Source organism: Terrimonas sp. (assembly GCF_003075435.1).
In the GTDB taxonomy this organism is placed as follows: domain Bacteria; phylum Bacteroidota; class Bacteroidia; order Chitinophagales; family Chitinophagaceae; genus Agriterribacter.
Genome location: NZ_QCZJ01000018.1, coordinates 57,672 through 115,342, shown reverse-complemented (window position 1 = coordinate 115,342; position 57,671 = coordinate 57,672). Strand labels below are relative to the sequence as shown.

At 40.2% G+C, this 57,671-nt stretch carries 50 protein-coding genes (2 of these 50 cut by a window edge); 28 read left to right on the top strand and 22 right to left on the bottom strand.

Annotated features, from left to right (window positions below):
- Positions 1-297, top strand: partial view of an AraC family transcriptional regulator gene (locus DC498_RS18200; RefSeq protein WP_116875573.1) — the 3' portion only. Its footprint begins 588 nt before the window's first position; the window shows 297 of its 885 coding nt (coding positions 589-885); its start codon lies beyond the left edge, outside the window; the stop codon is at positions 295-297.
- A gap of 126 nt (positions 298-423) precedes the next feature.
- Positions 424-1,839 carry an APC family permease gene (locus tag DC498_RS18195; protein ID WP_116875572.1) on the top strand — a complete coding sequence of 472 codons (1,416 nt, stop codon included), beginning with the start codon at positions 424-426 and terminating at the stop codon, positions 1,837-1,839.
- Positions 1,840-1,869: 30 nt separating this feature from the next.
- Here the strand turns inward: DC498_RS18195 and DC498_RS18190 are convergent, their stop codons facing one another.
- Positions 1,870-3,630, bottom strand: coding sequence for a DUF885 family protein (locus DC498_RS18190; RefSeq protein WP_116875590.1), 1,761 nt, complete (start codon positions 3,628-3,630; stop codon positions 1,870-1,872).
- Between the two features lie 181 nt (positions 3,631-3,811).
- On the opposite strand from DC498_RS18190, the gene DC498_RS18185 reads away from it, so the two are divergent.
- A complete protein-coding gene (locus DC498_RS18185) occupies positions 3,812-5,503 on the top strand; it encodes a glycoside hydrolase family 32 protein (protein ID WP_116875571.1) in 1,692 nt (563 codons plus the stop codon).
- Between the two features lie 92 nt (positions 5,504-5,595).
- Here the strand turns inward: DC498_RS18185 and DC498_RS18180 are convergent, their stop codons facing one another.
- Both DC498_RS18180 and DC498_RS18175 read right to left on the bottom strand, forming a co-directional pair.
- The gene (locus tag DC498_RS18180; protein ID WP_206197681.1) at positions 5,596-6,600 is read right to left on the bottom strand and encodes a DNA topoisomerase IB; all 1,005 of its coding nucleotides are present in this window, start codon (positions 6,598-6,600) and stop codon (positions 5,596-5,598) included.
- 40 nt (positions 6,601-6,640) lie between these two features.
- Positions 6,641-7,501: an SDR family oxidoreductase gene (locus tag DC498_RS18175; protein ID WP_116875570.1), complete on the bottom strand. Its 861-nt coding sequence runs from the start codon at positions 7,499-7,501 to the stop codon at positions 6,641-6,643.
- Between the two features lie 4 nt (positions 7,502-7,505).
- On the opposite strand from DC498_RS18175, the gene DC498_RS18170 reads away from it, so the two are divergent.
- Entirely contained in the window at positions 7,506-8,066 is a 561-nt protein-coding gene (locus DC498_RS18170) for a CinA family protein (RefSeq protein ID WP_116875569.1), read from the top strand.
- Between the two features lie 184 nt (positions 8,067-8,250).
- On the opposite strand, the gene DC498_RS18165 is transcribed toward DC498_RS18170, so the two are convergent.
- The 9 genes from DC498_RS18165 to sppA all read right to left on the bottom strand — a co-directional run bounded on the left by DC498_RS18165 (position 8,251) and on the right by sppA (position 19,442).
- Complete coding sequence (locus DC498_RS18165; RefSeq protein ID WP_206197680.1) at positions 8,251-9,981, bottom strand: tetratricopeptide repeat protein; 1,731 nt, start codon at positions 9,979-9,981, stop codon at positions 8,251-8,253.
- 166 nt (positions 9,982-10,147) lie between these two features.
- Positions 10,148-10,525 (bottom strand): VOC family protein, encoded by a 378-nt coding sequence (locus tag DC498_RS18160; protein ID WP_116875567.1) that lies wholly within the window; start codon positions 10,523-10,525, stop codon positions 10,148-10,150.
- A gap of 83 nt (positions 10,526-10,608) precedes the next feature.
- Positions 10,609-11,091 (bottom strand): methyltransferase family protein, encoded by a 483-nt coding sequence (locus DC498_RS26820; RefSeq protein ID WP_116875566.1) that lies wholly within the window; start codon positions 11,089-11,091, stop codon positions 10,609-10,611.
- Positions 11,092-11,459: 368 nt separating this feature from the next.
- On the bottom strand, positions 11,460-12,548 hold the full coding sequence (locus DC498_RS18150) for a formylglycine-generating enzyme family protein (RefSeq protein ID WP_116875565.1): 1,089 nt from the start codon (positions 12,546-12,548) through the stop codon (positions 11,460-11,462).
- A gap of 27 nt (positions 12,549-12,575) precedes the next feature.
- Positions 12,576-14,120, bottom strand: a complete 1,545-nt coding sequence (locus DC498_RS18145) for a sulfatase family protein (RefSeq protein WP_116875564.1) — start codon at positions 14,118-14,120, stop codon at positions 12,576-12,578.
- A 365-nt stretch (positions 14,121-14,485) separates the two neighbouring features.
- Positions 14,486-15,847 (bottom strand): sensor histidine kinase, encoded by a 1,362-nt coding sequence (locus DC498_RS18140; RefSeq protein ID WP_116875563.1) that lies wholly within the window; start codon positions 15,845-15,847, stop codon positions 14,486-14,488.
- 96 nt (positions 15,848-15,943) lie between these two features.
- On the bottom strand, positions 15,944-16,459 hold the full coding sequence (locus DC498_RS18135) for a hypothetical protein (RefSeq protein WP_133176888.1): 516 nt from the start codon (positions 16,457-16,459) through the stop codon (positions 15,944-15,946).
- A 65-nt stretch (positions 16,460-16,524) separates the two neighbouring features.
- Positions 16,525-17,634: an ABC transporter permease gene (locus DC498_RS18130; protein ID WP_116875561.1), complete on the bottom strand. Its 1,110-nt coding sequence runs from the start codon at positions 17,632-17,634 to the stop codon at positions 16,525-16,527.
- Between the two features lie 50 nt (positions 17,635-17,684).
- Positions 17,685-19,442: a signal peptide peptidase SppA gene (gene sppA / locus DC498_RS18125; protein ID WP_116875588.1), complete on the bottom strand. Its 1,758-nt coding sequence runs from the start codon at positions 19,440-19,442 to the stop codon at positions 17,685-17,687.
- 61 nt (positions 19,443-19,503) lie between these two features.
- Here sppA and folK point away from each other — a divergent pair, with 61 nt between their 5' ends.
- From folK to DC498_RS18110, 3 genes are read left to right on the top strand one after another with little or no spacing between them, the layout of a single operon-like run.
- A complete protein-coding gene (gene folK / locus DC498_RS18120) occupies positions 19,504-19,992 on the top strand; it encodes a 2-amino-4-hydroxy-6-hydroxymethyldihydropteridine diphosphokinase (protein WP_116875560.1) in 489 nt (162 codons plus the stop codon).
- A gap of 50 nt (positions 19,993-20,042) precedes the next feature.
- Entirely contained in the window at positions 20,043-20,675 is a 633-nt protein-coding gene (locus tag DC498_RS18115; RefSeq protein ID WP_116875559.1) for a deoxynucleoside kinase, read from the top strand.
- Positions 20,676-20,686: 11 nt separating this feature from the next.
- Entirely contained in the window at positions 20,687-21,943 is a 1,257-nt protein-coding gene (locus tag DC498_RS18110; RefSeq protein ID WP_116875558.1) for an MFS transporter, read from the top strand.
- A 55-nt stretch (positions 21,944-21,998) separates the two neighbouring features.
- Here the strand turns inward: DC498_RS18110 and DC498_RS18105 are convergent, their stop codons facing one another.
- Both DC498_RS18105 and DC498_RS18100 read right to left on the bottom strand, forming a co-directional pair.
- Entirely contained in the window at positions 21,999-24,242 is a 2,244-nt protein-coding gene (locus tag DC498_RS18105) for a cation:proton antiporter domain-containing protein (RefSeq protein ID WP_116875557.1), read from the bottom strand.
- Between the two features lie 160 nt (positions 24,243-24,402).
- Positions 24,403-24,921 carry a YkgJ family cysteine cluster protein gene (locus DC498_RS18100; protein WP_116875556.1) on the bottom strand — a complete coding sequence of 173 codons (519 nt, stop codon included), beginning with the start codon at positions 24,919-24,921 and terminating at the stop codon, positions 24,403-24,405.
- Positions 24,922-25,003: 82 nt separating this feature from the next.
- On the opposite strand from DC498_RS18100, the gene DC498_RS18095 reads away from it, so the two are divergent.
- On the top strand, positions 25,004-25,945 hold the full coding sequence (locus DC498_RS18095) for a sterol desaturase family protein (protein WP_116875555.1): 942 nt from the start codon (positions 25,004-25,006) through the stop codon (positions 25,943-25,945).
- 527 nt (positions 25,946-26,472) lie between these two features.
- Entirely contained in the window at positions 26,473-29,373 is a 2,901-nt protein-coding gene (gene gcvP, locus DC498_RS18090) for an aminomethyl-transferring glycine dehydrogenase (RefSeq protein WP_116875554.1), read from the top strand.
- A 45-nt stretch (positions 29,374-29,418) separates the two neighbouring features.
- Here the strand turns inward: gcvP and DC498_RS18085 are convergent, their stop codons facing one another.
- Together DC498_RS18085 and DC498_RS18080 are read right to left on the bottom strand one after the other, a co-directional pair.
- Positions 29,419-30,450, bottom strand: coding sequence for a cation diffusion facilitator family transporter (locus tag DC498_RS18085; RefSeq protein WP_240628047.1), 1,032 nt, complete (start codon positions 30,448-30,450; stop codon positions 29,419-29,421).
- Between the two features lie 243 nt (positions 30,451-30,693).
- On the bottom strand, positions 30,694-30,987 hold the full coding sequence (locus DC498_RS18080; protein ID WP_116875586.1) for a hypothetical protein: 294 nt from the start codon (positions 30,985-30,987) through the stop codon (positions 30,694-30,696).
- Between the two features lie 173 nt (positions 30,988-31,160).
- Here DC498_RS18080 and DC498_RS18075 point away from each other — a divergent pair, with 173 nt between their 5' ends.
- Complete coding sequence (locus DC498_RS18075; protein ID WP_116875553.1) at positions 31,161-32,315, top strand: acyl-CoA dehydrogenase; 1,155 nt, start codon at positions 31,161-31,163, stop codon at positions 32,313-32,315.
- A gap of 150 nt (positions 32,316-32,465) precedes the next feature.
- Positions 32,466-33,131 carry a YggS family pyridoxal phosphate-dependent enzyme gene (locus tag DC498_RS18070; RefSeq protein WP_116875552.1) on the top strand — a complete coding sequence of 222 codons (666 nt, stop codon included), beginning with the start codon at positions 32,466-32,468 and terminating at the stop codon, positions 33,129-33,131.
- Between the two features lie 107 nt (positions 33,132-33,238).
- Here the strand turns inward: DC498_RS18070 and DC498_RS18065 are convergent, their stop codons facing one another.
- A complete protein-coding gene (locus DC498_RS18065) occupies positions 33,239-34,375 on the bottom strand; it encodes a glycosyltransferase (protein WP_116875551.1) in 1,137 nt (378 codons plus the stop codon).
- Between the two features lie 6 nt (positions 34,376-34,381).
- Positions 34,382-35,467: a glycosyltransferase gene (locus DC498_RS18060; protein ID WP_240628046.1), complete on the bottom strand. Its 1,086-nt coding sequence runs from the start codon at positions 35,465-35,467 to the stop codon at positions 34,382-34,384.
- A 113-nt stretch (positions 35,468-35,580) separates the two neighbouring features.
- On the opposite strand from DC498_RS18060, the gene DC498_RS18055 reads away from it, so the two are divergent.
- The 9 genes from DC498_RS18055 to DC498_RS18015 all read left to right on the top strand — a co-directional run bounded on the left by DC498_RS18055 (position 35,581) and on the right by DC498_RS18015 (position 44,665).
- Entirely contained in the window at positions 35,581-36,099 is a 519-nt protein-coding gene (locus DC498_RS18055) for a hypothetical protein (protein WP_133176887.1), read from the top strand.
- A 144-nt stretch (positions 36,100-36,243) separates the two neighbouring features.
- Positions 36,244-36,516 (top strand): 30S ribosomal protein S15, encoded by a 273-nt coding sequence (gene rpsO / locus DC498_RS18050; protein ID WP_116875584.1) that lies wholly within the window; start codon positions 36,244-36,246, stop codon positions 36,514-36,516.
- A 147-nt stretch (positions 36,517-36,663) separates the two neighbouring features.
- Positions 36,664-38,844 carry a polyribonucleotide nucleotidyltransferase gene (pnp, locus tag DC498_RS18045; RefSeq protein WP_116875549.1) on the top strand — a complete coding sequence of 727 codons (2,181 nt, stop codon included), beginning with the start codon at positions 36,664-36,666 and terminating at the stop codon, positions 38,842-38,844.
- Between the two features lie 61 nt (positions 38,845-38,905).
- Complete coding sequence (gene prmA / locus DC498_RS18040) at positions 38,906-39,745, top strand: 50S ribosomal protein L11 methyltransferase (protein ID WP_116875548.1); 840 nt, start codon at positions 38,906-38,908, stop codon at positions 39,743-39,745.
- A 47-nt stretch (positions 39,746-39,792) separates the two neighbouring features.
- Entirely contained in the window at positions 39,793-40,452 is a 660-nt protein-coding gene (gene plsY / locus DC498_RS18035) for a glycerol-3-phosphate 1-O-acyltransferase PlsY (RefSeq protein ID WP_116875547.1), read from the top strand.
- 87 nt (positions 40,453-40,539) lie between these two features.
- A complete protein-coding gene (locus DC498_RS18030) occupies positions 40,540-41,349 on the top strand; it encodes a M48 family metallopeptidase (protein ID WP_116875546.1) in 810 nt (269 codons plus the stop codon).
- Between the two features lie 128 nt (positions 41,350-41,477).
- The gene (locus DC498_RS18025; RefSeq protein WP_116875545.1) at positions 41,478-42,143 is read left to right on the top strand and encodes a YdeI/OmpD-associated family protein; all 666 of its coding nucleotides are present in this window, start codon (positions 41,478-41,480) and stop codon (positions 42,141-42,143) included.
- A 125-nt stretch (positions 42,144-42,268) separates the two neighbouring features.
- Positions 42,269-44,125: an ABC transporter ATP-binding protein gene (locus tag DC498_RS18020; protein WP_116875544.1), complete on the top strand. Its 1,857-nt coding sequence runs from the start codon at positions 42,269-42,271 to the stop codon at positions 44,123-44,125.
- Positions 44,126-44,245: 120 nt separating this feature from the next.
- Complete coding sequence (locus tag DC498_RS18015; RefSeq protein WP_116875543.1) at positions 44,246-44,665, top strand: DUF3276 family protein; 420 nt, start codon at positions 44,246-44,248, stop codon at positions 44,663-44,665.
- 105 nt (positions 44,666-44,770) lie between these two features.
- Here the strand turns inward: DC498_RS18015 and pgi are convergent, their stop codons facing one another.
- Together pgi and ltaE are read right to left on the bottom strand one after the other, a co-directional pair.
- Positions 44,771-46,420, bottom strand: coding sequence for a glucose-6-phosphate isomerase (gene pgi, locus DC498_RS18010; protein WP_116875542.1), 1,650 nt, complete (start codon positions 46,418-46,420; stop codon positions 44,771-44,773).
- Positions 46,421-46,503: 83 nt separating this feature from the next.
- A complete protein-coding gene (gene ltaE / locus DC498_RS18005; RefSeq protein WP_116875541.1) occupies positions 46,504-47,520 on the bottom strand; it encodes a low-specificity L-threonine aldolase in 1,017 nt (338 codons plus the stop codon).
- A gap of 343 nt (positions 47,521-47,863) precedes the next feature.
- Between ltaE and DC498_RS18000 the strand changes: the two genes are divergently transcribed.
- The 6 genes from DC498_RS18000 to DC498_RS17975 all read left to right on the top strand — a co-directional run bounded on the left by DC498_RS18000 (position 47,864) and on the right by DC498_RS17975 (position 55,012).
- Positions 47,864-48,721 carry a sigma-70 family RNA polymerase sigma factor gene (locus DC498_RS18000; protein WP_116875540.1) on the top strand — a complete coding sequence of 286 codons (858 nt, stop codon included), beginning with the start codon at positions 47,864-47,866 and terminating at the stop codon, positions 48,719-48,721.
- Positions 48,722-48,987: 266 nt separating this feature from the next.
- A complete protein-coding gene (gene trxB, locus DC498_RS17995; RefSeq protein WP_116875539.1) occupies positions 48,988-49,935 on the top strand; it encodes a thioredoxin-disulfide reductase in 948 nt (315 codons plus the stop codon).
- Between the two features lie 196 nt (positions 49,936-50,131).
- Positions 50,132-50,488, top strand: coding sequence for a dihydroneopterin aldolase (gene folB, locus DC498_RS17990; RefSeq protein WP_116875538.1), 357 nt, complete (start codon positions 50,132-50,134; stop codon positions 50,486-50,488).
- On the top strand, positions 50,489-51,241 hold the full coding sequence (locus DC498_RS17985; protein ID WP_116875537.1) for a hypothetical protein: 753 nt from the start codon (positions 50,489-50,491) through the stop codon (positions 51,239-51,241).
- Between the two features lie 124 nt (positions 51,242-51,365).
- Positions 51,366-53,324 carry a M1 family metallopeptidase gene (locus tag DC498_RS17980; RefSeq protein ID WP_206197679.1) on the top strand — a complete coding sequence of 653 codons (1,959 nt, stop codon included), beginning with the start codon at positions 51,366-51,368 and terminating at the stop codon, positions 53,322-53,324.
- A gap of 566 nt (positions 53,325-53,890) precedes the next feature.
- Positions 53,891-55,012 carry a GNAT family N-acetyltransferase gene (locus DC498_RS17975; protein WP_116875535.1) on the top strand — a complete coding sequence of 374 codons (1,122 nt, stop codon included), beginning with the start codon at positions 53,891-53,893 and terminating at the stop codon, positions 55,010-55,012.
- Between the two features lie 37 nt (positions 55,013-55,049).
- On the opposite strand, the gene DC498_RS17970 is transcribed toward DC498_RS17975, so the two are convergent.
- Positions 55,050-55,895, bottom strand: a complete 846-nt coding sequence (locus DC498_RS17970; protein WP_116875534.1) for an MBL fold metallo-hydrolase — start codon at positions 55,893-55,895, stop codon at positions 55,050-55,052.
- A 104-nt stretch (positions 55,896-55,999) separates the two neighbouring features.
- Here DC498_RS17970 and DC498_RS17965 point away from each other — a divergent pair, with 104 nt between their 5' ends.
- Positions 56,000-56,491: a YajQ family cyclic di-GMP-binding protein gene (locus DC498_RS17965; RefSeq protein ID WP_116875533.1), complete on the top strand. Its 492-nt coding sequence runs from the start codon at positions 56,000-56,002 to the stop codon at positions 56,489-56,491.
- A 282-nt stretch (positions 56,492-56,773) separates the two neighbouring features.
- Here the strand turns inward: DC498_RS17965 and DC498_RS26220 are convergent, their stop codons facing one another.
- On the bottom strand, positions 56,774-56,920 hold the full coding sequence (locus DC498_RS26220; RefSeq protein WP_165813884.1) for a hypothetical protein: 147 nt from the start codon (positions 56,918-56,920) through the stop codon (positions 56,774-56,776).
- Between the two features lie 80 nt (positions 56,921-57,000).
- Here DC498_RS26220 and DC498_RS17960 point away from each other — a divergent pair, with 80 nt between their 5' ends.
- Positions 57,001-57,671, top strand: the 5' portion of a protein-coding gene (locus DC498_RS17960) for a toll/interleukin-1 receptor domain-containing protein (RefSeq protein WP_116875532.1). 361 nt of this gene lie beyond the right edge of the window; only the first 671 of its 1,032 coding nucleotides appear in the window; its start codon is at positions 57,001-57,003; its stop codon lies off the right edge, out of view.

The window sequence follows — 57,671 nt, the reverse complement described above, 5'->3', positions numbered from 1 at the left end:
TTTGATGAAGACATTACACTTGAAGCCATTTCCAAACATGCTAATATGACTCCCCAGGCATTCTGCCGGTATTTTAAAAAGAATACACGCCTCACTTTTGTTTCTTTTCTGAATGAAGTGAGAATAAATGAGGCCTGTAAAAAACTGGCAGAAGGGGCTTACGACAGCATTTCAACCATTGCGTACCACTGCGGGTTCAATAGTATTGCCAATTTTAACCGCGTATTCAGAACAGTTACCGGAAAATCTCCGAGGGAATATTTGCGGGAGTTTGATACGCTTCCATTGTCGGAATAGTTTTTAAATTATCTAATAGATACGCGGGGGTGCGACAAAATAATAGCAAAACCAGTAAAGAATTGCAAATAGATAATTTTTACATCAATTATCTTTAACAATAACTAAACACAGCAGATTCGTACAATGTCAAACGAGAAACATGCTTTTAAACCTACACTTGGTTTGCTTGATGCAACGATGGTTGTATCAGGTGGTATGATAGGATCCGGAATTTTTATTGTTAGCGCGGATATTACCAGGAATACAGGCAGCGCGGGCTGGCTGATACTGGTGTGGATCATTACAGGATTTATGACGGTTACAGCAGCGTTAAGCTATGGAGAGCTTAGCGGTATGTTCCCAAAAGCTGGTGGGCAGTATATTTATTTAAAAGAAGCATGGGGACCGTTACCCGCCTTTTTGTTTGGCTGGAGTTTTTTTGCAGTTATCCAAACAGCTACCATAGCGGCGGTTGGGGTTGCTTTTGCAAAGTTTACCGCATATCTCATTCCTGCTTTAAGTGAAGATATTGTAGCCATAGACCTGGGTTTTCTGCAAATTTCACCGGCGCAGCTTTTATCTATAGCAGTAATAGTATTACTAACGTATATTAATACCCGCGGTGTAAAAAACGGGAAGGTGCTGCAAACTACTTTTACTCTTACCAAAATAGCCAGCCTTTTTGCCCTGATCATTTTCGGGTTGATTGCCTTTAAACCTGAAGTATGGAATGCCAACTGGGAAAATGCCTGGGATCTGCATAAGTTATCTCCAGACGGATCTATAGAGCAATATACAACGATAGCTGCTTTTGGTGCTATTGCTGCGGCAATGGTAGGCTCTATTTTCAGCAGCGACTCGTGGAATAATGTGGCCGCAATAGCCGGTGAAATAAAGAACCCGAAACGTAACATAGGATTAAGTTTGTTTTTGGGAACGCTGATTGTTACCATTATATACGTGCTCACCAATATCATGTATACAGCGGTATTATCGCTGCAGGAAATTACTGCTGCTGATAAAGATCGTGTTGCTGTTGCAGCTTCACATGTAATTTTTGGTAGCGCCGGCACTGCCATTATTGCTGTAATGATAATGGTATCAACCTTTGGTTGCAATAACGGGTTGATAATGGCCGGGGCAAGAGTATACTATACTATGGCAAATGATGGTTTGTTTTTTAAAAAAGCAGGGACATTAAATAATGCTTCGGTTCCGGGTTTTGCGCTATGGATTCAATGTGCTTTTGCAGCGGCATGGAGCCTTAGCGGAAAGTATGGTGATCTGCTTGACATGATTTCATTTGTAGTAGTGGCATTTTATATGCTGACTATTGCAGGTATTTTCCGTTTAAGAAAAACACGTCCTGATATTGAACGCCCGTATAAGGCATTTGGTTACCCGGTATTACCTATACTATACATATTGATGGGGCTCGCATTTTGTATATTACTGATTGTTTACAAACCAAAGTTTACATGGCCGGGTTTGATCATTACTTTAATTGGTATACCGATATATTATGCAATGAAGAGGAACACCGGAGAGAACGATAAATAATAAATTGTTTAACCGATAGTTTTATGCACTTTATTTATAAAACCTCCATTGTGTTTTAAAATCTCTTTTCAATGATTGGTTTATAATGATAGCACGCAACATTTCAATCGGCATACTGTTTTCGTGAAGCAATGCATCGTTAAACTGCCTGATGGTCAATTTCTTTGTATCAACCAATTCTCTTTTTAATGCCATTTGCTGTAAACCGCCGATCATATATGCAATCTGGTATAATGGGCTGTAACCGCCAACAAACGACCTGCGGACTTCGCCTTCTGCGTTTGCACGTTCATGCCCAACACGATCAACCAAAAAATCAATACATTGTTGTGGCGTCCATTTCCCGAGATGATAGTTGAGTGAAAATATGATCCTTGCGCAGCGGTGCATTCTCCAGAATAACATGCCTATCCTGTCTTCGGCTGAACGTGGAAATTTCATATCCCACAAAAGTAATTCCCAGTACAGCGCATTTCCTTCTACCCAAAAAGGTGTATCAAAGTTGCGGTAGGTTTTATAACGGTTGCTCATATATCCCTGCAGGTGATGACCCGCTATTAATTCGTGATGAACAGTTGCTCTTGAAAAATGAGGATTGTTGCCACGCATACTCATCATCTTCTCATCATAATCCATCGTATTGGTTGGGTAAGAAATGATGAGTGCTTCGCCACCCAGGAAAAAAGGATTTACCAGTTGCCTTTCAGGCGACATCATCAGCATGCGCCATGTTTCCTCAGATAATTCCGGGATAGTGATCAGATCATGCTTCTTTAAAAAATCTACCGATTGCTTGTACAGGTCAAACATTGCCTCAGGTTGTTTACCCGGCGCCACATATGAATTTTTTACTTTTTCCTGTGCCGCTTTCCAGTCATTGCCAAAGCCCATTTCTTTAGATGCTTTTAATAACTCAGCATCGCACCACGCAAATTCTTTATTGGCAATATCAACCAATTCTTCCGGTGTGTATGGAATATACTCATATTGCAACTGGCGGATAATTTCTTCTCTGCCAATCGGATTACCTATAATACCGCTGCCATCATCTTTTTGTGTGCTTCTTACAACACCTTTATTCTGCAATGCGGCGGCGTATTTGCCTAATGCACTATCTGTTTTTTGATAAGTAACAGGAACCCACCAGGTAAACAAAGGATCGTATCCATTATAAAAAGTGTATACATTTTTAAGGGTAGCCTGCAAAGCCCTGGCAGTTTCTGAAGCGTACTTTGCATATTTCATGTCTATACTGTCGCTTTTTTTCAGCGCTTCATAGCTTTTAATGATTTCCTGCTTTATGCTGTTTAATTCCTTTGCCACAGCTTCACCATCAACAGCAAGGCCTCTTCTTCTTGGCTTTTCAAGATTATATATACGATCTGAAAATGGAAAATAGCCTGCGACTTTTTCATAATCTTTTTGTTCGGCAAGCAGGTCGTATCTTTCATTATCGAGATTGCGTTTAAAAAGCAGGTAGTCAACTTTGCCATTTACATTCATTTTATCAAAATCAACCTGCTGTATTTTTTTCAGGTATGCATCAATCAACTGCAGCAGGCGCCGGCGGCGCTCCGGTGTATTGTAGTCATTACTATTTCGCATTCTTCCCCATCCCGGCGCATCTGAGCTTGAATAAAACCGGGATACATTGCCTTTGTCAGCTGCGTAATTTATCATCAGGTCATTTATTTCGCTGGTTTGCAGATAAAGATCCGTATTTGGTCCCTGTGCCCGGGTTGTTGTGATAAATAATAGAAGTATAACAGTAATAATGCAATGCCTGCGCATATAAATAGATTTACTCAATAATTCTTAAAGCTAATCATGAATAGCTGAACCCTGCAGGCATATTTTGACCTTTTTTTATCAGATATAAACACAAAACCTGAATTACTAAATATCATGCTTTATATTTAACAGGTAATAGCGGTATGAATTGCCTGTATTATTAATACAATAAAAAACGATCATGGTCACTCGCTTGCTCCAAGTTTTTCTTTACCTGGTTTTTGTTTTACCAGGAATTGCCCAGCAAACGCCTCTAACAAAAAATATCAGCGTATACTTTAACAGCGAAAAAAAATATCTTGTATTACCCGTTAAAAATGGTGCGCAGAAACGTAATCTTGAATTATGGGTTGATGGCGTGAATACCCGTTTTTGGGATATGGAGCTGGCAGAAGATAAACCGGACTGGTACGCATATATGCGTATTGATGAATGGAAAGGAAAGCAAATTGAGTTAAGGGTAGATAAGGTTGCTGCTGCATCAAAAGTTTTTGATCCGGTAATGCAAAGTGATGAAGATACCAACTCCAATGAGTATAAAGAAAAGCTCCGCGCTCAATTTCACTTCTCCCCAAAACGCGGTTGGACGAATGACCCTAATGGTATGGTATACTTTAATGGCGAGTATCATTTGTTTTTCCAGCATAATCCCTATGGGCGTAATTGGGGTAATATGACCTGGGGACATGCCGTCAGCAAAGATCTTATTCACTGGACAGAGCTGGATGATGCGCTGCATCCCAACCAGGGCGGCCCTGTATTCAGTGGCGGCGCTGTAGTTGATAAAAATAACACAAGCGGTTTGAGCGAAAATGGCAGACCGGCAATGATAATGTTCCATACCGGTGCAAGAGGATGGGGACAGTATATAGCATGGAGCACAGACGGGCGTACATTTCAGCGGCAGATAGCGGCAGTTGTTCCCCGCATTAATAAAGATAACCGCGACCCTAAAGTAATATGGCATGAGCCAACAAAAAAATGGGTAATGGTTTTTTGGGTAGAGCGGGGAAATAATGAACAACACAGCATGCAGTTTCTTACTTCGCCAGATTTGAAAAACTGGACGCCTGCTAGTATTGTGTATGGCGGCATGGGCAATGATCGCTATTTATTTGAATGCCCTGAATTTTATGAGCTGCCTGTGCAGGGTATGGATGGTGTAAAAAAATGGGTGCTTACCGGCGCAAATACCGAGTATGCTATTGGAACTTTTGACGGAACAACTTTTACGCCGGAAGAGAACAGGTTGCAAAACCAGCATGGCCGTGATTTTTACGCACCGCAAACATTTAGTGATGAACCAACAGGCAGGCGTATAGAAATCGGCTGGTGGCGCACCAACACCGCTAAGGATGAAGCGGCGTTCAACCAATCTATGAGTTTACCCCTGGAGCACAAACTGATTAAAACAACAGAAGGCATCAGGCTTACGCGTATGCCGGTTAAAGAAGTAGAAAACCTGCGCAGTGGCAAAGCATATAAACCGGGCAACAAAACAATCAAAGAAAATGACACCAATCCATTAAAAGATATAAGCATTGAACTGGCAGAATTAAGAATGGAAATCACACCTGGTAAGGCAAAAGAAATTGTTCTTAATATACGCGGTGTAAACGTAGTATATAATGTGGCTGATCAGCTGCTGGTGGCAGATGGCGTAAAAGCTCCGGCTCCATTACAGCAGGGTAAGCTTAGCCTGCTGGTATATGCCGATAGAACCGGGCTTGAAATTTTTGCCAATAATGGTTTAATGTTTATGCCTGTTAATATTAATATAGATGACAGCAACCGCTCTTTATCATTGTCAGCAAAAGGAGGAGTTGCTAAAGTTTCAGGTATTGAAGTGTATGAGTTGAAGCGTATCTGGTAATGCTTTTTACCCGTTGTTCCTGTTACCTCTCTTCTTTAGAACAATCGCTGGCGATTTAGAAATTATTTGATAAGGTTATTCTTTATAATCTCTTAATCTTTTTTTTCTTTTTTATTCAGCCTTTTCTTCAACAGGCATAACACCCCCAATTCTTCAACCGAAAGATTTTCATTCTTTTTGAGCATACGTTTTACTTCGGTTTGAAAATAGGTAAGTGTTCTGCCCTGCATATAGTTGTTTATTATCCGGGGGTCTATATACGAGCTGCGTGCAATGGCAGGTGTATTGCCTAGTTTTTCGCTAACCTTCACTACTGCTTCACGTATATTTTTATTCAGTTTTTTCTGGTCTTTTTCTTCTACTGCGCCTAATTCATTTAATGCAATTGCGGCAATCACAGTTCCCGCCCATGTGCGAAAGTCTTTAGCCGAAAATTTTTCTCCCATCACTTCGCGTATATACTCGTTAAGGTCGTTGCTCTTAACATCGTGAACTTTTTCGTTCTCATCAATAAATTTAAAAATTTCATATCCCGGCATATCATCTATCTCTTTTACAATTTTAGTAAGCCGTGCATCTATAATATGCCTTTCCTGCTCCTGTCCCGATTTTCCAATATACGAAAAGACCATTTCATTGCCATTAATTTCAAGGTGTTTGCTTCGTAAAGTAGTCAGTCCATAACTCTCGTTTTCTTTTGTATAAAGATCATTACCCGGGCGAAAAAATGCCGCTTCCAATAACCTTACCATAACAGCCAATACTTTTTCCCGGTTTAATTTTCGTTTGCGTAAATGCTGGCCGGTTACCCGGCGCATATGTTCTAATTTATCGGCAAAATGAATAATGCGGTCAAATTTTTCATTTTCCTTTTGCTGACGGAATTTTGCATTATAGATATATTGCTTTCGTCCTTTTGCATCAAATCCGGTTGCCTGGATTTTGGCACGCGAAGATGTATTGATCTCTACTTTTTCCCATGCCGGAGGAATCACAAGAGATGTAAAGTATGCCTTAAGCTTTGCATCCGTTATCTTCTTGTTTTCTTTATCAATATAAAAAAAGCTTTTACCACGCTTTTTCCTATAGCATATCATAAGGAAGTTTATTGGAATTGAAGATATAGTTTCATAAAGCCTACCCGTTAATTATTTCTCCTCCATTGGGATGAATTACCTGGCCTGATATAAAGCTGCTGTCGTCCGATGCAAGGAACAAATATGCAGGCGCAATTTCGTTAGGCATGCCAGCCCGCTGCATAGGTGAATCACTGCCGAATTTAGACACTTTGGTTTTTGAAAAGGAAGAAGCGATCAATGGCGTCCAAACTGGTCCGGGTGCCACTGCATTTACGCGAATCCCCTTTTTTACCAGGTTATCTGCCAGGCTTCGCGTAAAAGAAACAATCGCCCCTTTTGTACTTGCATAATCAATTAAAAAAGGACTGCCCCGGTAAGCTGTTACTGAAGTTGTATTAATGATGCATGCGCCTTTTTTAAGATAAGGCATAGTATACCTGGTTATCCAGAAGCAGGAGAAAAAATTGCTGTTAAAGGTTTTCATTAATTGGTGGGTAGTAATATCTTCAATGCGCTTTGATTCCCAGTGAAGCGCAGCATTATTTACCAGGATATCTACTTTACCAAATGCTTTTATGGTTTGGATTATTGCTTTTTTACAGTGCTGCTCATTGCCAATATCTCCTTTTATTAATATACAGCTGCGTCCAAAATTTTCTATTTCTTTTTTTGTATGATTGGCATCCTTTGTTTCTTTGAGATAGGCGATAGAGATATCAGCGCCATGTTTTGCAAATAATAAAGCAACAGCTTTTCCTATTCCGCTGTCGCCGCCTGTTATAAAAGCTGTTTTACCGGCAAGCTTTTTGTCGCCCAAACCTGTAGGATATGTTTCAGCAATTGGTGAGAGTTTTTCCTGTGAGCCGGGCCGATTTTGTTTTTGCCGCGGTCTTGCTTGTTTACTGGCATTTTTTTTCATAATAATGGAGAAATACAATAACAATACCATTGACAAAACCAGTAATATCTATAGAAAAATCATGAAAAATTATGAGCATATAGGGTATTGCAGAAACGATTGGGAAAAGATTGCCGCGATAATGATTAAAAGAAAAGAAACCATTGCGGTAGCTGAAAGTGTGACTGCAGGCTTACTACAATTTTGCTTATCGCTTGCCACCAATGCTTCTAAGTTTTTTCAGGGCGGAATTACTGCATTTAACCTGGGACAAAAAGCCCGGCATCTTTTAGTGGAACCTATACAAGCGGAAACAGACAATTGTGTTTCAGAATTTACTGCTGCTGCAATGGCTTTAGAAGTTTGCAGGATGTTTTCTTCGCAGTGGGGAATAGGCGTTACAGGATATGCGAGCCCGGTGCCGGAAAGCAGGAATGCTATATTTTGTTATTATGCGATAGTAAAAAACCAATGCCTGATTAAAAAGGGGAAAATAAGTTTTGGAAAAAAAATAAAAGACTTACTGCCCCAGCAATACTATACTGAAGCGATTTGTACGCAGTTGTTGAGAATTTTACACAAATAGACAGGTTGAAGTTTAATTATTGCTGAATACTTAATTCGCTGGCTAAAATTGTCCAGTGAAAAGAAGAAAACAGAATGCTCTTCAAGTATTGCATGTAATCTATCTGTCCTTACATTCAAAAAGTATAATTATTGATGGGTATTTTAGTTCCCGGTAAGTATATTTTAAAGATTATGGTTAAAATTTATTCTGTTGGTCCTGCCGATGACACAAGCTTAACATCTGCGTATTGCCAGGCTTGATCAAAGCTGGATTTAGCTTTCAGCGCTGCGTCGTTTTTGTTTTGCATTTTGAGCGCGTTGTATAATCCTGTTAATGCCCAACCGTTTTTGCGCCATTTTTCGAGGTCTTTATTGTATACGTTTTCGGCTTCTTTGTATTTACCTGCTTTTAACAGCACGGCGCCTAAATAATGTCTTACGGAAAAAAACCAGTCCGGAGGTTCATTGTAATTAAGGTTATCCTCTATAGCAACTGCTTCATTCAATAAAGTGATGGATTTATCCAGGTCATTTTTCTTCGATGCTATTTCTGCCGCCAGTACTCTTGCCGCAATCTGAACAATATCCGAAGTAGTATTAATATCCCAAATGGTAAGATGCTGAAGAATGGTATCTTTCGCCAGTAAATTCAAATCATCAAGATTTTTTTCCGCTTTTTCAATATCATTTTTGCCGGAGTTTGCCATACCCTTTGCATACAGCCAGATAGCATTGGGATACACAAGATCTTTCGCAGGTGCAGGAAGTGTAAGGATCGTGTCCCACATCGCAAATTTTACCGCTACATTATACGGAATGGTATAATAGTGCTGAAGCGTTCCCCAGCCGGGCAGGCGCATGATATCTTCTTCGCTTAGCTGTTGCATTTTTTTTGCCGCCTGCCAGGCTAATGCAGCGTTGCCTTCCAGTGTGGCTGTTGCTGCAAGAAAGTGATAGTTGTGCGGATAATATGCAAGCGGATATGCCCCCTGGGCATGACAGGTCGTAGTATAATTGCTGTCTGCTTCTACCGCATGAATATTTGAAAGCGAACCAAGATGATAATCGCCGGTATTTATATAAATATGAGAAGGCATGTGCAGCAGGTGACCGGAACCGCGAACCAATGTGTCTAACAGCCTTGCACTTGCCATTGCTTTTTCAGGAATAGCCGAAGCTTCTAATGCATGTATATAGAAATGATGAGCCCCGGGATGTTTGGGATTTTTTTTCATTAAATTTTCTAGTATTGCCAGCAATTCCGGAGTCCATGTTTTAGGCTTTTTGGTTTCCTTATCATATAAATCCCAGGGGTGAAGATCCATCAGTGATTCTGCATAAAGCGCACCAATGTCAGGATCATCAGGATATTGGGCATACACTTTTTTCATTGCATTGGCATAAGCGATATCCAATGGTTTACGGTCAGCAGGAGGTTCTGCCACATATCTTAAAATTAAAGCTTCAATAAGCGCGGCCTCTTTTGCAGTTGCTTTTTGGGAAAGGGATTTCGCTTTAAGCGTTGCTTCATATGCTCTTTGATAATGATCATCTTCCATGCCTGCGTTATAATTGGGCCCCAGCACTAACGCATATCCCCAAAAAGCCATAGCACAATTAGAATCAAGCCGTGAAGCTTCATAAAATGACCTGGCGGCTTCCGCATGATTAAAGCCATAAGCCAGCATCATTCCCTGGTTGAAATATTGTTGTGCTTCGTCGTTTGTTGTTGAAACAGGAAAGTCAATGCCTTCCAGTCCTTCAAATTTTGGAGCTTTTTTACCGGACGTGTACCACGCTTTATCCGTTGTTTTGGCGCTGTAGCAACCAATAGCTTGTGTTGCTGTATCAGGCGTTTGCGCATCCAGCTGTTTTTTGTTTTTGCATGCAAAAAGGGCCATAACTAAAATAAATACCAGGCAATGATATTTCATCAATATATGTTTACAGGTAAAATGTAAAAAATTGCACAGGATTTAGCGTCGGCAGGTAGATAATGTTTTGCCAGATTAACAACAGAAATGTTGAATGAAGATAAAAATAATATTTATGAAATGAAGTAAAAAATTTTATGGTTTATTGCAGTTTTTCTGCTGAAAATCAAATCATGGTTATTTCACTTATATCCTGTCCGAATTGCAGTATATAGCCGTTGTTGTCATAAATGGCGAACTCACGCATTTGCCAATCAAAGTTTTCAATTTCGTAACAGACTTTTGCTTTGTCTTTAAGAACGTTCCATAACTTATCAACATCATCGGTATTGAAATAAAAACTTCCGGTAAAAATTGGTTTGTTAAAAGGAGTGTGTTCATTTGGTTTTGCCAGCATAATTTCTACTTCGTCTTTGTGCAGGGATGTCCAGCCCCATTCTTCATTTCTTTCACCAGGATTGAAGCCTAAAATTTTTGTATAGAAATCTATTGTTTCATCAAGTTTGTCAGACCAAAGTATTGGTTTAAGTCCTTTTAGCTTCATGTTAATTTTTGTTTCGGTTATATATTGTTACGGTTGCAGCCAACGTCAGGACTTGTACAGCCCCGGAATTTGATTCCGGTTTATTATAGCCACCTTCTTGTTTTGTTCTTGTACTCTTTGTATTGCTGTCCAAACGCTAACTCCAGATAGTTTTCTTCACGCTTTATGATATACTCCTGGATGATGATAATGAGAACGGGAAGTAGTATAATATTCCACCAATTGCCAATAAAACATGTAATGCCCAAATATAAAATTACAAGGCCAACATACATTGGGTTGCGTGAAACAGCATAAATGCCGGTTGTTTGCAATGAACGTGCAGGTTTAATGAGAATGACCGTATTTTTTGTTACAAAAAATTGCCGGAGGCTTGTGAATAAAAAAAATAATGACGCGACTATTAAAATAATACCAATAATTTTTGCCGCTGATGTATGAAAAAAAGTGCTTGAAACCGGAACTTTCTTTTGAATAAAAATAGCGGCTAAAAAGGTCAGGACGTAAAAAAGGGGCGGAGGAATATAAACACCCGGACCTTTAGAGTGATCAGTTTGTTTAGTCATGGTGCTAATACTGAATTAAAAATACAAAAACTTATTGTTATTTAATTCGGGAGTATTCCAAATTTACGCGTCGGGAGCAGGCAGTGAGATACTGCCACGGCGCACGCCCTGATTGGTGTTTCCACGATAGCCGTTAACTTAAGAAACAAGAGTTCCTCAATCATGCCCTGGATGTGGTATTCTTTATATAACATGAGTAGCGCCTATGGCGCATAATTGTAACATTAACTGGTTTGTTTACAAACGGGTTGTGCCGATGGCACAAATAAAAGCAGCATAACGTGAAAAATGAGTGATGGAGTGATATGATGTGGATTTCTGAATGCTGACAGCTTACAGCGCATGGTATCCTGCAGCAAGATAACCTTTTACTTGTCCTTTACACATCTGAACCCCAGGTTATTGCTGCCGCTGCTTACTTCGCCTTTGCCACGGCTGCCGGCTTTGTAGCGGATACAATATTCATCACTGCATAAAAATGAACCACCGCGTTGTACGCGTTTTATAGCACCCGGTTCATCAGGGTCAAAACTATCTGACGGGCCTTTGGGGTTATCTGAAGTACTTGTTTTGTAATAATCGGGGCGATAAAAATCAGAACACCATTCCCAAACATTGCCATTCATGTCATACAACCCATAACTATCTGCGGCAAATGTTTTTACAGGCGCCACACCGGTATAGCCGTCTTCTTTGGTATTACCCTCAGGAAAATGCCCCTGGAAAATATTAGCTACCCATTTGCCACCAGGCTTTAATTCAGTGCCCCAATAATAATCATTGTATTTTTTTCCACCACGTGCGGCAAATTCCCATTCCGCTTCTGTGGGCAACCGCTTGCCTGCCCATGCAGCATATGCTGCAGCATCTTCATAACATACATGTACTACAGGTTCATTCATCCGGTTTTTAATAGAGCTGCCCGGGCCTTCAGGTTGTTGCCAGCTGGCATAATGTATATAGCGCCACCATTGCAGAGGATTATCTAAGCTTACTTTGTGCGGAGGTGGACTGAATACGGCAGAACCAGGTACTAATTTATCAGCAGGCACACCGGGAAAGTCGGCAGGATTTAAAGGATGTTCGGCAACAGTTTTGTAACCCGTTGCTTTTACAAAAGCAGCAAACTGCGCATTGGTCACTTCATGTTCATCCATCCAAAAACCGGTTACCTTTACTTTATGTAAGGGTTGTGCGTCAGGAAAAGCGTTGCTGCCCATTTCAAATTCACCTCCGGGTATCCATACCATTTTTGCACTGTCTGTTCCTTCACCCGCAGGTAAAGGCTCATTGCTTTGCATAACTGCGGCAAGGCGGGATGGCGGAGCGATACAATCAACCATGCTGTCTTTAACGTGATTACGCTCAGCAATTTTTTCAGGTTGTTGTTTGCAGGACAATAAAGTAGCTGCAACAATAAATAATGCTAAGTATATAAAAGCGTTTCCTGCTCTCATCAATCTCAAATTTTAAATCTCAAATCTCTAATTCCCCAATATTTTCAATGCATCCTCATCTTTATACGCCACAATCAAATTTTGTAAAGATGTTTTTAAACTGCTGATCAGCTTCGTGTATTTTTTATCATTATAGATATTATGCAGTTCATGAGGGTCTTTCTCAATATCAAACAACTCCCAGGTATCAATACCGCCATAAAAGCGTATCAGCTTATACTTTTCTGTACGTATACCAAAATGAGGATATACATGATGTGGCTGCGGAAACTCATAATAATGGTAGTACATTTCCTTGCGCCAGTTCGCTGGTGTCTTTTGTGAAGTTAAGAGCGGCACGATAGAAACCCCCTGTATATCAGCCGGGACTTTTACACCTGCAATATCAAGAATGGTAGGCGCCCAGTCAATACCGAGTGTAAATTTATTGATTACTGTTCCGGGTTTAATTACCCCGGGATAGCGCATTACAAAAGCGGTTCTCAAGGACTCTTCATACATAAAACGCTTATCAAACCAGCCATGCTCACCCATATAAAAACCCTGGTCTGAGGCATATATTACGATAGTATTTTCAGCTAAGCCGTTTTTGTCAACATAGTCGAGTATGCGGCCGATATTCCTGTCTAATGAATGCGCGGTAGCTAAATAATCTTTCAGGTAGCGCTGGTATTTCCATTCTACCAATGCCTTGCCGCTTAATTTTTTTTCATCAAATTCTTTGCTCACTTTTCCCTCGTAGTAATCATAATATGCTTTCCGTTGTTCTGGAGTAAGCCGCCTGAATAACCAGTCTTTTTCATAATCAACATGCACTTTCAGGTCTTCCTTCAGGCGCATGGTTTTGTCAATGGTCATGTCTTGTTTCTCTGCGGCAAGTCTTCCCTCATAATTATCATAAAATGTTGGAGGCAACGGGAAATTAATGCTGTCATATATGCCCAGGTCCTGTATGTCAGGAAACCATTCCCTGTGCGTAGCTTTTTGCCCCACCACAAGAAAAAATGGTTTTGATTTATCCCTGTTGTTTAACCAGTCTACAGATAAGTTTGTGGTGATATCTGTAACATATCCGTTATACCGTGTGGTATCTTTTTTACCATCCACAAAATCCGGGTTATAATAACTGCCCTGGCCAGGTAAAATATTGCAATAATCTAATCCATTGGGAATAGCGCCAAGATGCATTTTACCAATCCATGCGGTTTGATAACCATTTTGCTGTAGCAGCTCAGGAAAAACCTGCTGGTTAATGTCAAAACTTTTTTCATTAAGCTTATAGCCGTTGATATGGCTGTATTTGCCGGTAAGCAAACAAGCCCTGCTTGGTCCGCAGATGGAATTTGTGATAAATGTGTTTTTAAAAATTGCGCCTGAACTGGCGATCCTGTCAATATTAGGTGTTTGCACCAGCTTGTTTCCGTAAGCGCTTATGGTTTGATATGCATGATCATCTGAAAAGATGAAAATAATATTGGGCCTGGATGTTTTTTGCTGTGCCGTTTGTGCCTGTATAGAATGTATACCTGGTGCAAACAATAGCGCAATCAAAAAAGCGGATTTTATCTTCATATTTGTAATACTTGATAATGCAATTTATAAAAGATTAAACTATCAGGTTCTTTTGACCTGAATTTGAAGCGGCAAATATATACAAAATAGTCTACTTTTTAAGTAGACTATTTTGTATGGAACAGGGGTTGCGCCTTTGTAAAAAACCTGAAAGCAACAGTATTATTCTTTCAGAGCGCAGGGAGTGCTTAGATTTTATTACCTGTGCAGGAACAGAATATAATAGCTCTCGGCTTTCAGCTGCCGGGATGCGCAGGTGAGTCGAAAGATACTATGGGTTCAAATCTCCATGCCAGCGGTATCCGCAATGACGCAGGAGTATTTGTTTTGCTGTCAACACTAAAGTTGGTGTCAAAAGTGCCCGGTTAAGGAAAAAGGGGAGTGATATTATCATCGGAGTGAATGAGCAGGTTTGTAATAGGAATGCTGAATAATATGGATGTACCATTGGTATTATTTACATGAATATCGCCGCCGAGGTAATCCATTCTTTTTTTCATATTGCGCATACCATTGCCTTTCAGCGATTGAAATGATACGTCTTCCATACCTATTCCATTATCCGATATATTAATTTCAAGTTTATCTGTAATAGTGAACGCTATATTTACAATAGAAGGGGCTGCATGTTTGATAGCGTTATGCAGCGATTCTTTTACAGCAAGAAAGATATGTCGGCGTGCATCGCTGGATATATGAATGTTTTTAACAGGCTCGGTAACGGTAATGTTGCAGTGAACACCAACCTGCTGCATAAAACTCATAGCGTATTCCCGCAGGTAAGATATCATTCCCGGCAAGTTGTCGTTTTGATGATTAAGCGACCATACGATTTCATTCATTGACTGGATCAGTCTTTCTGAATTTTCAGAAATTCTTTCCAGTTCAACAAAATGCTTATCGCCCATTTTTTGCTTTACCATATCGCTCATCAGTTTTATCCCGGATAATCCATCACCTAATTCCGATTTCAGCTCGTTTGAAATTTCAGAGCGAACGGATTGCAGGTCAGACAATAATTTTTCTTTTTCTACAGCTGTTTTATTGGGTGCATGAATGGTATTGGCGTTTGTTTCAAGCACAATTTTTGACTTATATATTAATCCTGTATTAATGCAAATGAGCTCTAGTATAACGCCTATCTGCAAAAAAATACTTGCGTCTAATGCTCCTGCCCAGCCTGGTTTAAATAGCCGGAAAAAAAGTGAAAGTAATGCTCCTGTGCCCATCATGATACTTCCAGCCATTAAAAACCCCACAAGGCTTTTATTTATTTTATAAATTTTTAACAGCATATCTACAAAAAAAATAAAAGCTATAATGGATACAAGAAGATGTACTGCTTCCTGCAGCCGGTGATTGTCTGATACCAAATACCAGCACAAATTAACAATGGTATATGCAAGCATTATCCTGATTGCAATGCCTGCTTTTCTGTCTATACCAGGCATTAACCCGGAGCTGTTTACAAACAGTCGTCCAAATTCTACATAAAAACAAATTGCCAGGAATACCAGGTCTCTGTCTATGATTTTTTGATGAAAATGAAATGCGCCGATGTACACTTCGTTATTTGCAACGAGATATTTTAAGAAGAAATAAAGCCCTATAAGAATGCAATAGGCAGCATAAAATATATATTCTCTTCTGCGAAAAAAATACCATTGTACCAGTGAATAGAGTACCTGGAAGACCAAAATGCCTAATATCAATGGTTGCGGAAGCATCAAATACGGAACAGTATACTTTAAGGGGCATATTACGAAAAAAAATCTTCATAAAACCTAAGATTAATCATCTATCCCAATCATTGACCGAAAATGCTATTTGCTTTCCAGGTATTGTTTTAATGACTTCAGGCTGTTATCAATATAAGTCTCCTTCAGGCTTTCAGAAAACAAGCCATAAAATTTCTCCCAGGGATACCATTTCAGGTCTTCAGCAATCCACCAGTCTACCTTGGTTAAACCGGTATTATCTGTATTCTTTACAACGTTAAAACCGCTTTGAAAAACCTGTTTATTGTCAGTAGTAATAACGGCTATGATACTGTCTGCAGAAAGCCGTTCGAGTGCTATTGTATTTGTTTTGTTGTCATCTGTTTTCCAGCTTACTTTATTATCGCCTGAAAAGTGGTATGCAGTAGTTTTATCCTGCAGCAGCGGGTTCCAGTGCTGCCAGGTTTGAATTTGCGACAATGAGTTGGAAACACTGTCTTTTGAAACCGACAAAAGTATTGATTTTGATACGCGGACATGAGATGGTAAAAACAGTGATATGATCAATATGATCATGCCAATGCCTGTAAAGCCAATCAGAATTTGTTTTATTAGTCGCATACTTTAATACAGTAAAATTTATTTCACCATTGCCCACAGCTCATTGCCCATCGCCTGATGTTCACCTATTCCCATTTAAATAATTTTACAGCCAGTGAATAACCGATAACGGCCCATATAGCAAGTATGCCCAATTGTTTACCGCAGGCTGTAAGATGTATGCCTTCAAAGGCGATATTGCGCATGGCATCATTTAGATGAGTGAGGGGTAATATTTTACATAGCGGCTGTAACCAGGTTGGAAAATTATCTATAGGAAAAAAAGTGCCTGATAGCAGGAATTGAGGCATTGTTACAATATTCGCCAGCGGGGGGATTGAGCTTTCATTTTTTGCAAGCCCGCTTACCACAAATCCAAAAGACATGAATACCATCAATCCAATAAAACTGAGTACCAGTAATTCCACAAAAGTCAGCCAGCCATGCACCAGCGTAAAATGAAAAAAGTAATGCCCTATCAACAATATAACAACGGCGGTGATCAACTGGAAAATAACCCTGCTCAAACCCTCACCTAATACAATATGCGTTCTGCTGATAGGAGTGGCAAAAAATCGTTTAAGCACTAATGTTTGCCTCAGGTTGAAAAATAGAAAAGCAACCCCGAAAACACCGGCGCTCAGCAATGAAAAACCTAACTGGCCGGGCAATATAAAGTCGATGGTGCGATATGTTCTGCCGGGGATTTTTTCTATATTATTATTTATTGCCGCTACTGTTGGCTGATCAGGAAACTGCTGCTTATCCATATTGGTGATGATAGAACCCAAAATAGATTTCAGCACCTGGATGTTTTGCGGATTTACAGCCTCTGAGCTTGTTAAGTTTACAAAATAAGCCGGTGAAGCAGTTTTGTTGTTTTTCTGAATAGAGATGGTCGCGGTCAGTCTTCCTTTTTCAAGGTCTTCAGTAATTTCTTCCGGGCTTTTTTCTACGATTTTAATGCCGGGAATAGTATTGATTATCCTGTATAACTGGCTTGAGGTATCAGCATCTGGCGTAAACGCTGCACGCAGTGAAACACCACCTGAGCCGCCCAGGAAACCGAATACCAAAATAAAAACCAACGGAAAGGCAAAACTGAAAACAACAGCGGAAGGGCTTCTGAAAATAGCGATAAGTGCTGCCTTGGTGATGGCGAGCATGGCTTTAAACTGGCTATAGGATTTTGACATGCAATTATATTTCCACGGGTGAAGGTAGTAGTTTTAGAAAAACCAGCAAGTTATTCTACTGTAATATCGTAAGGCAACCTTGTTTGTACCGTTCCTGTCATATCTTTTATACGCTTTACCTGCTGGTACAGTAAGAATGCTTCATTGCCAAGTTCTTCTTTAATGGCTTTTGTTTTGATGGCTTTACTGTAATTGTTTCTCAGCATGTCGAGAAAAGATTTTGGTTCCGGGTATTCTCTCACGCTGTAGTCTTTAAGTTTAGCCATTCCGGCAGCGCACGCTATAGCATCCTGCAAACCGCCTATTTTGTCAACCAGCCCTAATGTTTGCGCCCGGTTACCGGTCCAAACCCTGCCTTGTGCTATACTGTCAACATAGGTGAGGTCTTTTTTGCGGCCGTCTGCAACGCGGCTTTTGAAATCGGCATATATAGTATCTATCTCACTTTGAATGATCAGCTTTTCAGAAGCTGTAAGTGGCCGGCTTATGGTGCCAATATCAGCGTTATCAGCCGTTTTAACCTGGTCGAATGTAATACCGAGTTTATTTTTGAAGAAGTTCTGCATGTTGGGAATAATTCCAAACACACCTATAGAGCCGGTAAGGGTATTGGGTTGGGCAAAAATACTGTCGGCGCCACAGGAAATATAATAACCGCCTGATGCTGCAAGATCTCCCATTGAAACGATAAGCGGTTTCCCTGCTTCACGGGCAAGTTGGGTTTCGCGCCATATGATTTCACTTGCCAATGCACTGCCGCCCGGAGAATTTACACGAAGTACAATGGCCTTGATATTTTTATCATTTCGTACACGTGCCAAAAGCGCCCTGAAATCATCTGAGCCTACCTGCCCGTCTTCTCCCTTGCCATATACAATATCACCTTCGGCATAAATAACTGCTACACGGTCGCTGCCATATTTTTTTAAGTTGATGGCTTCCGCATAACTGCCTATAGTAATGAAATTGATTTCATTAACCTTTGGCGCACCGCTCTTTTGCATAAGCTCGGTTTTAACCTCGTCATCATATTTTATGGCATCAATAAGTTTGTATTTCACAGCGTCTGACGCTGACCGGATGGCATACATATTTGCATATTGATGCAAAGTTGCTGTGTCAATATCCCTTGTTTCAGAAGTTGTTACCAGCAGTCTTTTATACAGGTCTCCAAGCCATACTGTTGTTTGTAAACGATTGGCTTCGGTCATTTTTTCTTCCCGCAGGGGTTCCGTAGCGCTCTTGAATTTTCCGTCGTAAAAGATCTGCGGCTCAATTTCCAGCTTATTCAATGTGTTTTTCAGGAAAAAAAGTTGCGAGGTAAAGCCTTTCCAGTCAACGGCACCTTTGGGATTGCAATAAATTTTATCTGCAGCATTAGCTACATAATAAGCTTTTTGTGAAATAACATCGCCATAAGCAATAATGAATTTTTTGCTTTGCTTAAAGTCAATAAGCGCATTCCTTATTTCTTCACTTGCGGCATAGCCGTTAGCATTATCATTGCATTTAAGATAAATACCTTTAATAGATGAATCGCTTTTTGCATGATTGATCAAACGTACAAGGTCGAAGAGGGCAATAGGGGTCATGTCTGCATCGCCGCTCAAAGCTGAAAATGTATTGTCCTTTTTCCTGTCGCTGAAGCTGCGTGAAAGATCAAGCACCAGTACCGATCTTTCCGAAACTGTTTTTTTCTGTGAACTCGAAATGCTGCTTACAATAACGAAGAAAATAAAGAAGATCACTCCGGTGAAAACGATTAGCGCCAGTAGAGCCGCTCCAAAAAACTTTAAAAAACTCCTCACGTGTGTAAAATTTAATCTGGTAAAAATAAAGATATTTGGCACTTGAAATTACATTCAATTCATGAATACGGCATATTTACTGACAGGCGGTAATATTGGGAACAGGAAACAACACCTGGAGCATGCGGCAAATGCCTTGTCAAAGGAGGCGGGCAATATAATGGCTTTATCAGGAATATATGAAACGGCCGCCTGGGGAAAAACCGATCAACCCTTGTTTTTTAACCAGTGTATTGGTATTGAAACAATGCTTTCTGCAATGGAATTGCTCCATATTATTATGGCAATAGAAAAAAGAATGGGACGATTGCGGGAAGAGAAATACGGGCCAAGAATAATTGATATTGATATATTGTTATATAATAATGATATTATAGATGAGCCTTCCTTACAAATTCCTCACCCGCGGCTGGCAGGCCGGCGTTTTGCTTTAGCGCCACTTGCTGAAATAGCCGCAAGGGTTATGCATCCTGTTTTCAAAAAAACGATCAGCGAATTATTACTTGAATGCAGGGATATGCTTCCGGTAAAGAAGCTGGACAACTGTTGATAAACTGTTTTAATATTTGTGCGGGGGTTTGTTTAAGTTTGGCTTTCTTTATGAATTATCATTTTATTACTATTGAAGGGAATATAGGAGCAGGCAAAACCACATTAGCGCATTTACTCAGCAAACATTTTAATGCACGACTGATTTTAGAACAATTTGCAGATAACCCGTTTCTTGCAAAATTTTACGAAAATCCCAAACAGAATGCTTTTCCGCTGGAATTGTTTTTTATGGCGGAAAGATACAAGCAGCTTAAAGATTTGATTCATACACAGGATCTTTTTCAAAGCATTACCATATCAGATTACCTGTTTACCAAATGCCTGCTTTTTGCAAAAGTGAATTTGCCTGATGAAGAATTCTTATTGTACCAGCGCTTGTTTGATATTATTCACCAGCAACTTGTTCAACCGGACATATTGATTTATCTCCATGCACCTGTGAGCACATTGCAGCATAATATACGCAAACGAGGAAGGGCATACGAACAGCAGATACCGGATGATTATCTGTTCAATATACAGCAAACATATACGCACTATATAAAGCAGCATAATATTAAAACACTTTTTGTAGATGCATCCAAAGCAGATTTTTTAAACAACGATGATCATGTTAAAATTATAGTTGAAGCTTTGGATAAAGAGTATGAAAACGGGCAGCATTTTATAGCACTGCCCTGAAACTTTAATAAATGAGCCAGGAAAATATTATTAATAAACCCAACAATCCATTTGAATCAGTACAAATACCGGAGTTCAGAAATTTAATTACGGGCAGGTTTTTATTTATTCTTTCGCTGCGCATGATGAGCACGCTTACAGGCTGGTGGATTTACAAACTTACCAGCGCCCCTTTTGCAATAGGTTTGATTGGGTTGTCGGAAGTTGTTCCGGCATTAACATTGGCTTTATACGCCGGGCATTATATTGATATGAGCGAGAAAAAGAAATTGTTGCTCACCGGGGTTTTTGCTTACGGATGCGCCTGCTGCATACTTTGGTTCCTGTCATCTGATTTTACGAAATCACATCTTACCAATCGCTGGATAGCCATATGTATTTACGCGGTTATTTTCTGCACGGGTATTGTAAGGGCTTTTGCCGGGCCTGCTTTTAATGTGATCCTTTCTTTAATTGTTCCGCGGCATTCGTTGCAAAACGCTACAACATGGAACCAGGGCGCATGGCTTACTGCCTCTGTTACAGGGCATGCATTGGGAGGCTTTTGTATAGCGCTGGTTGGCATTCATGGCACGCTCGCATTTATTTGCGGGGGAATATTTGTTGCATTTATTGTACTTACCGGGCTTAAACGTAAACCGCCGGTAGCGGTTAATAACGAAAAGAAAACCTGGGATAGTGTGAAAGAGGGTTTGCGGTTTGTGTTTAAAACAAAAGACCTGCTTGGCGCTATATCGCTTGATATGTTCGCTGTTTTTTTTGGCGGCGCTGTGGCAATGGTGCCGGTATACGCCAGCGATATATTAAAAGTTGGTCCTGAAGGATTCGGGTTTCTTAACGGTGCTGCAGACATTGGCGCTATCTGCAGCGTGCTGCTGCTTACCATTTTCCCGATGCGCAAAGAGCAGGGCAGGAGGCTGATCATTGCGGTTGCAGGTTTTGGTATATGCATCATTGTTTTTGCATTATCAAAATGGTACCTGCTTTCTTTTTTTGCGCTCATGTTCAGCGGGGTATTAGATGGTATAAGTGTAGTGATACGCGGCACTATTATGCAGCTAAAAACGCCTGATGCTATGAAGGGCAGGGTAATGAGCGTGAACTCCATGTTTGTAAATTCAAGCAATGAACTCGGCCAGTTTGAAAGCGGGTTAACCGCCAGGCTAATGGGTGTTGCTCCGTCAGTAATATTTGGCGGATGCATGACGCTGATAGTAGCCGTTGTTACCTGGTTTAAGGCGCCACAGTTAAGGAAACTGGAGTATTAATGGGCATAATACATGTATTGGCTGCATTGCCCCGCAAGGTTTATGCAGGATGTTCTTAATCCTTCACCAACTCCTGTATCTTTCTCCTGTCGCCTACAATCCATATAATATCATTCCATTCAAATATCGTGTGTGAGTCAGGGTTTAAAATCCGTTTGCCATCTCTTTCAATACCCACCACAAGGCCGCTTGTTTTTTCACGGATGCCGGATTGTCTTATCGTCATTCCCTTTAGTTTGGTATGCTCGTCTACCACAATTTTTTGAAGAGCAATATTGTCGGTATCTTCTGCCTGTGTGCCTGAAGGCTCTTCAGCGGCATCAATAACGGGCTTAAATGTTTGCAGTTGTTCATCTGTACCTATAACGCCAATATCATCCAGCGGGTATAATCTTTCCTGTGCGCTTGGCGCGTAAATAATTTTTTCTCCGCGTTTAATAAAAGCGATGTTTATGCCGTATTGCTCACGCCATGACAGCTCCTGCAGAGGCACACCGATAAAAGGCGCGTTTTGATTAATAGTAAAGTCTGCAAGGTGAGCATCCCATGGTGAAAATGAAGAATTAGGATCGCCATTAGCGCTTTGGGCTTCCCTTTCTCTTTCATTCAGATTATCTATAAAGCGGCTGTGCAGCCTGTTGTAAAATCCCTGTATTCTTTTCGAGAAAAAGAATAATACGATTATGGCAACAGGTATCACCACTAAAAATGCAATGGTGCCGGAGTAAATACGGTCAACCAAAAAGCCTACCAGTAATACGGCTATAATCACACGGCAAACTTCCAGCACAAGCAATGGTCCGTGGTTGTATTTTTTATCGAGCCATAATGTAGTATAAGCGGAATTATGAGGCTTGCGGGCCATTAATGCCCACATAAACGGGGCTATGGCGGCAAAGGTTATAACAAGAAACAATAGTTTGCTGAGTGCTAAATTTTCAAACCGTTCATTTAAAAATGGAAGGAAAAAGGTAACAGCCAGCAACATGATCGCGATAATGATAATAGCATTTGCTCCAACAATGGTGGCATAAGAGCGCAATACAATTTTCCATTCGCTTTCTGCCTGTATATTTTGAGCGCCTGTAGAATAGCGATTCAGCATGTTTAATAACCTGGGCGGTATCAGGCGGCTAATGAAATTATAAAACGGCTCGGAAAATTTTATGAAATAAGGTGTAGTGAATGTGGTAATTGCCGATACACCAACTGCTACAGGAAACAAAAAATCGCTGGTAACGCCCAGTGTAATGCCAAGAGTGGCAACTATAAAAGCAAACTCACCGATCTGCGCCATGCTCATACCCACCTGTATGGATTGCTTAAGTGGTTGTCCTGATAATAGTGCACCTACGGTAGTGCTGACCATTTTACCAAAAATAGTCAGCAGTGTTACCCATAATATTGCCCAGCGGTGTTCTACCATAGCTGCAGGGTCAATCATCATACCAACAGAAACAAAAAAGATTGAACCGAAAAGATCTTTGACCGGTTTAAAGAGATGTTCAATTTTTTCTGCGGATGTTGTTTCGGCTAAAATAGAACCCATCACAAATGCACCTAATTCGGCTGAGAAACCAATTTGTGTTGCCAGCACAACCATGCCGAGGCATAAGCCTATTGAAAGGATTAGCAGCGTTTCTTCATCAAGCAATTTTTTTGTAAGCCGCAAAAAACTGGGTAATAAAAATATACCTGCCATAAACCATACTGCCAGGAAAAAAAGCAGCCTTAAAATGGAGGAAACCATTTCCGCTCCGTCAAATTGCTGGCTCACTGCCATGGTGGATAATAAAACCATGAGTAAGATCACTACAATATCCTCCACTATCAATACACCAAATACAATGCCTGCAAACTGTTTTCTTTTTACACCCAGCTCATCAAATGCACGTATAATAATGGTGGTTGATGAGCTTGCCAGTAAACCTCCCAGGAACATACTGTCCATTACAGACCAGTTCATCCACCTGCCCACAAAATATCCTAAAACAAGTATGGCCACAATCTCTACAATAGCGGTTATAGAAGCGGCGCCCCCAACCCTGAGCAGTTTTTTAAAGCTAAACTCAAGTCCAAGACTGAACAGTAAAAATATTACACCGATCTCTGCAAGCGTTTTTACATTTTCGTTATCAATAATGGTAGGCACAATAGATACGTGCGGACCAACCAAAAAACCGGCAATAATATAGCCAAGCACCAATGGCTGTTTAATGCGGCGGAACAAAAGCGTTACAATTGCACCGGCCGCTAAAATGAGCGCCAGATCTGCTATTAATTTTGGTAGATGCCCCATTGGCTGAATATTCGGTTTTTTGTATGTTTAATAATAGCGGTAGCCTTTACCGGTCAACAACATTTGATGCTAAAATCCTTGGAAATTTTAATACGAATACCTTGACAGGGCACAAAGCTTTATCGTTAAAGCATTAAGCAAGGCTTAATCGCAAATTTAATCATTTCAGCGCTAAAAGTTGTTCCATTACATAAAAAACTGCCGGGCAAAAGGTGGAATTTTTCAAAGTAATTTTCGGACGGTTTAATAATACATCTTCATCAGTATAAGGAAAGCGTTCGCAATCAGAAGGACGTTGTTCATAGATGCTGCAATAATTATCTGCACCTAAAAAGGGGCAGGGACTTTGTTTGGTAACATAATCTCCATCCTCATCAAGGCGCAGGTAGGTATCTATAAAAACGCTTTCTTTTAGTTTAAGATGCCTGCTTATGCGTTTTATATCAGGAGTTTTAAAACGGGGAGAATAATTTTTGCAACAGGCCGCGCATTTCAGGCAATCAATTTGTTTAAATGCTGCTTCATGCAAATCAGGCAGGCGCCTGAGTATTTTATTTTTATTGGGCTTATGCAAAAAATGAGCATAGGTTTTCTGCTGTTCAGCAGCTTTTTTTTGCCACGCTTTATCTTTCCATTCACCAGCAGTAAATGGCGATATGTCTTTTTTATCGTTGCTCATAATTTAGTTGAACGGTAGAAAACCAGGCTGCAAGTTACATAACTATTAATGCACAACGGTTATCTTTGCGGCGTAACAGCATATGGATTCACTAAGAGAACAGATATTAATACTTATAAGCACGCCTGTTTATATATTCATTATCGGTATTGAAGTATTACTGAGTAACTACAGGCATCAAAAATTATATACCTGGAAAGATACCCTGACCAATGTATACCTGATGATCGTGAACAGCGCGATAGACTTAATGTTCCGCGGTGTGTATATTTTGATTCTTGATTATTGCTATCGCCATCATGTTATTGAATTTCATAATATGATTGTGTATTGGATAATATTGCTGTTGCTTGAAGATCTTTTGTATTACTGGCTTCATCGCTTTGATCATGAAATAAGATTGTTCTGGGCTGTGCATGTTACGCATCATTCGTCGGAGCATCTCAATTTTACAGTGGGGTTCCGTTCTTCCGTTTTTCAGCCATTATACCGTTTTATATATTTTATGCCGCTTGCACTGATGGGTTTTAAAGCGCTTGATATTGTGTTTATATATTCTGCAACACAGATATGGGGCATTTTTGTACACACTGAACTGATTAAAAAAATGGGGTGGCTGGAATATATACTTGTAACACCTTCGCATCACAGGGTACACCATGCATCCAACCCCAAATATCTTGATAAGAATATGGGCATGTTCCTTATTATCTGGGATAAGATGTTTGGTACATTTCAGCCCGAGCTTCCTGAAAAGGCCTATCAACCTATCAAATACGGTTTAACCAAACCGCTTGAAAAAGAAAGCTGGGGCAATATTATTTTTCATGAATGGAAAAGTATATTGGGTGATCTAAGGAGAACAGATATTGGCTGGCGGGAAAAAATGGGGTATATATTCGGTCCGCCCGGCTGGAGCCATGATGGCAGCCGCCTTACCAGCGAGGAAATGCGGAAAGAAGAGGATGGGGTATATGAGGAGGAATATGGGGTAGGATATAGTAAAGTGGTAAGTGGTAAGTAGCTATCAGCCGTCAGCTATCAGCTATGGACTATGGGTCCGGATCGTTCCTTTGTGTTTCTTTGTGTAAGCCCTTTGTGTATTTTGTGGTTAAATCGTACGTCCTGGTTGCGTGTCCCGCGAGCCACCTCTTGCCTGCGCTAAGCTATGAGCTGTCAGCGTAACAACCGTCAGCTATCAGCTATGGGCTAATGGGTCCGGATCGTTCCTTTGTGTTTCTTTGTGTAAGCCCTTTGTGTATTTTGTGGTTAAATCGTACGTCCTGGTTGCGTGTCTCGCGAGCCACCTCTTGCCTGCGCTAAGCTATGAGCTGTCAGCGTAACAGCCGTCAGCTATCAGAATTGTAGTTTTGTTTTTTCAAACTACCTCCTGCATTCGCCTCCTGCCTGATCTCCTGATCCTTCGCGCCGCCCCTACTAAGAACAGCTTATCCACATTGTTTTTCATCTTGCCTGCAGGCTTTTATTAATCACTTGCATTATCGTAACTTTGCGCATCTTTTTTACACCCTTACAATTGCAGTATTCATTATGAACGTATTTGAGTCACAGGCAAATGAGTTTTTTTCCCGTCATATAGGTCCCAATGCTTCTGAAACAAAGGAGATGCTCGAAACGATGCAGATATCGTCTTTGGAAGAATTGATCAGGAAAACTGTTCCCTCTTCCATATTATTTCATCATCCGCTGGCTCTGCCTGAGGCGCAGAATGAATATGAGTACCTGCAGGATTTAAAAGAGGTGGCGCAACAAAACAAAGTATTCAAATCATATATAGGGCAGGGTTACTATGGTACTATTACGCCGTCTGTAATTCTTAGAAATATTTTTGAAAATCCGGGCTGGTATACCCAGTATACACCTTACCAGGCTGAAATATCGCAGGGGCGGTTGGAAAGTTTATTGAATTTTCAAACGCTTATTGCTGATCTTACAGGGCTTCCTTTCAGCAATGCCTCATTGCTTGATGAAGCAACCGCGGCTGCTGAAGCGATGTCAATGCTTTTTCATCATGTAAATAAAGCGGATAAGGCAACCAGGCCTAAGTTTTTTGTAGATAATGCCATCTTTCCGCAAACCAAAGATGTTATCATTACCCGTGCATTGCCTATAGGTGTTGAACTGGTTTTTGGTGATTATAAAAATGCCGGTATAGACGAAACGTTTTTCGGCGCTATTGTTCAATATCCCAATAACAATGGCAGCATTGAAGATTACAGGAGTTTTATAACAGATGTGCATGCGGCAAACGCTTATGTGGTAATAGCAACAGACCTGCTTGCGCTTACTTTGCTTGCATCTCCCGGCGATCTTGGGGCTGATGTGGCAATAGGCTCAGCACAGCGCTTTGGGGTACCACTTGGCTATGGCGGCCCACATGCCGCGTTTTTTGCCACAAAAGAAGAATTTAAAAGAGGAATGCCGGGACGTATTATCGGTATAAGTGTAGATGCAAAAGGCAACCGTGCTTTAAGAATGGCGTTGCAAACAAGAGAGCAGCATATTAAAAGAGAAAAAGCAACTTCTAATATTTGTACTGCGCAGGCATTGCTGGCAAATATGGCCGCGATGTATGCAGTATATCATGGCCCGAAAAGGTTAAAAAAGATCGCTACCCGCGTTACAGTTCTTGCTAAAACCCTATCTGATGCATTGGGTGAAATGGGATATATAAATGAGAATGACAACTTTTTTGATACCCTGAAAATAAGGGTAAGCGATATAACAGCTTTAAAAGCTGTTGCAGAAGCACAGGAAATAAATTTCAGGTATTTTGATGATCAGTATGTAGGCATTGCTATAGATGAAACAACCTCTCAGAAAGACATTCTTGATATACTGTATGTATTTGGTGAAGTGTCGGGACAAACAGGCGTTGCTGTTGCTTTTGGAGACGATGATTACGTGGATAATATTCCTGCTGCGCTGCTGCGTAAATCTTCATATCTCTCACACCAGGTTTTTAATACTCATCACAGTGAGAGCGAAATGATGCGGTATATACGATCTCTTGAAAACAAGGATCTGTCGCTTATAACATCTATGATCTCGCTGGGAAGCTGTACAATGAAGCTGAATGCTGCAACAGAAATGATGCCTGTCAGCTGGCCTGAGTTTGCCAATATTCATCCGTTTGCTCCTGCAACACAAACCAAAGGATATAAATATATCATAGATAAACTGAGCGGCTACCTCTGTGCTATTACCGGTTTTGACGCGTGCAGTCTGCAACCCAACAGTGGCGCACAGGGTGAGTATGCAGGCTTGCTGACCATCAAAAACTATCATAAAGCCCAGGGACAGGAAAAACGCGATGTGGTTTTAATACCTATTTCAGCACATGGTACCAACCCTGCTTCGGCAGTATTGGCTGGTTTAAAAGTGGTGGTGGTAAAAAGCGATAGCGAAGGTCATATTGATGTGGCCGATTTAAAAGCTAAGGCAGCGCAGTATAAAGAGGTACTGGCTGCATTAATGGTAACCTATCCTTCAACACATGGCGTTTTTGAAGAAACGATAAAAGAGATATGTGAGATAGTGCATGACAATGGCGGGCAGGTATATATGGATGGTGCGAATATGAATGCGCAATGCGGATTAACCTCACCGGGAAGCATAGGCGCAGATGTATGTCATCTTAACCTGCACAAAACTTTTGCTATACCTCATGGCGGCGGCGGCCCGGGCATGGGACCAATCTGTGTAAAAGATCATCTTGCAGCATACCTGCCATCGCATGTAAGCAATGATATTGCTACCGGCGATGCAACAACACATCATCATGCGGTAAGCGCCGCACCTTATGGCTCGGCATCTATTTTATTGATCAGCTATGGTTATATAAGATTGCTGGGGGCAGAAGGTATTAAGGCTGCTACGGAGTACGCTATTCTTAACGCTAATTATATGCGTGCAAGACTTGAAAAATATTACGACATACTGTATCTCGGCACTAATGGCACCTGCGCGCATGAGTTTATATTGGATCTGCGTCCATTTAAAAGTACAACGGGTGTTGAAGCGGAAGATGTTGCCAAACGTTTGATGGATTATGGATTTCATGCGCCTACCATGGGCTTTCCGGTTCCGGGTACTATTATGATTGAGCCAACCGAAAGTGAAGATAAAGCCGAACTGGATCGTTTTTGTGAAGCTATGATAAGCATATACCAGGAGATTAAAGCTATTGAAGAAGGAAAAAGCGATAAAACCGATAATGCGTTGCATAATGCGCCACATACCATGCAGGTGGTTTGCGCTGATGAATGGACAAATGCATATACAAGGCAGGAGGCTGCATTTCCGCTGGCGTATGTAGCGCAGCATAAATTCTGGCCAAGTGTTTCACGCATAAATAATACTTACGGAGACAGAAACCTGGTTTGCACCTGCGAGCCTACGGAGAGTTATATGGAGGTGGAGAAGGGATAACTTCAGATTGAGGTATCCTGAAATAATGGTAAGCGCTAACCAGGATTACAGGATGGTGTGGGTATTGCTGCGGCTTATTGCTTCGTTCGTATTGATATCATGTCTTGTGTTGCGGGATATATTATCCACCGTCCATGTTATGTTTTTTTCAAAAGGGAATTTTCTTACGGTGCAATCCTGTTTGTTACAGATCTTGCAGGAGAAGTCATAACAGCCGTCCGCATGTACAAAAAGTTCAACTGTTTCTCCAAATGCTTTTCTTACCAATGAAGATAATATGTCTATTTCTTCATGAGCTTCTCTTACATTCAGATACCAGGGAACAGTGAGATGGCAATCGGTGTGCAATACGTTCCCGAATTTTATGATGCGCAGGTTATGCAGATCAATCCAGTTAACACGCCGGTTTTGATTAAGCAACTGTACCATTTCTTCCAGCAGCTCTTTATCAGCCTCGTCCATTATACCGGCAACAGAACTTCTTACAATGGTATAACCGGTATACATAATATAAACAGCTAAGCCTATTGCAATAGCACCGTCAAGCCATTTCAGTCCGGTAAGCCAAATTACTATCAGTCCAATGATAATACCAAGCGTAGACCATGTATCGCTTTGCAGGTGTTTGCCGCTTGCAATTAGCGCAAGTGAATTGTTACGCTTACCCACCATTACACAATACCTGCCGGTAATGAAATTGATGACAGCGGTAACCGCCACGAGTAAAATACCATAATCGAGTTTTTGCAGCTCACGGGGATATATAAAATTGTATATCGCCTGGTATATAATAACTATGCCGGCAATAAATATGAGGCTTCCTTCAACCGCGGCAGATAAGAACTCCGCTTTGCCATGCCCGTAGGGATGATTGCTGTCTCTTGGTTTTGCTGCTATATACAGGCTGTACAGGCTTATAAAACCAGCAATAACATTTACGGTACTTTCCAATGCATCGGTAAGAATTGATACAGACCGGGTGATATACCATGCAATCATTTTAATAATGAACAGGGCAACCGCTATAATGGTAACTGTTTTTTGCAGCCGGAGATTGTTGATAAGTGATTGATGCAATGGATCAGTATTTGTGCAAAGATATGGGGTGGAGTGATGAGCTGGGGCTTTTGGCGGTCAGCTTTGGGCTATGGGCTGTCGGCTATCAGCCGTCAGCTATCAGGTGAGGCAGTTCTTGTTGTTCCTTTGTATTCCTTTGTGTAACCCTATGTTTAAAATTACAGGTGCTGGTTGTGGGTTTGCATACTGCATAAAAAAGCCCACTGTTATCAGCGGGCTATGATCCCTAATTACTACCTGTTTTTATTCCTTTTTATCTTTGTTTTCTTTAAATCTTTTATCTGCTGTGCCGTCTTTTTTTAAGTGTTTATTTTCCTTGTAGCGTTTATCCGGTGTGCCGTCTTTTTTCACTTTTTTTACTGTGCTGCCTGTAGCCGGAGCTGCGGTAGCGGCTGTTGTTGTGCTGGCTTGCTGCTGCGTAGCCGTGGCAGTTTTTTTAGCGGTCTTATGTTTTTCCTGGGCAGGTTTAGTCGTTTGTGCAAACATGGCCCCGGTGCTGAGTGTAAATACTAAAATAGCGAGCAATAGCTTTTTCATATTTGTATGTTTTAAAGTGATATGCATAATTACGCACACAAAATTACCTGTTGTATTAACTGGTTGTTAAGCGGGCTGATATTAACATTGGCTTTACAGCAGGCAATAAAAAATAACAGTTGTTAGTTTGGGTTGAATTCTGCTATTTTTGCTTCTTAAAAAATTGATTTTATATGCATTTTGAATTGAGTGAAGAACAATTGATGATTCAAAAAGCGGCACGTGACTTTGCCATAAATGAATGCCTGCCCGGTGTAATTGAGCGGGATGAAAAACAACAGTTTCCCAAAGAACAGATATCAAAACTGGCTGATCTTGGTTTTATGGGAATGATGGTTGAAGAAAAATACGGGGGGGCAGGATTAGACACTGCGAGTTATGTACTTGCCATGGAAGAAATAAGTAAGGTAGATGCAAGCGTTAGTGTATGCATGAGCGTTAATAACAGCCTTGTGTGCTGGGGGGTGGAGAAATATGCAACTGAGGAACAAAAGCAGCGATACCTTGTTCCGCTGGCGCAAGGTAAAAAAGACGGGGAGCTGTATATCGGCGCGTTCTTGCTTAGCGAGCCGGAAGCAGGCAGCGACGCTACATCACAACATACTACGGCAGAAGATAAAGGCGATCATTATATTTTAAATGGTACCAAAAACTGGATTACCAATGGTAACAGTGCCAGTGTTTATCTTGTAATAGCGCAAACAGATGTTTCAAAAGGAAGTAAAGGCATAAATGTTTTTATAGTAGAAAAAAATACACCTGGTATTACTGTTGGCGCTAAAGAAAATAAGCTTGGCATACGTGGAAGCGATACGCACAGTATTATGTTCCAGGATGTGAAAGTGCCCAAAGCAAACCGGATAGGAGAAGATGGTTTCGGTTTTACTTTCGCTATGAAAACCCTTGCAGGCGGGCGGATTGGAATAGCGGCGCAGGCGCTTGGAATAGCGTCAGGCGCGTATGAGCGTGCGGTTGCTTATTCAAAACAAAGAAAAGCATTTGGGAAGGAGATCGCACAGCACCAGGCCATTCAGTTTAAGCTGGCTGATATGGCTACCCGCATTGAAGCAGCACGACTATTATGTTTACGTGCCGCCTGGGAAAAAGATAATGGTATTGACTACACGCTTAGCAGTTCAATGGCAAAAGTATATGCTTCTGAAACAGCGATGTGGGTAACTACGGAAGCTGTGCAGGTGCACGGCGGATATGGCTTCGTTAAAGAATATCATGTGGAGCGCCTGATGCGGGATGCAAAAATTACGCAGATATATGAAGGTACGAGCGAGGTGCAGAGAATTGTGATAGGGAGGAGTATATTGAAATAGGGGTAAGCTGTCAGCTATCAGCGGTCAGCATGGTTTATAGTTCGTGGTTTGTAGTTGAAAACCATAAACTCTAAACTACAAACCACGAACTATAAACCCTAAACCTGCAACCTTTAACTTGCAACCTTAAACCCAAAAGAACAACTTAGTATGGCGGTGAATAAAGCGGCATATAGTGAACTCAATCATTTTCTTTCTGAAAAAAATACAACCCTTGTAGCAGTATCTAAAACAAAACCTGTAAGTGATATACAGGGTCTGTATGATTTGGGACAACGGGATTTTGGTGAAAATTACGTGCAGGAAATAACCGAAAAACAACCGCTTCTACCACAGGATATTCGCTGGCATTTTATTGGTCATTTGCAAACCAATAAAGTAAAATATATTGCTCCGTTCGTTTACATGATACATGGTATTGACAGCCTGAAACTGCTGAAGGAAGTAAATAAACAGGCGTTGAAATGCAACAGGGTAATTCCGGTATTGCTTCAGCTGCATATTGCAAAAGAAGAAACAAAATTCGGGCTGGATGAAAATGAGTTAAATGAAGTATTACACCATGCCGGCGAATTGAAAAATATTGTTATTAAAGGGCTGATGGGGATGGCTTCCTTTACCAGCGATGAAGCAGAAGTACGTACTGAATTCAAATATCTTAATTCCATCTATAACAAAATCAACGCTCATCTTACCACTCACTACTTACCACTCACCACTCTTTCCATGGGTATGAGCGGCGATTATAAAATGGCAATAGAAGAAGGAAGTAATATGGTTCGTATCGGCAGCTTGTTGTTCGGTGCAAGAAGCTGAAGAGAGCGTGAGATTTTATAATCGCCATCTTATGGCAATCAATACACATGCTTTACTAATAAAAGTGATATTGGACAGGCAATGGTTGCAGGATCATTTGGTTTTGCTCACTGAACCCTGCCATTCACCATATTCATCAAATGCTTCACATTTTGCCTGTTATTATAAAGCTGCTGAAGCAGGTATGTGCGTTTAGAGATATCTTCATTAGTGAAAGGTTGGGTAAAAAAGGTTTTAATATTGCCTATAAGCTCATTTTCATTTTCAGCAACCAGGCAAATATTTTCCAGCCCGGTTCCTGCAACCATCATGCTATTTACAATACAATACCTGCCACAGAATAAAGCGTGCAGCAGCTTTAGCTTTATGCCGGTATTGCTGAAAGACGGCAGCACATTTGCCTGCGCATTTTTAATCAACTCCTCCATTTGAGACGCAGGCGGATTGGCTATGATAGTTATGTGATCGTATTTTTCAGCTGCGGATATAATTTGCGAAGAAGGGTTTTTGCCTGCAATTATCAGCGGTATATTGAGGCTTGAAAATATCTTTTCAATAAGCCATAATGCCGCTGCCTGGTTTTCATTTACAGATAAATTGCCATGGTATAAACAGTACGCTCCTGTACCGGCTGCTGCAGTAACTTCATTCCACGGTATAAAAACCGGCAGGTATTGTGCATTGGTAACGCCAAATAATGTTTTATATATTTTTGCATCATTAGCGGAAACCGTAAGCGTCAGATCTGCTTTTTTGGCCACTTTTGGTTCATATTCCCGCAGCAATCTTGTTTCATTTACATAATATGCCTGTTTGAAAAATGATCTTTCTCTTTGGGCAAGCTGGCGGTAATATTCAAATTCAATATTGTGTGCCCGCAATATCACTTTCCTGTTTTGCAGGCCATTCCGGTAAAGTAAGTAAGTGCAATGTATACCTTCCAGTAAAACCGGGTAGTTATCTTTTTCAAGATTTTGTTTAAGTGCTTTATTGTTTCGGGAGCTGACTATATATGGTAGTTCCAGGGAAAAAGCGGCAATTCCTTTTTTGCGTTTGTAATAATGTACCGATTCACAATATTGATTCAGTATGGTCTGCTCTCCCCGCCCATACTCAAAGCAATGCAGGTGAATGAATATACCTTCTTCTTTCAGGCATTTAATTTTATAAAAAAGATCATATACGCCCCCGTAATCAGGAGGGTAGGGCACATCAAGACAAACTATATGTAAATGCCGGTTCAATTATTATCAGAGTTTATTATAAATATCAATTAGTTTTTTCTCTTCATTTTGCCAGTTATATATTTTACCTGCTGCAAGACAATTTTTTCTTAGCCTGCTGTAAAAGTTTCCGTCACATAGCTTCGTGTATGCATCTGCGATAGTCTTTGCCGTTAAGTCATCAATCAGCACGGCAACTTCATACTGATCATTAATGTTTTTGTATTCAGGAAAACACATAGTGATCTGCGGAATGCCTGCCTGCATATAATCAAAAAATTTATTCGCTAACGAATAATACTGGTTCAGACCAATATTTTCCACAAGATTAATTCCGGCATACGCATTTGCTGTTACAGCTTTCAACGCTTCCGGCGTTTTCATGCCCATTAAAAAAACTTTTTGCTCAACACCATATTCGCGTATCAGCAATTTTAACTGAGGCATAAAATTGCCATCACCATATATATATAAATGCGCTTCTATTGTTTGCATTGCTGGAATAAGGCTTTCAAACCCTCTTGCTTTATTAACGGCGCCCTGGTAAATAATGATTTTTTGCTGGGGAACATTTACCGCTAATGGAGCTTCGGTTAAGTACGGTACATTTCTTATTATATTAAACCTGATTCCATAGCGTTTTTTAAATTCATCGGCAACGGTTTGGGAAACTGTATAAGCAACGGGAAACTTTGGTACAAATTTTCTTTCAATACCAAGCCAGAATTTTTGAATAGGAGGGCGGGTCATGACCTCTTTCATCTCCGTAAAAAGCTCATGGGCATCATATATTCTTTTAGCTTTTTTAAGTTTTGAAATAAAATAACAGGGTACAATCGTGTCAAGATCTACCGTGCATATAGCATCCATCTTTTTAAAAAGAAGGAAAAAGAAAAGTTTGATATTAAATTCCGCATAGTAAATCTTTCCGGTAGTAAACCAGCAAAATAGCCTCCGCTGCTCATATGGTTGTGGTTGAAGGGGTACAGATCGTTGTATTCTCTTGCCTACCAATACTACTTTGTAACCGTTTTGGGCCAGCGAGCGGCAGATGCGTTGCATGCGCTGATCAAACGAAAGATCACTTATTACGGCAAAGTATATTGTTTTCAATAAGAAATGGTATAAAGCGTGGCAAAAGTATGATCCGGCAACTAAAAATGCCTGTAAATTATTGTTTATTAAAATCTTTTATTACAATTGTATATACAAATCAAAATTGCATTATGGAAAATTACTTGAACTCGCTTGAACAAGCTCCGGTTAAACCAATACGTCCCACCTTTCTTACTGTATTATGTATTTTAACTTTTATTGGTAGTGGTTATGGTATATTCAGTGGTATTACCGGTTATTTTACTGCTGACACTGCAGCAGGTGTAACACAGGCCGCAATGGAAGATGCAAAAGACGAGATTGCAGGTTCCAGTTCAGATGCCGGAACAAAAATGGCTGAAAAAATGTTATCTGGCATGAGCGAGATGATGAATCCGGAAAATCTTAAGAAAAATGCCTTGTTTACGCTTATAGCTTCTATCCTTACGCTGATAGGTGCTATTCTAATGTTTCAGCTGAAAAAGCCAGGATTTTGGATGTATGTTCTGGGAACAATAATATCTGTTGCAGCACCATTTGCCATTTTTGGGGCGGGCAATATTATTTCGATGGGGATTGCTTTGTTCGCGGCATTTATAGGTATCCTCTTTGTAATATTATACGCTTTAAATCTAAAGTATCTCAAATAATCTTGTAACAAATTTTAAAAAGGGCTGACAACATGCGTTTCAGCCCTTTTTTGATTAAAAATAAATTCCCCTTTTTCTTATATTTTATTACCTTTGCGCCCAAATAAGTAGAATATAACATTTTGGATGTTTAAAAAAATTGAGATGCCAACATTAGTATCAGAACAAAAAGCAAAAGTTTTCGCAGATTTCGGTGGCAAAGCTACCAACACAGGATCAATTGAAGGGCAGATTGCCTTGCTTACAGAGCGCATTAATCACATTTCCAAGCACCTCCAGGGCAATAAAAAGGACTTTTCTTCAAACAGGGGACTTTTACAGTTAGTGGGTGAGCGTAAAAGGTTGCTTACTTACCTGAGCAAGCATAACCTCACCGGATACCGTGAACTGATTGAAAAATTGGGTATCAGAAAATAAGAATTAAAACAAATTATACCTATTCCCAACTTTTGGTTGGGAATAGTGGTTTTATAGCTGCTTCATTTTTACTTACACTGCTTACGGTATTGGGTAATATTTCTTCCTGCATTATAGTATATGCCGTGGGCCTAAACGCAAATATTTATGCTCTCTCAACCAATTAATATATCATTTGATCTCGGTGGAGGTCGTATGGTATCTATCGAAACGGGTAAGCTTGCCCGCCAGGCAGACGGCTCTGTTACCGTTCGCCAGGGAAACTGTATACTGTTAGCTACCGCTGTAGCAAACAAACAACCCAAACCAGGCCAGGATTTCTTTCCGCTGAGTGTGGATTATATGGAAAAGTTTTCTTCTGCCGGAAGAATACCAGGTTCGTTTTTTAAACGCGAAGGTAAACTCAGCGATTATGAAGTGTTGATCAGCCGCCTGGTTGACCGTGCGCTTCGCCCTTTATTTCCTGAAGATTATTTCTGTGAAGTTCAGGTGATTATAACGCTTATTTCAAGTGATAGTGAAGTTATGCCTGATGCTTTGGCCTGTCTCGCGGCGTCTGCAGCACTTGCTGTTTCCGATATTCCTATCAAGGAAATTATTTCTGAAGTGCGTGTAGCAAGAGTTGAAGGCGAATACATTGTTAACCCTTCCAGAACACAGTTGGGTAATGCTGATATGGATTTCATTATCGGCGCAACCGAAAAGAACCTGATGATGGTGGAGGGTGAATCAAAAGAATGCAGCGAAGAGGATCTGGTAAAGGCCCTGGAAATTGCTCATGAAGCTATCAAAATACAGATCAAAGCCCAGCAGGAATTAAGAGATAAAAAAGGTGTAACAGCCAAGCGTGAATATGAAAAGCCTGTGGTTAAAGAAGAGTTACTTGAAAAAGTAAAAGCATTTGCAGCTCAGAAAGTATACCAAATTTCTAAATCAGGCACTGCAAAGCACGAAAGAAGTGATGCTTATTCTGCACTTAAAGATGAGTTGCTGTTGACACTTGGAGAAGAGCCTGCTGAAGAAGATGTTAAGCTTACCAAGAAATACTACGATGACCTGCAGTGGGAAACGGTAAGAAACATGATCCTGGATGACAGGATAAGGTTAGATGGGAGAAAGCTTGATGAGGTAAGACCATTGGCAATGGAAACAGATATTTTGCCAACACCTCATGGTTCAGCTTTGTTTACAAGAGGTGAGACCCAATCACTTACAACGGTTACTTTAGGTACTCCTTTAGATGAACTGCTGGTTGAAAGCGCGGCAAAATCAGATTATACCAAATTTATTCTTCACTATAATTTCCCTCCTTTTTCAACCGGTGAAATCAAGTTTTTAAGAGCGCCTGGTCGCAGGGAAGTTGGTCACGGAAACCTGGCTATGCGTTCTTTAAAACAAATGATGCCGGGTAACGAATATCCTTACACTGTACGCATAGTGAGCGATATCCTTGAATCAAACGGCTCTTCTTCTATGGCTACAGTATGCGCCGGTTCACTGGCGTTAATGGATGCCGGTGTACCTGTTCCAAAACACGTGAGTGGTGTGGCAATGGGGTTAATTACCAGGACTTCTGACAATAAATATGCTATTCTTACAGACATACTTGGTGATGAAGATCACTTAGGAGATATGGACTTTAAGGTAACCGGAACCCGCGAAGGTATCTGCGGCGTGCAGATGGACATCAAGATAGATGGTTTAAGTATGGAAACCATGCGTGAAGCATTGGAGCAGGCTCGTGAAGGCCGCCTGCATATTCTTGATGCTATGTATGCTTGCGTTGGCGGCGCCCGTGAGGAGGTTAAACCTCATGCACCAAGAATGGAAAAACTCTTTATTGATAAAGAATTTATCGGTGCTGTTATCGGACCCCAGGGTAAGGTTATACAGGAGATTCAGCGCACAACCGGCACAACCATTAATATTGAAGAGGTTGGTACTGTGGGAGAAGTGAGCATATTCTCACCTGCTAAAGAAGGTCTTGATAAAGCTGTTGCCTGGATAAAAGGTATAGTGGCTGTGCCTGCAGTAGGAGAAGTATATGAGGCTACCGTAAAAGGTATTAAAGAGTTTGGCGCTTTTGTTGAGTTTTTGCCAGGCAAACAGGGCTTGCTCCATATCAGTGAAATAAGCTGGAAGCGCCTGGAAAGCATGGATGGTATTTTCAAGGAAGGCGATACCGTAAAGGTTAAGCTGATTGGCGTAGATCATAAAACAGGCAAATTTAAGCTCAGCCGCAAAGCTTTAATGCCAAAACCTGAAATGGCTCCAAGACCACAAAAACCGGCTCAGGATAACAGGGAAGCAGGGTCTGAAAACAATTAATCTCGTTTAAATAAAATATAAAGCCATCTGTGTAAACAGTTGGCTTTTTTGCTTTTAAATTATGATAAATGAAATTTTTATTGAAATAGCAATTGCAATAAGCGATGCAGAGGCAGGTGAATTATTATTAGCGCAATTAAACGAAGAAATGGAGATCGCAGGTGCCGAAGAACTGCCGGGAGTACTGAAATTATACATTAATAATGAGCATTTTAATGAGATAGAACTCAATAAAATAATTGAATATAATAATTTAAAACATTCAAAATCAATTATTAATAATAAAAATTGGAATGAAGAGTGGGAGAGGTCGTATGAACCGGTGGTAGCCGGGAATGTTGGCATAAGGGCTGATTTTCACGCCCGGAATGAAAATATCAAATATGACATATTAGTTACGCCAAAAATGAGTTTCGGCACGGGGCACCATGCTACAACTTCAATGATGGTTGAGGCAATAGCTGAATTTGATCTTGCGGGTAAAAAGGTTATTGATTTTGGAACGGGTACCGGGGTGCTGGCTATTCTTGCCCATAAGATGAACGCCACTGAAATTATTGCTATAGATCATGACGACTGGAGTATTGAAAATGCCGCTGAAAATTTTGAAAAGAATGATTGTTCATCTATTCAGTTGAGAAAAATGGATCATTTTCCGGCTGGTTTCTATGATATGATCCTTGCTAATATAAACCTCAATGTAATAGCTGATAATATGGAGGAGATGGCAAAAAGCCTGGATAATGCAGGAGTTTTGCTGGTAAGTGGAATTCTTGTACATGATTTTGACGAAATCTTGAATATTTCTAAAAAATATGGTTTACAGCTTAAAAAGAAATCAGAAAAAAATAATTGGCTTTGTATAGCGTTTAAAAAAGAAGCTTCTGAATTAAGGAAATGATGCACAAAAAAATTATATTTGTAATTCAACTTCAACCTGATATCTAAATGAATGAACTTACCTTAATAATATTAGCTTACCTGATAGGGTCAGTTCCTACCGCAGTATGGGTAAGTAAATGGTTCTTTAATATTGACATCCGGGATTACGGCAGTGGAAATTCGGGAGCTACCAATACCTTCAGAATTCTTGGTTCTAAATGGGGCAGTATAGTGATGCTGGTAGATATGCTCAAAGGCTTCCTGGCTGTAAAACTTGCTTTTCTTCTTCCATTTTATGTTGCCGATGAATTTGCAAGGACCAATTTTCAAATCGGACTGGGATTATGCGCTGTGCTGGGGCATATATACCCGGTGTGGGCTCAGTTCAGAGGAGGAAAGGGTGTTGCTACTTTATTTGGGTTAGTATTGGGTATTTCTCCCTGGACTGCCATATGCTGTATAGGGGTTTTTTTGCTGGTGCTTTTTTTAACCCGCTTTGTATCGCTTAGTTCAATATTAGCCAGTCTTGCTTTTCCCATTTTTATATTGGTTATATTTAATGTAGATAATCACGCATACCGCATATTTGCCGTAGCTGTTGCATTACTGGTTATTTTAACACATCAAAAAAACATTTCCCGTTTATTAAGGGGAAGTGAGAGTAAAGCCTCTATTTTTAAATACCGCGATAGAAGAAAATCAAGGCGCTCCGGCGATTTAGGTTAATCCCTGCTACAACCTTTTTGCATTTCCTCCCGTCTTTTTTGGTACAACAATTGAAATACGTTTCCACGACGCTTCAAAATAAAAACTATGAATATAAAAACCCTCTTTGTGCTTGCAACATTTTGTATGTGGGCAGGCGCCTGTAAACAAAATGCAATAACTGGCAGAAGTCAATTACAATTATTGCCTGAATCTGAATTGCAAAGCATGGCTAAAACCCAATACCAATCTTTTCTTACTGAAAATAAAATAGTGAATACTACTGTAAGCAAAGATGCGGAAATGGTTAAGCGTGTGGGCACAAGGATTTCAAAAGCTATAACTGAATATTATACTAAAGAAAACAAAGGCAGTATTTTAGAGGGCTACCAATGGGAATTTAATCTTGTAGATTCCAAAGAAGTAAATGCCTGGTGTATGCCCGGTGGTAAAGTGGTTGTATATACCGGTATATTACCTGTAACGCAAAATGAAGCTGCTTTAGCCGTGGTTATGGGGCATGAAATCGCCCACGCTATTGCTCAGCATGGCAATGAAAGAATGAGCCAGGAAATGCTGGCACAGGGATTAGGAACCGTTGGTAGTGTACTTACCTCAGGAAATGCCACGGTAAATAATATATTTAATACAGTATATGCACCCGGCGCACAGGTAGGTGTGTTGCTTCCCAATTCTCGCAAACAGGAGTTGGAGGCAGATCATTTCGGGTTGATCTTTGCTGCTATGGCGGGCTATAATCCCAATGAAGCCGTTGCTTTCTGGCAGCGTATGGCACAGGCATCCAGCGGGCAAAAGCCACCGGAATTTTTAAGTACCCATCCATCAGATGAAACACGCATACAAAAGGTAAAGCAGTATGCAGAAGAAGCCATGAAGTATTATACGCCAATAAAATAGCCCGGTTTTATAGGTTTAGGCTAATAAATAACCGGTTTTAAGTAGTTTTTTGTTGCAAAACTTGCAGGTAAGCTATAAATAGATTAACTTTGCAGCTCTTTTTGCAATCTAAAAAATTCTGTTGAAGCATGATGCAGACTATGTTTGAGAAACTTCAACTTTCTGAAGAAAAGAATCTTTTAATTCAAGGTTTACCATCCTCCATCGAAAAGCAATTTGCGAAAATTTCATTTGCAAAAAATGTAACGCCCCTGTTAAAATCAAGGCGGATAGATTTTGCGCTTGTGTTTGCTATCAACCAAACACAGTTAAATGGAATTTTAAAAGAAGTAATTCCTGCATTGGATGAAGATGGGAAGCTTTGGGTAGCTTATCCTAAAACCACATCTAAAATTGTTAGTGATCTTAACAGGGATTGCAGTTGGCAATTACTGAACCAGAGTGGTTTTGAAAGTGAGCACCAGGTTACCCTTGACCATGTTTGGACCGCGCAGAAATTCAAAAAACCCTGCCAGGTTAAAGTGCTGAAAGCATCTGTTAAAGAGGATACTGCGGCTGCATTATCTGGTATTGATAATAAAGCCAGGAGTGTAACTCCTCCGGCCGATTTTCAAACCCAGCTTAATAAAAATAAAAAGGCTGCTGCTTTTTTTGAAACACTATCCTTTACCAACAAAAAGGAATATATGAAGTGGATTGTTGATACCGGTACAAGTAAAACAGGCAGACTTAATAAAATACATTCAGCTGTGGAAAGTTTGGCCAATCAAAAAAGAATTCCCTCTGATTTATAAGATTACCAATTAATCAATATATGTTTTGCCCTGGTTATGCCGGGGCAATTTTCATTTACGTGTTATTTGTGTAAGGTGTTCAGAACCACAAAATTCTTCTATATTACATAATTAAATTTTGAGGATTGAAGCATTTAAAAGCGGTTAATAAATATTTCAGGAAATATAAATGGCGATTTTTATTAGGTATCATCTTCGTGATTGTCTCTAACTATTTTGGTATACTGGCTCCACAGGTCACCGGCTATGTAATGGACAAAGTGCAGGTGAAAATGCAAAGATTAAGCCCGGGCGATGCGGCATCTTATATAAAAGCAGGCAGTAAATCTTATGATCCACTGGTAAAACTTTTTATTAAAGAAGTTGAAAACAGGATCAGTCAGCATGATTTTGCGTGGCTGGTGATGATCTGCGGTATTACATTGCTGGTATTTGCTTTACTAAGAGGCTTGTTCATGTTTTTTATGCGGCAAACTATTATTGTAATGAGCCGTCTTGTAGAATATGATCAGAAAAATGAAGTGTACCTGCACTATCAGCAATTAGATACCGAGTTCTATAAAATGCATAGTACAGGAGACTTAATGAGCCGTATGGCTGAAGATGTTAGCCGGGTGAGAATGTATACCGGACCTGCAATGATGTATTTTATTAACCTTGTAGCACTGATAGGATTAAGCATATTTTATATGGTGCAAAAAGATCTTGAACTTACTTTATATGTGCTGGCGCCATTGCCTTTACTGGCGATCACTATTTATTATGTAAATACTATTATTCACAAAAAAAGTGAAAATATACAGGCACAACTCAGCAATCTCACCACTAATGCTCAGGAATCGTATTCCGGTATACGCGTAATAAAATCTTTTGTGCAGGAAAAGGCAATGGAAAGCTTTTTCGAAAAAAACAGTGCTGATTATAAAAGCAGTGCTGTTAATCTTGCAAAGATTGAAGCAATTTATTTCCCGTCTATAAGCTTATTGATCGGGCTTAGTACTTTACTTACCATTATGATAGGAGGTTTATACCATATCAAAAATCCTGAGGATATTACCATCGGAACTATTGCCGAGTTTGTCGTATATATTAATATGCTTACCTTTCCTGTAAGCGCTATAGGATGGGTGGCCAGTATGATACAACGTGCATCGGCATCACAAAAAAGACTGAATGAATTTCTTGAAACCACACCAGCAATACAGGATGTGGCAAATCCTGTTATTCCTGAAGTAAAAGGCAATATTGCTTTCAATAATATTGATTTTACCTATGCGCATACTGGTATAAAAGCATTGAAAAATTTTTCGTTGAAAATTCCTGCCGGTAAAAAAGTTGTCATAATTGGAAGAACAGGCAGTGGAAAATCAACAATAGCCCAATTGTTGCTGCGCATGTACGACCCGGACCAGGGATGTATTGAAATTGATGGCATTGATATAAGGCAAATGAACCGGAGAGAACTAAGGAACCAGATCAGCTATGTGCCGCAGGATGTATTTCTTTTTAGTGATACAATTGCAGGGAATATTAAATTCGGACTGGATACAGCTTCAGACGAATTGATACGTAATGCTGCACGGCAGGCCAGCATTGAGCGGGAAATTGATCTTTTTCCTGAAAAATTTAAAACAATGGTAGGAGAGCGGGGCGTTACGCTGAGTGGCGGTCAAAAGCAACGCATTTCAATAGCCAGGGCAATGATCAAAGATCCCGGTATTGTGGTTTTTGATGACTGCCTGAGTGCAGTAGATGCCAGGACTGAAAAGGAAATTATAGGAAATTTATATCAGTATCTCCAGGGCAAAACGGCTATCATTATTACACACCGGGTCTTCAGCCTGTTCAGTTTCGACGAAATTATAGTGATGGACGAAGGTAAAATAGTGGAAAAAGGCACCCATGAATCGTTACTAAAGCTAAATGGACATTATGCTGAAATGTACCGGCAGGAACAGGAACAGGAAGTAAGCGAAGGCTAAAAATGCTCTTGTGTATACTCTGTTCTAAGAGTTTTGGTTAAAATTTTGTCAATTCAAAAACAATTTTATCTTTGTCAACCATAAAATCAGGACTAGTTTAATCATTAAAAAATTATTATTGTGGCGTACGAAAACAATGACAAAAGAATGGAGAGCGTGTACAGCAAAAGAATTCGTGCAGGTAAACGCAGAACGTATTTCTTTGATGTAAGGAGCACCCGTAACCAGGACTATTACTTAACGATTACTGAAAGCCGTAAGCGTTTTAATGACAATGGCTACGACAGGCACAAAATTTTCCTGTACAAGGAAGATTTCAACAAATTCATCAAAGCGCTTAATGAAGCTGTTGATCATGTAAAAACTGAATTGATGCCTGACTTCGACTTTGATGCTTTTAATCATGATACTCCTCTCGGAGAGCATGATGAGGTAGATGTAGAAGAAGTGAATGCCGAAGTGTCTGATTCGGTTCCTGCTACTGAAGCATCTGCACCTGCAAAAAGCAATAGTGCTGATGAAGAAGTAGACAAATGGTAAGAACAAATTCTTAATACAATTCAGACCCCGGTTGCCGGGGTCTTTTTTTGTTGTTGTATACTGGTAATATAAATATGCCAGGTTAACAGGAAAATATATCTGCTGCTATTTCCTGATCTTCTTATAATAATTGATTAACCCGTTGGTAGAAGAATCGTGTGAAGTGATATCATTATCATTTTGCAGTTCCGGTAATATTTTGCTGGCCAGCTGCTTCCCTAATTCAACACCCCATTGATCAAAGCTGAAAATATTCCAGATAACACCCTGCACAAAAATTTTGTGCTCATAAAAAGCTATTAACTGCCCAAGGGTGAAAGGCGTTATCTCTTTTACCAGGAAGGAATTGGTTGGCTTATTGCCTTCAAATACTTTAAAGGGCGCTATTTTCTTTTTTTCTTCTTCACTGAGTTTGCTCAGTTCATTTTCCACTTCCTCCAAAGCTTTGCCATTCATTAAAGCTTCGGTTTGTGCAAAAAAGTTAGATAGCAACTTCGGGTGATGGTCACCGATAGGATTATGACTGATGGCAGGAGCAATAAAGTCACACGGAATGATTTGTGTACCCTGGTGTATCAACTGGTAAAAAGCATGCTGCCCGTTTGTGCCAGGTTCTCCCCATATAACAGGACCGGTTGTATACCCGGTTTTCTCTCCATTCCTGTCTATATACTTGCCATTGCTTTCCATATTGCCCTGCTGAAAATAAGCAGCAAAGCGATGCATATACTGATCGTAAGCAAGAATACATTCTGTTTTTGCACCGAAAAAGTTAGTATACCACAGCCCAATCAGCGCCATAATTACAGGAATGTTTTTTTCAAAATCAGTATTCCTGAAATGATTGTCTGCGCTATAAGCGCCTTTCAGCAATTGTTCAAAATTATCATAACCAATCGTGAGCACAATAGAAAGACCAATAGCACTCCACAGGCTGTATCTTCCTCCAACCCAATCCCAGAACTCAAACATATTGGCTTTATCAATGCCAAACGCCACCACTTCTTTTTCATTGGTAGATAATGCTACAAAGTGTTTGGCCACCAGCTTTTCATCTTTAGCTGTTTTCAAAAACCAGTTACGTGCGGTATGCGCATTAGTCATGGTTTCCTGGGTTGTAAATGTTTTTGAAGCGATCAGGAAAAGCGTTTCTTCAGGGCTTACTTCTTTCAATGTTTCGGCAATGTGCGTACCATCTACATTTGAAACAAAGTATGGTTTAATGCCTTCAATCCAATATGGCTTTAAAGCTTCTGTAACCATCACCGGCCCAAGATCGCTTCCTCCAATACCAATATTTACAATATACTTTATCTTTTTGCCAGTATATCCTTTCCATTCGCCACTGTGTATTCTGGCAGCAAATGTTTTCATTTGCTGTAACACGCTTTGCACATCGGGCATTATATCCTGCCCGTCTGACAGCACCGGTTTACCTGAGAAATTCCTGAGCGCGGTATGTAAAACTGAGCGGTTTTCTGTCTGATTGATTTTTTCTCCTGTAAACATCGCCTCAATCGCCTCATTCAGCCTGCATTCTTTTGCAAGAGAAAATAATAACGTCATCCCTTTGTCATCCACCAGGTTTTTGGAATAATCAAACAATATATCATCAAATACAACAGAATACTGCTCGAACCTTGATGGATTTTCCTGGAAAAGGGTTTTTATTTTTTTGTCCTTTATACTATTATAATATCCGGATAAATTTTTCCATGCCTGTGTATGCTGAGGATTAATTGAAGGAAATGCCATAGTTAATACTGATTTTTTCAAAGGTAGGGATGTGATGGAATTTTATCCGACTTTTTAGTCATTATATTCCAATTTGCAATCCTTTATAATTGCTGAATAACCTGCCCGGCATAATCAACCATTTTCGGTGTGATATCCAAATGAAATACAAATCTTATTTGCCGTTCTGCAACAGGAACAGCGAGAATATTTTTTGCCCTGAGTTTTTCTGTAATATCTCTTGCCTTTATATCTGGCTTAACTTCAAAAATAATAATATTGGTTTCTACCGGAAGCATACTGTTCACAAAGTTTGCCTTTTGCAAAAGTGTGGCTATATATTTTGCGTGTTTATGATCTTCTTCCAAACGGGTAATATTATTGTTGAGCGCGTATAAGCCCGCTGCAGCCAGGTATCCTGCCTGCCGCATGCCGCCGCCAAATATTTTCCGTATTCTTCTTGCTTTTTGAATAAAATCCTTTTTCCCCAGCAGCAGGCTTCCTACCGGTGCACCAAGACTTTTGCTGAGGCAAATAGAAATACTGTCGAACAGTCTGCCATATTCAACAGCGGTTTCTTTTCTTGCTACCAAAGCATTAAAAAGCCTTGCACCATCAAGATGCAGTTTCAAATTATTTTTTTCACAAACGGCTTTAATGTTTTCAATTTCTTTAACATCATAGCAACTGCCGCCTCCGCGGTTGGAAGTATTTTCAAGGCTTACAAGCGAGCTTTTTGCCTTGTGTATATCATCCGGGTTAATGGATTGTTCCACCTGGGGGGCATTTATCCGTCCACGGTCTCCTTCTACCAGCTTTACCTGGCAACCGGCATTAAATGCAATGCCACCCCCTTCATATTGATATACATGGGACTGCCTGTCGCAAATCACTTCTTCTGCAGGCTGGGTGTGGCATTTTATGGCAATCTGGTTGGTCATGGTACCGCTGGGGCAAAACAAAGCAGCTTCTTTCGTAAAAAGCCGGGCAGCAAAATGTTCAAGTGTGTTTACGGTGGGGTCTTCCCCAAAAACATCATCACCCACAGGTGCACTGTGCATAGCCTCGAGCATGGCAGGGGATGGCTTGGTAACGGTATCGGAGCGAAAATCTACGATCATGGACATATAATTTAAATTCAGCGCCTTAAAAATAGTGCATAGGTCAATCTCTGCAATAGGTAAATGCACTTAAGTGCAATATTTTGCAATCGTTTGCGCATTTATTTTAAGATTATTTTACTGTTCAGGTGACACTTTTTTCCTTAAACATTATGATATCTGAAGTTTGCGTATTAATTTTGTCAATCGTCTCAGCACAGTTGGGGAATTAAATAACATCATGTTTGCATTTCTGTTGCAACACTTTAGCCCTTCTTTACTGTCTTACAGGCGTAAAAACTATATGATTCCTTTATCCAGCTTGTATTTATTTAATTCAAATCTTTAGACCAATTGTTAAGATATGAGACAACTTAAAATAGCTACCCAAATTACTAACCGTGATTCACAGGCGGTAGAAAAGTATTTACAGGAAATATCTAAAATATCAATGATCACACCTGAAGAAGAAACTGTGCTTGCACAGCGTATTAAGATGGGAGATCAGCGGGCTTTGGATAAATTAGTTCAGGCTAACCTCAGGTTCGTTGTATCTGTTGCCAAACAATATCAACATCAGGGTTTGTCTTTGAGTGATCTTATTAATGAGGGAAATCTTGGTTTGATCAAAGCCGCACAGCGATTTGATGAAACCAAAGGTTTTAAATTTATTTCATACGCTGTATGGTGGATTCGCCAGTCTATTTTACAGGCTTTGGCAGAACAGGGTCGTTTGGTGCGTTTGCCGCAAAATAAAATTGGTACTTATAATAAAGCCAATAAAGCCTATATGGCATTTGAGCAGGAGCATGAGCGTGAACCAAGTACAGAAGAGCTTGCAGAGCTCCTGGAAATGAGTGAAACTGAAATTAATAATATCTTTCAAAGCAACACACGTCATACATCATTGGATGCCCCGGTTCACGAAGCAGAAGATGTAGCTATGGGTGATTTGCTTGAAGGTGGAGATGAAACGGATGATGATGTAATGAAGGATTCTCTCCGTAATGAAATACGCAGGGTATTGAAGTCATTGAGCCCACGCGAAGCTGAGATCGTTAATGCTTATTTTGGTTTGGATGGCGAGAATGGTGTTACTATTGAACAAATCGGACAGAAATACGATTTAACAAAAGAGCGTATCCGCCAGATTAAAGAAAGAGCGATCAAGCGTTTACAGAAAGCACGCTACAGCAGCTCATTGAAAGCGTACCTGGGATAATTAATTATTCGTTCTTACATTCATATTCCCGGTGTTGGTATAAAAGCCTGCACCGGGTTTTTGTTAATCTGCCAGCTTTAAGCGTAGATTAAAAGGAGGATTGTCCTGCCTGATATCCACATGATATCCCGTTTCTTCTTATGTAACTTTTGTTCTGTATTTGGTTAAGCTTTTAGCGTTAATTTTGCAGAATTTTATTTGTGTTTGATTTCTTTAACAGAAACAGGCAGCGATTATATGAATGGTTTAAGCGTTAAAAAAAAGTTATGGAGACAACAGCATCAGAAAAAGTACATTGCCTGATTATAGGTTCCGGACCTGCGGGCTATACCGCGGCTATTTATGCGTCAAGAGCAAATCTTAAACCGGTGTTATACCAGGGCATTCAACCCGGCGGACAGTTGACTATTACTACTGAGGTTGAAAATTACCCGGGATACCCTGACGGCGTGCAGGGACCTGATATGATGGTTCATTTTGAGAAACAGGCAGCGAGAATGGGCGCCGATATACGATTCGGGCTGGCAACAAAGGTTGATTTTTCGCAGCAGCCATATAAAGTATGGGTTGATGATGATAAGCTGATTGAAGCTGACGCTGTAATTATAGCAACAGGCGCGTCTGCAAAATGGCTTGGGCTGGAAAGTGAGCAAAGGTTGAATGGCTTTGGCGTAAGTGCATGCGCGGTTTGTGATGGATTTTTCTTTAAGGGAAAAGAGGTAGCAATAGTAGGCGCAGGCGATACTGCTGCAGAGGAAGCTTTGTATCTTTCTAAATTATGCACTACTGTGCACATGTTTGTTCGCCGCGATGAAATGAGGGCTTCTAAAGTTATGCAGGAAAGAGTGCAGCGTACACCAAACATCAAAATATACTGGAACACTTCCACGGAAGAAATAATCGGTGAGAAAAAAACCGAGGCTGTTCGTATTAAGAATACAAAAACCGGGGAAACCCAAACTATTCCTGTCAGCGGATTTTTTGTAGCAATAGGTCATGAACCTAATTCAGGTATATTTAAAGACTGGCTGACGATGGATGAAGCAGGTTATATTAAGACACAACCCGGAACATCAAAAACAAATATTGAAGGTGTTTTCGCGGCGGGTGATGTACAGGATAAGATTTATCGCCAGGCAGTAACTGCTGCCGGCAGCGGCTGCATGGCTGCACTGGATGCAGAAAGATATTTGGGAGAGAAGGGATTGCATTAAGAAAGGAGAAGGTGAAAGGCGTAGGGTAGAGGGAGAAGTGGAGGTGATAAATTATAAATGGTGAGTCAGTTAACTGAATTCAAACAATTTATTTCCAGGACAATATTGTTAAAAATCTCATTCATTAAGAAGGCAGCCGCTTAGATTTATTCGTCTTTAAAGAGGTCAGGCAGGGCTGCAACTGATTTATTTTATTATGATCAAAATCTCCCTTCATCAATTAAAATTTCATGCCTATCACGGGTTATATGAGGAGGAAAAGAAAACGGGTAATGATTTTGAGGTAAATCTTGATGCATGGTTTGAGGAGCCGGCAGATATTATAAGGCAGCTTAATCAAACCATTAATTATGCTACGCTTTACAGCCTTGTAAAAAAGCGCATGAGCATACCCGAACCATTGCTGGAAACCATCGCTATGGATATTGCCCTGCAATCAAAGGCCCAATTCCCTGTTATTTGTGAAATTAACGTTTCTGTTAGAAAAGTTAACCCACCCATGCTTAATTTTCAGGGTCAAACTGAAGTTAGTTTTCATAAAAAATATGAATAGATGAAGTATGCGATTTTATCGGTTATGGCTTTGGCTTTTGCCTGTATAATATATGCGCAGGATGTTGACGCGCTTATTAAAGAAGCCGAAAAGCATGAACGGGATTTAAAGGAAACCGATGCGTTGAATAAGTATAAAGACATACTTGCTGTACAGCCGGAAAACGTAAAAGCGCTCTGGAAATCAGCGGAACTTACCGGCAGGATCGGCAACAGGTTAAAAGATGAAAAACTGAGGAGCGCTCAGTTTGAAATAGCTAAAACCTATGCGCTTGCAGCATTAAAAGCCGGTCACCAGGATGCTGATGCCAATTATGCAGTGGCTGTAACTGCCATGCGTTTTGCAACCGTTACCGGGGGCAAAGAGCGGGCACGCTATTTACGCGATATGAAAAATTATGCGGATTCGGCTCTGCTTATAAATCCCAATCATGCACGGGCTTTATATATATCAGGTAAGTGGAATTTTGAGATAGTGCAAATGAATGTAGCAGATAAGGCTGCGGTAAAAGTATTGTTTGGCGGCATGCCTAAAGCCTCTTTGGATGATGCCATTATAAGTTTTGAAAAAGCCAGGGCTGCTGATCCTTTTCTTATGATTGATTATCTTGATCTTGCCAATGCTTATATAAAATTTCATCGTACGGATAAAGCAATTGAAGTGCTCAATAAAATGATAAAGCTTCCGCCACGTACGGAAGATGATATGGGGTTGAAAGCTGAAGGAAAAGCGCTGCTTGCCTCTCTTCAGTAATAATAACGAGCCATTCATAAAATAAAAACCGGAAGCATCCCTGCTTTATTTATTTTAGCCATTTATTTTTAACGCCGGATGGGCTTTATTACAAGTGTACATCCATTAAAAACATCAATATATCATGAGAAAAACAATAACAGGACTTGTACTGTTACTATCTGTGCAAATGGGAATAGCCCAAACCTCAACCCCAGTCTCTAACTATGATTATCATACTTTATTTTCTCCGTTATTTTACACCAATAACGGTAATGAATACCGCGCAGCCAATGGAGAGCCCGGACCGGCATACTGGCAGAATAAAGCGGATTATACCATTGATGCCAGCCTTGATGATGCTAAAAGTGAAGTAAAGGGTACGGTAATATTAACGTACAGGAATAATAGTCCTCAAAACCTGCCATATATCTGGCTTCAGCTCGATCAGAATTTATTTAACGACTCTTCAAGGGGACAGGCTAAAATGCCGCCCATCGGCCGCAGCCGCTATGGTGATGCCAATAGTACTTTCAAAGGTGGATTTAAACTTGCTTCCGTAAAATTGGTTAGTGGTTCATCTGAAACCAATGCGGATTACCTGGTAACTGACACACGTATGCAGGTTCGTCTTGCAAAACCGGTTGCAGCCAAAGGAGGAGAGTTAAAATTGAAAATTGAATTTTCATATACTATTCCGCAATATGGTGCCGACAGAACAGGTATTCTTAATACAAAGAATGGCGACATCTTTGCCGTAGCGCAGTGGTATCCGCGTATGTGCGTGTTTGATGATGTGCGTGGATGGAACACTGACCCTTACCTGGGCGCCAGTGAATTTTATCTTGAATATGGTGATTTCAACGTGAATATAACAGCTCCGGCCTCAATGGTCGTTGTTGGCTCAGGTGAATTGCTTAATCCTGCTGATGTAATGACCACACAGCAGTTGCAACGCTATAACCAGGCAAAAGAAAGTGATAAAACAGTTATCATCAGGGGAGCTAATGAAGTAACAGATGCTAAATCACGCCCTTCAAAACCATCACTTACCTGGAAATTTAAGATCACCAATTCAAGAGATTTTGCATGGGCAGCATCAAAAGCATTTATTTGGGATGCCGCTAAAATAAATTTACCCAGTGGCAAAAAAGCACTGGCAATGTCGGTGTATCCGGTTGAGTCAGACGGAAAAAATGCCTGGGGAAGATCAACAGAGTATACAAAAGCTTCTATTGAAAATTACTCCAAAAGGTGGTATGAGTTTCCTTATCCTGCAGCGGTAAATGTAGCAAGCAATGTGGGCGGTATGGAATATCCTGGCATAGTATTTTGCGGCTCAAGAGCTACAAATGCAGGCTTGTGGGGAGTTACAGATCATGAGTTTGGGCACACCTGGTACCCGATGATTGTGGGCAGCAATGAAAGAAGATATGGTTGGATGGATGAAGGGTTTAATACATTTATCAATAATATTTCTGCCGGAGATTTTAATAAAGGTGAATACAAACGCCCTGCAAGAAATGCGCACCAGACTTCTTATATGTTCGGACCGCAAATGGAATCTATATACAACACGCCTGATGGTATGAAAGAAAGAAATATAGGAAACCTGCTGTACATGAAGCCCGGGTATGCTCTTGGATTGCTTCGTGATTATGTATTGGGGGTTGACAGGTTTGATTATGCTTTCAGAAAATATACCAGCGACTGGGCATTCAAGCATCCAACACCATGGGATTTTTTCCGCAGCATGGAGAATAGCGCGGGCGAAGACCTTTCATGGTTTTGGAGAAGTGCATTTTTAAACAGCTATGCATTAGACCAGGCAATAACAAAAGTGGAATACCTGAATGGTGATTTTAAACAGGGTGCATTAGTGACATTAGAAAATAACGGACAGATGGCTATGCCTGTTGTTATTGAATATACAACTGCAAATGGCAAAACTGCAAGAAAAACATTGCCAGTGGAAGTATGGCAGAATAATGCCACATGGGTTACCAAATTACCCACAACCGAAGAAGTTACCAAGGTTGTGATTGATCCTGACAATGCGTTTCCTGATTCAAATAGTGATAATAATACATGGAGTAAGCAATAAAAAAGTAATAGTGGATAAAATGAAAAAGAGAATGTATCAAAAATAAACGAAGGCTCTAAGAACCGTCTAAACGACTACCTGTCTTCATAAGGTGCACCCGGATAAAAAGAGGCTGTCTTCTGAAATAAGAGACAGCCTCTTTAGTGTTGGGGTTAAATATAAACACTTCCGAGTATTGTGGATTCGTATAAATGGGAGAAGTAATTTTATGCCGCTTCAGGAATTTGGATTGCTTCTCCCATAATTGTACAGATTCGCAATGACGCCAAGCGGTTGGGCTAATGTATATTTTGCTTTGATGCTGATTGTAAATCTAAAGCAATTTTAGCATGACTGCGATCCTGGCCATAGCTTGTATTGACTTTACTACTGTGGTAGGAGAAGCAACCTCAGCATAGCATTAGTAACTAAATAATAGGTCATTGGCGGTCTGAGCATGCCAACAACTCAACCTGTTGCTCGACGAAATAACCTCAATTCCGGAAGCTGTGGAATTGTGACAGTTCAAATGCATCCGCCAATACCTTTTTTTATGTTATTTTGTGTAACACAGTATTAAAACAAGCATGCAGATTTTAGAAGTAAACAACAATCAAACAAAAAAACTATTTCTTGACCTTCCGCGGAGATTATATAAAAACGATCCAAACTGGATATGTCCGCTTGATAATGATATTACATCGGTATTTGACCCCGCTAAAAACAATTTTCATAAGCATGGTAAATGCACCCGCTGGATATTAAAAAATGAAAAAGGAGCAATTATTGGCAGGATAGCTGCATTTGTGAATGAAAAAAAAGCTTTCCAGTTTGAACAGCCTACAGGCGGCTGTGGTTTTTTTGAGTGTATTGATAACCAGGATGCGGCCGACCTTTTATTTGATACCGCCAAAAATTGGTTAACGGCTAATGGTATGAAAGCAATGCTGGGGCCAATCAATTTTGGTGAAAATGATATGTGGTGGGGACTGTTGGTAGATGGTTACAGTATGCCTTATTATGGTATGAACTACCATTTGCCTTACTATAAAAGGCTGTTTGAACGATATGGTTTTACTCCGGCCTATGAGCAGATATCAAACAGGATAGAAGTATATAAACCTTTTCCGGAAAGATTTACAAAGATTGCAGAATGGGTGGTGAAAAAAAACGGGTATCATTTTGAACATCTCGACAAAACGAAGTTTGAAAAATTTGCCGCGGATTTTAAAGAAATATACAATGATGCATGGAAAGACTTTGAACATTTTACGCCAATAACAGATATCACCATAAGAGAGACTTTTGAAAAAATGAAAGTGATCATGGATGAAAGGCTGATATGGTTTTCATATGTAAACGGGGAGCCCGCGTCTTTGATCGTTATTGTTCCGGATGTAAATGAACTTATTTATAACCTGGATGGTAAGCTGAATATTATAGGGAAATTAAAATTCCTTATTAATAAAATGGGCAAAAGGAATAAAAGAATGAGAGCGGTTATAATGGGCACCAAACAAAAATTCCAAAAGCACGGGTTGGAATCTGCCATGTTTATTAAACTGAAAGAATATGTGCTTCCGCTAAATCAATATGAAGAGCTGGAGCTGTCGTGGGTTGGCGATTTTAATACTAAAATGCTGGCTATTCATGAAGCTACCGGGGCAGCATTCTCAAAAAAACATATTACCTATAGTATTACGTTTTAAATGAGTTATTTTCTGTAAAAAATTGCGCATGGGATATTTATAATTGCTCACTGTTCCAGTGCCCGCCAATAGGTAATATGGTATAAGATTGTTGCAGCGCTCCGGCTTTTAAAGCAAATAGTTCGGGGTCAGTAGTGTTAAAAGTAAACATATCATAATGGCAGGGAATGATATGTTTTATGCCGGCCGCCCTGCCCAATTCTGCCGCCTCTTCTGTATTTAAATTTCCGGCAACACCCCGTGCAGGATCGTTACCGTTTATAGGAAGCATTGCAAGATCAATTTTGAAAGCGGATAATATATTGTCCAGTCCGTCATACCACAATGTATCACCACTATGGTAAATAGTCCATTTGCCGAATTTGATTATATACCCAAGATATCTGCACAGTCCTTTTTCATCGCGGTCAATAGTATTATGTGCAGCAGGAATGGCGTGAAAGGTAAAATCACCGATGGTTATTTGTTCCCCGTCATTTAATCCTACCGGAAAATCAGCAGGCATTTTTATCCGTTCTGCAACAAAGCTCCTGTTGGCTTCAGGAATGATAAAATGAATGCCCGGATTATTGTTGAAAACCGGTATCAGCGTTTCCGCATCCAAATGATCTGTATGATTATGACTTGAAGAAACGATCAGTATATCATTCAGTAATTCAGGTTTTACTACCCTTTCACTCATGCGTATATGTGGCTTATGGGTGTTTGCATATTTTTTTGTGAGTGAATCGGAGAGATAGGGATCAATCAAAATCTTTTTTCCCTGCCATAGTAAAAGATAACCACTCTGTCCCAACCACCATATATGAAAATGGTTGTTGTCAGATTGGTATGCTTCTACCTGTTTTAGTAGTGCTTCGTCTTTTATTATAGCTGGTATCATAAATATTTATTAATGATGCAGGTTGCAAGTTACCGGTTCGCAATGGAATTTTTGATGTATCAAAATAAGCGCATTTCATTATTTTTGTTTTTTAAACTTTTGTTATGCCTTCATTTGATATTGTAAGTAAAGTAGATGCACAGGCGCTGGATAATGCAGTGAATGTTACCAGGAAAGAAATTACCAACCGCTTTGATTTCAAGGATGCTCATGTTGTGATTGATCTCAATAAAAAAGAATATAAGCTGAATCTCGAAACAGACGGAGATATGCAGATGCGGCAGTTGCTGGATGTGTTGGTTAGCCGTGCACATAAACAGGGTATAGCCCCGGAAGCCTTCGATCTCTCAAAAGAAGGCGCTCAAAGTGGTAAGATATGGAAGAAAGAAGTATTGGTCAGGAATGGTTTGAAGCAGGAAGACGCAAAAAAAATTGTAAAACACATCAAAGATTCAGGGCTTAAGGTACAGGCTTCTATTAATGATGACCTGGTAAGAGTGACCGGTAAAAAAATAGATGACCTGCAGGCTTTAATACAGGCGTCTAAAGGCTGGGGACTGGAAATTCCACTGCAATATGAGAATATGCGTTCTTAATAAGCTGGGTTACAGGTTACAGGTTTCAGGTTACAAATTACAGGTTTGAGCCGTAGCTGATACCTGATAGCTGACAGCTAAAATGTGCTGAACCTGTTCTTAACCACTGATTTTATTGCATTTCCGGTGCATAACTATGTGCGTACAGGGTGCATATTAAACAGGGGAAAAATTTGGAAAACGCCTGATCATAATAGTATCTTTAATGAACAAACGCTACGATATCTGGAAACAGAAATAGTAGCATAGAGAAGCGGAAATCCGTCAGAAGATGGAAGCCTCTCACGAAAGCATCGGGTTAAGTATGATAAAGGCGAAAGCCGGAAGCAATACAAAACTTGATGCTTTTTCTTTTTGATATTCCTGCCTGGTTTCTCTTTCAACAAAAATTATAGAATATCCATTACGACTGCGTAAATTAGCTTTCATTTACGTTCCCTATAAATGAACCACGCATATCTGTGTAAACTCCGGCTTTTTCAACTTATTAAACCAATTAAATAACATTAATGCCTTCACCGCAAACCTCCCAACGGAAAAAGATATTCATAAGCTATCGTGTACAGGATACAGCAGCGGATACCGGCCGGCTTGTAGATTCGCTGAAACAGGTTTTTTCTGAAGACCAGATATTCATGGATATTGAAAAGCTGGAACCAGGCGTTGATTTCAGGGTAGCGCTTGCAAAATCTCTCGAAACATGCGATGTACTTTTTGCGGTTATCGGACCCGGATGGATTGGCACAGATAAAAATGGTAATCCCCGTATCAGGCAATCAGAAGACTGGGTGAGGATTGAACTGGAAACAGCGCTTAAAAGAGATATCCGTGTAATTCCTGTCCTGGTACGTGACGCTTCTCTTCCCCAGCCTGAAGAATTGCCTGAATCGTTATATCCTTTGCTGAACAGGCAAACTTATGAGATCAGCAATAAGCGCTGGAAGTACGATACAGACCAGTTAATAAACTTTTTAAAGCAAATAGGATTTAAACCTAAAAAGGTGGATATACCATTGCCAGCGCAAAATGGTGGTATTGGTAAATGGCTTATTTATGGATTGATTGGTTTAGCTGTGGTAGTAATAGCTGTGCTAATGTTTGAAACAACACGCGGTACCAAAGCCCGGGAAAAGATAGTTACTGATAATCCGGCTTATGATTCGCCAAAGTCAAACAATAA

Coding starts and splice junctions, on each gene's coding strand:
- pgi (WP_116875542.1), bottom strand. CDS start 46,420: ATGGCATTTCCTTCAATTAATCCTCAGCATACACAGGCATGGAAAAAT.
- DC498_RS18070 (WP_116875552.1), top strand. CDS start 32,466: ATGGCGGTGAATAAAGCGGCATATAGTGAACTCAATCATTTTCTTTCT.
- pnp (WP_116875549.1), top strand. CDS start 36,664: ATGCTCTCTCAACCAATTAATATATCATTTGATCTCGGTGGAGGTCGT.
- DC498_RS17975 (WP_116875535.1), top strand. CDS start 53,891: ATGCAGATTTTAGAAGTAAACAACAATCAAACAAAAAAACTATTTCTT.
- DC498_RS18055 (WP_133176887.1), top strand. CDS start 35,581: ATGGAAAATTACTTGAACTCGCTTGAACAAGCTCCGGTTAAACCAATA.
- DC498_RS18025 (WP_116875545.1), top strand. CDS start 41,478: ATGATGCAGACTATGTTTGAGAAACTTCAACTTTCTGAAGAAAAGAAT.
- DC498_RS18140 (WP_116875563.1), bottom strand. CDS start 15,847: ATGCTTCCGCAACCATTGATATTAGGCATTTTGGTCTTCCAGGTACTC.
- DC498_RS18115 (WP_116875559.1), top strand. CDS start 20,043: ATGAATTATCATTTTATTACTATTGAAGGGAATATAGGAGCAGGCAAA.
- DC498_RS18150 (WP_116875565.1), bottom strand. CDS start 12,548: ATGAGAGCAGGAAACGCTTTTATATACTTAGCATTATTTATTGTTGCA.
- DC498_RS18030 (WP_116875546.1), top strand. CDS start 40,540: ATGAATATAAAAACCCTCTTTGTGCTTGCAACATTTTGTATGTGGGCA.
- DC498_RS17970 (WP_116875534.1), bottom strand. CDS start 55,895: ATGATACCAGCTATAATAAAAGACGAAGCACTACTAAAACAGGTAGAA.
- DC498_RS18165 (WP_206197680.1), bottom strand. CDS start 9,981: ATGAAATATCATTGCCTGGTATTTATTTTAGTTATGGCCCTTTTTGCA.
- DC498_RS17980 (WP_206197679.1), top strand. CDS start 51,366: ATGAGAAAAACAATAACAGGACTTGTACTGTTACTATCTGTGCAAATG.
- DC498_RS18175 (WP_116875570.1), bottom strand. CDS start 7,501: ATGAAAAAAAATGCCAGTAAACAAGCAAGACCGCGGCAAAAACAAAAT.
- ltaE (WP_116875541.1), bottom strand. CDS start 47,520: ATGATCGTAGATTTTCGCTCCGATACCGTTACCAAGCCATCCCCTGCC.
- DC498_RS18145 (WP_116875564.1), bottom strand. CDS start 14,120: ATGAAGATAAAATCCGCTTTTTTGATTGCGCTATTGTTTGCACCAGGT.
- DC498_RS18105 (WP_116875557.1), bottom strand. CDS start 24,242: ATGGGGCATCTACCAAAATTAATAGCAGATCTGGCGCTCATTTTAGCG.
- DC498_RS26820 (WP_116875566.1), bottom strand. CDS start 11,091: ATGACTAAACAAACTGATCACTCTAAAGGTCCGGGTGTTTATATTCCT.
- prmA (WP_116875548.1), top strand. CDS start 38,906: ATGATAAATGAAATTTTTATTGAAATAGCAATTGCAATAAGCGATGCA.
- DC498_RS18095 (WP_116875555.1), top strand. CDS start 25,004: ATGGATTCACTAAGAGAACAGATATTAATACTTATAAGCACGCCTGTT.
- gcvP (WP_116875554.1), top strand. CDS start 26,473: ATGAACGTATTTGAGTCACAGGCAAATGAGTTTTTTTCCCGTCATATA.
- rpsO (WP_116875584.1), top strand. CDS start 36,244: ATGCCAACATTAGTATCAGAACAAAAAGCAAAAGTTTTCGCAGATTTC.
- DC498_RS18100 (WP_116875556.1), bottom strand. CDS start 24,921: ATGAGCAACGATAAAAAAGACATATCGCCATTTACTGCTGGTGAATGG.
- plsY (WP_116875547.1), top strand. CDS start 39,793: ATGAATGAACTTACCTTAATAATATTAGCTTACCTGATAGGGTCAGTT.
- DC498_RS17985 (WP_116875537.1), top strand. CDS start 50,489: ATGAAGTATGCGATTTTATCGGTTATGGCTTTGGCTTTTGCCTGTATA.
- DC498_RS18170 (WP_116875569.1), top strand. CDS start 7,506: ATGGAGAAATACAATAACAATACCATTGACAAAACCAGTAATATCTAT.
- DC498_RS18190 (WP_116875590.1), bottom strand. CDS start 3,630: ATGCGCAGGCATTGCATTATTACTGTTATACTTCTATTATTTATCACA.
- DC498_RS26220 (WP_165813884.1), bottom strand. CDS start 56,920: ATGAAAGCTAATTTACGCAGTCGTAATGGATATTCTATAATTTTTGTT.
- DC498_RS18160 (WP_116875567.1), bottom strand. CDS start 10,525: ATGAAGCTAAAAGGACTTAAACCAATACTTTGGTCTGACAAACTTGAT.
- DC498_RS18185 (WP_116875571.1), top strand. CDS start 3,812: ATGGTCACTCGCTTGCTCCAAGTTTTTCTTTACCTGGTTTTTGTTTTA.
- DC498_RS18195 (WP_116875572.1), top strand. CDS start 424: ATGTCAAACGAGAAACATGCTTTTAAACCTACACTTGGTTTGCTTGAT.
- DC498_RS18130 (WP_116875561.1), bottom strand. CDS start 17,634: ATGTCAAAATCCTATAGCCAGTTTAAAGCCATGCTCGCCATCACCAAG.
- DC498_RS18110 (WP_116875558.1), top strand. CDS start 20,687: ATGAGCCAGGAAAATATTATTAATAAACCCAACAATCCATTTGAATCA.
- folB (WP_116875538.1), top strand. CDS start 50,132: ATGATCAAAATCTCCCTTCATCAATTAAAATTTCATGCCTATCACGGG.
- DC498_RS18180 (WP_206197681.1), bottom strand. CDS start 6,600: ATGATATGCTATAGGAAAAAGCGTGGTAAAAGCTTTTTTTATATTGAT.
- DC498_RS18080 (WP_116875586.1), bottom strand. CDS start 30,987: ATGAAAAAGCTATTGCTCGCTATTTTAGTATTTACACTCAGCACCGGG.
- DC498_RS18075 (WP_116875553.1), top strand. CDS start 31,161: ATGCATTTTGAATTGAGTGAAGAACAATTGATGATTCAAAAAGCGGCA.
- DC498_RS18000 (WP_116875540.1), top strand. CDS start 47,864: ATGAGACAACTTAAAATAGCTACCCAAATTACTAACCGTGATTCACAG.
- folK (WP_116875560.1), top strand. CDS start 19,504: ATGAATACGGCATATTTACTGACAGGCGGTAATATTGGGAACAGGAAA.
- DC498_RS17965 (WP_116875533.1), top strand. CDS start 56,000: ATGCCTTCATTTGATATTGTAAGTAAAGTAGATGCACAGGCGCTGGAT.
- DC498_RS18135 (WP_133176888.1), bottom strand. CDS start 16,459: ATGCGACTAATAAAACAAATTCTGATTGGCTTTACAGGCATTGGCATG.
- trxB (WP_116875539.1), top strand. CDS start 48,988: ATGGAGACAACAGCATCAGAAAAAGTACATTGCCTGATTATAGGTTCC.